This window comes from Arthrobacter sulfonylureivorans (genome assembly GCF_047607445.1).
In the GTDB taxonomy this organism is placed as follows: Bacteria; Actinomycetota; Actinomycetes; order Actinomycetales; family Micrococcaceae; genus Crystallibacter; species Crystallibacter sulfonylureivorans_A.
Genome location: NZ_JBLKRT010000013.1, coordinates 57,028 through 103,385, shown reverse-complemented (window position 1 = coordinate 103,385; position 46,358 = coordinate 57,028). Strand labels below are relative to the sequence as shown.

The 46,358-nt window shown below is 67.7% G+C and carries 46 protein-coding genes (1 of these 46 running past the window's edge); 39 read left to right on the top strand and 7 right to left on the bottom strand.

Annotated elements, in window-relative coordinates; translation table 11 throughout:
• Window positions 1-188 precede the first annotated feature (188 nt).
• From ACMX2H_RS08505 to ACMX2H_RS08490, 4 genes are read left to right on the top strand one after another with little or no spacing between them, the layout of a single operon-like run.
• Complete coding sequence (locus ACMX2H_RS08505; protein ID WP_414960079.1) at window positions 189-968, top strand: CoA transferase subunit A; 780 nt, start codon at window positions 189-191, stop codon at window positions 966-968.
• Between the two features lie 12 nt (window positions 969-980).
• Entirely contained in the window at window positions 981-1,634 is a 654-nt protein-coding gene (locus ACMX2H_RS08500; RefSeq protein WP_414960078.1) for a CoA transferase subunit B, read from the top strand.
• On the top strand, window positions 1,631-2,224 hold the full coding sequence (locus ACMX2H_RS08495) for a MaoC family dehydratase (RefSeq protein WP_414960077.1): 594 nt from the start codon (window positions 1,631-1,633) through the stop codon (window positions 2,222-2,224). Before ACMX2H_RS08500 ends, ACMX2H_RS08495 begins: the two co-directional genes overlap by 4 nt.
• Window positions 2,221-3,036: an HpcH/HpaI aldolase/citrate lyase family protein gene (locus ACMX2H_RS08490; RefSeq protein ID WP_414960076.1), complete on the top strand. Its 816-nt coding sequence runs from the start codon at window positions 2,221-2,223 to the stop codon at window positions 3,034-3,036. The genes ACMX2H_RS08495 and ACMX2H_RS08490 overlap by 4 nt, the downstream gene beginning before the upstream one ends.
• Window positions 3,037-3,046: 10 nt before the next feature.
• Here ACMX2H_RS08490 and ACMX2H_RS08485 read toward each other — a convergent pair whose 3' ends face one another.
• Both ACMX2H_RS08485 and ACMX2H_RS08480 read right to left on the bottom strand, forming a co-directional pair.
• Window positions 3,047-3,895: a response regulator gene (locus tag ACMX2H_RS08485; RefSeq protein WP_414960075.1), complete on the bottom strand. Its 849-nt coding sequence runs from the start codon at window positions 3,893-3,895 to the stop codon at window positions 3,047-3,049.
• Window positions 3,892-5,487, bottom strand: a complete 1,596-nt coding sequence (locus ACMX2H_RS08480) for an ATP-binding protein (protein ID WP_414960074.1) — start codon at window positions 5,485-5,487, stop codon at window positions 3,892-3,894. The genes ACMX2H_RS08485 and ACMX2H_RS08480 overlap by 4 nt, the downstream gene beginning before the upstream one ends.
• Window positions 5,488-5,655: 168 nt before the next feature.
• On the opposite strand from ACMX2H_RS08480, the gene ACMX2H_RS08475 reads away from it, so the two are divergent.
• From ACMX2H_RS08475 to ACMX2H_RS08420, 12 genes are all read left to right on the top strand, one after another.
• On the top strand, window positions 5,656-6,669 hold the full coding sequence (locus ACMX2H_RS08475; RefSeq protein WP_414960073.1) for a Bug family tripartite tricarboxylate transporter substrate binding protein: 1,014 nt from the start codon (window positions 5,656-5,658) through the stop codon (window positions 6,667-6,669).
• A gap of 2 nt (window positions 6,670-6,671) precedes the next feature.
• Window positions 6,672-7,214, top strand: a complete 543-nt coding sequence (locus tag ACMX2H_RS08470; protein WP_414960072.1) for a tripartite tricarboxylate transporter TctB family protein — start codon at window positions 6,672-6,674, stop codon at window positions 7,212-7,214.
• A complete protein-coding gene (locus ACMX2H_RS08465) occupies window positions 7,207-8,757 on the top strand; it encodes a tripartite tricarboxylate transporter permease (protein WP_414960071.1) in 1,551 nt (516 codons plus the stop codon). The genes ACMX2H_RS08470 and ACMX2H_RS08465 overlap by 8 nt, the downstream gene beginning before the upstream one ends.
• Window positions 8,754-9,098, top strand: a complete 345-nt coding sequence (locus ACMX2H_RS08460; RefSeq protein WP_414960070.1) for a universal stress protein — start codon at window positions 8,754-8,756, stop codon at window positions 9,096-9,098. Before ACMX2H_RS08465 ends, ACMX2H_RS08460 begins: the two co-directional genes overlap by 4 nt.
• 674 nt (window positions 9,099-9,772) lie before the next feature.
• A complete protein-coding gene (dxr, locus tag ACMX2H_RS08455) occupies window positions 9,773-10,987 on the top strand; it encodes a 1-deoxy-D-xylulose-5-phosphate reductoisomerase (protein WP_414960069.1) in 1,215 nt (404 codons plus the stop codon).
• Window positions 10,984-12,336: a M50 family metallopeptidase gene (locus ACMX2H_RS08450; protein ID WP_414960068.1), complete on the top strand. Its 1,353-nt coding sequence runs from the start codon at window positions 10,984-10,986 to the stop codon at window positions 12,334-12,336. Before dxr ends, ACMX2H_RS08450 begins: the two co-directional genes overlap by 4 nt.
• Before the next feature lie 329 nt (window positions 12,337-12,665).
• Window positions 12,666-14,462, top strand: a complete 1,797-nt coding sequence (locus ACMX2H_RS08445; protein ID WP_414960067.1) for a hypothetical protein — start codon at window positions 12,666-12,668, stop codon at window positions 14,460-14,462.
• Window positions 14,463-14,496: 34 nt separating this feature from the next.
• Entirely contained in the window at window positions 14,497-14,787 is a 291-nt protein-coding gene (locus ACMX2H_RS08440; RefSeq protein WP_414960066.1) for a YciI family protein, read from the top strand.
• A 93-nt stretch (window positions 14,788-14,880) separates the two neighbouring features.
• A complete protein-coding gene (gene ispG, locus ACMX2H_RS08435) occupies window positions 14,881-16,047 on the top strand; it encodes a flavodoxin-dependent (E)-4-hydroxy-3-methylbut-2-enyl-diphosphate synthase (RefSeq protein WP_414960065.1) in 1,167 nt (388 codons plus the stop codon).
• Entirely contained in the window at window positions 16,001-16,924 is a 924-nt protein-coding gene (locus tag ACMX2H_RS08430) for a GNAT family N-acetyltransferase (RefSeq protein WP_414960064.1), read from the top strand. The genes ispG and ACMX2H_RS08430 overlap by 47 nt, the downstream gene beginning before the upstream one ends.
• 168 nt (window positions 16,925-17,092) lie before the next feature.
• Window positions 17,093-18,892 (top strand): proline--tRNA ligase, encoded by a 1,800-nt coding sequence (locus ACMX2H_RS08425; protein ID WP_414960063.1) that lies wholly within the window; start codon window positions 17,093-17,095, stop codon window positions 18,890-18,892.
• The gene (locus tag ACMX2H_RS08420; RefSeq protein ID WP_136784129.1) at window positions 18,889-19,689 is read left to right on the top strand and encodes a sulfite exporter TauE/SafE family protein; all 801 of its coding nucleotides are present in this window, start codon (window positions 18,889-18,891) and stop codon (window positions 19,687-19,689) included. The genes ACMX2H_RS08425 and ACMX2H_RS08420 overlap by 4 nt, the downstream gene beginning before the upstream one ends.
• Before the next feature lie 31 nt (window positions 19,690-19,720).
• Here the strand turns inward: ACMX2H_RS08420 and ACMX2H_RS08415 are convergent, their stop codons facing one another.
• Window positions 19,721-20,728 (bottom strand): aminoglycoside phosphotransferase family protein, encoded by a 1,008-nt coding sequence (locus ACMX2H_RS08415; protein WP_414960062.1) that lies wholly within the window; start codon window positions 20,726-20,728, stop codon window positions 19,721-19,723.
• Window positions 20,725-21,774, bottom strand: a complete 1,050-nt coding sequence (locus tag ACMX2H_RS08410) for a DUF4439 domain-containing protein (RefSeq protein WP_414960061.1) — start codon at window positions 21,772-21,774, stop codon at window positions 20,725-20,727. Before ACMX2H_RS08410 ends, ACMX2H_RS08415 begins: the two co-directional genes overlap by 4 nt.
• Before the next feature lie 154 nt (window positions 21,775-21,928).
• Here ACMX2H_RS08410 and rimP point away from each other — a divergent pair, with 154 nt between their 5' ends.
• The 5 genes from rimP to rbfA all read left to right on the top strand — a co-directional run bounded on the left by rimP (window position 21,929) and on the right by rbfA (window position 27,467).
• The gene (gene rimP, locus ACMX2H_RS08405) at window positions 21,929-22,531 is read left to right on the top strand and encodes a ribosome maturation factor RimP (protein ID WP_414960060.1); all 603 of its coding nucleotides are present in this window, start codon (window positions 21,929-21,931) and stop codon (window positions 22,529-22,531) included.
• A gap of 1 nt (window position 22,532) precedes the next feature.
• Window positions 22,533-23,516: a transcription termination factor NusA gene (gene nusA, locus ACMX2H_RS08400; protein WP_414960059.1), complete on the top strand. Its 984-nt coding sequence runs from the start codon at window positions 22,533-22,535 to the stop codon at window positions 23,514-23,516.
• A 106-nt stretch (window positions 23,517-23,622) separates the two neighbouring features.
• Complete coding sequence (locus ACMX2H_RS08395; protein WP_414960058.1) at window positions 23,623-23,946, top strand: YlxR family protein; 324 nt, start codon at window positions 23,623-23,625, stop codon at window positions 23,944-23,946.
• A 162-nt stretch (window positions 23,947-24,108) separates the two neighbouring features.
• On the top strand, window positions 24,109-26,922 hold the full coding sequence (infB, locus tag ACMX2H_RS08390) for a translation initiation factor IF-2 (RefSeq protein WP_414960057.1): 2,814 nt from the start codon (window positions 24,109-24,111) through the stop codon (window positions 26,920-26,922).
• An 83-nt stretch (window positions 26,923-27,005) separates the two neighbouring features.
• Window positions 27,006-27,467 (top strand): 30S ribosome-binding factor RbfA, encoded by a 462-nt coding sequence (gene rbfA, locus ACMX2H_RS08385; protein WP_414960056.1) that lies wholly within the window; start codon window positions 27,006-27,008, stop codon window positions 27,465-27,467.
• A gap of 78 nt (window positions 27,468-27,545) precedes the next feature.
• Here the strand turns inward: rbfA and ACMX2H_RS08380 are convergent, their stop codons facing one another.
• A complete protein-coding gene (locus tag ACMX2H_RS08380) occupies window positions 27,546-28,667 on the bottom strand; it encodes a ScyD/ScyE family protein (RefSeq protein WP_414960055.1) in 1,122 nt (373 codons plus the stop codon).
• A gap of 252 nt (window positions 28,668-28,919) precedes the next feature.
• Between ACMX2H_RS08380 and truB the strand changes: the two genes are divergently transcribed.
• The 8 genes from truB to ACMX2H_RS08340 all read left to right on the top strand — a co-directional run bounded on the left by truB (window position 28,920) and on the right by ACMX2H_RS08340 (window position 37,672).
• The gene (gene truB / locus ACMX2H_RS08375; RefSeq protein WP_414960054.1) at window positions 28,920-29,828 is read left to right on the top strand and encodes a tRNA pseudouridine(55) synthase TruB; all 909 of its coding nucleotides are present in this window, start codon (window positions 28,920-28,922) and stop codon (window positions 29,826-29,828) included.
• Window positions 29,825-30,199 (top strand): hypothetical protein, encoded by a 375-nt coding sequence (locus ACMX2H_RS08370; protein ID WP_414960053.1) that lies wholly within the window; start codon window positions 29,825-29,827, stop codon window positions 30,197-30,199. Before truB ends, ACMX2H_RS08370 begins: the two co-directional genes overlap by 4 nt.
• Complete coding sequence (locus ACMX2H_RS08365; RefSeq protein WP_414960052.1) at window positions 30,196-30,669, top strand: hypothetical protein; 474 nt, start codon at window positions 30,196-30,198, stop codon at window positions 30,667-30,669. The genes ACMX2H_RS08370 and ACMX2H_RS08365 overlap by 4 nt, the downstream gene beginning before the upstream one ends.
• On the top strand, window positions 30,669-31,700 hold the full coding sequence (locus ACMX2H_RS08360) for a bifunctional riboflavin kinase/FAD synthetase (protein WP_414960051.1): 1,032 nt from the start codon (window positions 30,669-30,671) through the stop codon (window positions 31,698-31,700). The genes ACMX2H_RS08365 and ACMX2H_RS08360 overlap by 1 nt, the downstream gene beginning before the upstream one ends.
• 162 nt (window positions 31,701-31,862) lie before the next feature.
• Window positions 31,863-32,132, top strand: coding sequence for a 30S ribosomal protein S15 (gene rpsO, locus ACMX2H_RS08355; RefSeq protein ID WP_136784120.1), 270 nt, complete (start codon window positions 31,863-31,865; stop codon window positions 32,130-32,132).
• Window positions 32,133-32,443: 311 nt separating this feature from the next.
• Window positions 32,444-34,684, top strand: coding sequence for a polyribonucleotide nucleotidyltransferase (locus ACMX2H_RS08350; RefSeq protein ID WP_414960081.1), 2,241 nt, complete (start codon window positions 32,444-32,446; stop codon window positions 34,682-34,684).
• Window positions 34,685-34,686: 2 nt separating this feature from the next.
• Window positions 34,687-36,060 (top strand): M16 family metallopeptidase, encoded by a 1,374-nt coding sequence (locus ACMX2H_RS08345; protein WP_414960050.1) that lies wholly within the window; start codon window positions 34,687-34,689, stop codon window positions 36,058-36,060.
• A 97-nt stretch (window positions 36,061-36,157) separates the two neighbouring features.
• Window positions 36,158-37,672 carry an alanine/glycine:cation symporter family protein gene (locus tag ACMX2H_RS08340; RefSeq protein WP_414960049.1) on the top strand — a complete coding sequence of 505 codons (1,515 nt, stop codon included), beginning with the start codon at window positions 36,158-36,160 and terminating at the stop codon, window positions 37,670-37,672.
• A 172-nt stretch (window positions 37,673-37,844) separates the two neighbouring features.
• On the opposite strand, the gene ACMX2H_RS08335 is transcribed toward ACMX2H_RS08340, so the two are convergent.
• Window positions 37,845-38,216, bottom strand: a complete 372-nt coding sequence (locus tag ACMX2H_RS08335; protein WP_414960048.1) for a MoaD/ThiS family protein — start codon at window positions 38,214-38,216, stop codon at window positions 37,845-37,847.
• On the bottom strand, window positions 38,217-39,317 hold the full coding sequence (gene moaA, locus ACMX2H_RS08330) for a GTP 3',8-cyclase MoaA (RefSeq protein ID WP_414960047.1): 1,101 nt from the start codon (window positions 39,315-39,317) through the stop codon (window positions 38,217-38,219).
• Between the two features lie 112 nt (window positions 39,318-39,429).
• Here moaA and ACMX2H_RS08325 point away from each other — a divergent pair, with 112 nt between their 5' ends.
• From ACMX2H_RS08325 to ACMX2H_RS08280, 10 genes are all read left to right on the top strand, one after another.
• The gene (locus ACMX2H_RS08325; RefSeq protein WP_414960046.1) at window positions 39,430-39,834 is read left to right on the top strand and encodes a TOBE domain-containing protein; all 405 of its coding nucleotides are present in this window, start codon (window positions 39,430-39,432) and stop codon (window positions 39,832-39,834) included.
• Window position 39,835: 1 nt separating this feature from the next.
• Window positions 39,836-40,663, top strand: a complete 828-nt coding sequence (gene modA / locus ACMX2H_RS08320) for a molybdate ABC transporter substrate-binding protein (protein ID WP_414960045.1) — start codon at window positions 39,836-39,838, stop codon at window positions 40,661-40,663.
• 83 nt (window positions 40,664-40,746) lie between these two features.
• Window positions 40,747-41,601, top strand: a complete 855-nt coding sequence (locus ACMX2H_RS08315; RefSeq protein WP_414960044.1) for an ABC transporter permease — start codon at window positions 40,747-40,749, stop codon at window positions 41,599-41,601.
• Window positions 41,598-42,650: a sulfate/molybdate ABC transporter ATP-binding protein gene (locus ACMX2H_RS08310; RefSeq protein ID WP_414960043.1), complete on the top strand. Its 1,053-nt coding sequence runs from the start codon at window positions 41,598-41,600 to the stop codon at window positions 42,648-42,650. The genes ACMX2H_RS08315 and ACMX2H_RS08310 overlap by 4 nt, the downstream gene beginning before the upstream one ends.
• Before the next feature lie 122 nt (window positions 42,651-42,772).
• The gene (locus ACMX2H_RS08305) at window positions 42,773-43,984 is read left to right on the top strand and encodes a molybdopterin molybdotransferase MoeA (RefSeq protein WP_414960042.1); all 1,212 of its coding nucleotides are present in this window, start codon (window positions 42,773-42,775) and stop codon (window positions 43,982-43,984) included.
• Window positions 43,981-44,457: a cyclic pyranopterin monophosphate synthase MoaC gene (moaC, locus tag ACMX2H_RS08300; protein ID WP_414960041.1), complete on the top strand. Its 477-nt coding sequence runs from the start codon at window positions 43,981-43,983 to the stop codon at window positions 44,455-44,457. Before ACMX2H_RS08305 ends, moaC begins: the two co-directional genes overlap by 4 nt.
• On the top strand, window positions 44,454-44,987 hold the full coding sequence (locus ACMX2H_RS08295) for a MogA/MoaB family molybdenum cofactor biosynthesis protein (protein WP_414960040.1): 534 nt from the start codon (window positions 44,454-44,456) through the stop codon (window positions 44,985-44,987). The genes moaC and ACMX2H_RS08295 overlap by 4 nt, the downstream gene beginning before the upstream one ends.
• Complete coding sequence (locus tag ACMX2H_RS08290; protein WP_414960039.1) at window positions 44,984-45,412, top strand: molybdenum cofactor biosynthesis protein MoaE; 429 nt, start codon at window positions 44,984-44,986, stop codon at window positions 45,410-45,412. The genes ACMX2H_RS08295 and ACMX2H_RS08290 overlap by 4 nt, the downstream gene beginning before the upstream one ends.
• A 16-nt stretch (window positions 45,413-45,428) precedes the next feature.
• A complete protein-coding gene (gene dapB, locus ACMX2H_RS08285; protein WP_414960038.1) occupies window positions 45,429-46,184 on the top strand; it encodes a 4-hydroxy-tetrahydrodipicolinate reductase in 756 nt (251 codons plus the stop codon).
• Window positions 46,181-46,358, top strand: partial view of a tetratricopeptide repeat protein gene (locus ACMX2H_RS08280; RefSeq protein ID WP_414960037.1) — the beginning only. 329 nt of this gene lie beyond the right edge of the window; 178 of the gene's 507 nt are visible here — the first part of the coding sequence; the start codon lies at window positions 46,181-46,183; the stop codon falls past the right edge of the window. The genes dapB and ACMX2H_RS08280 overlap by 4 nt, the downstream gene beginning before the upstream one ends.

The following is a 46,358-nucleotide window of genomic DNA, read 5'->3' as shown; positions in this document are numbered from 1 at the left end:
AGGCCCGCAGCCCCCGGTGATCGACCAAGGGCCGCCAGGCCCGGCCGCGGTGATCGACCAAGGGCCGCCAGGCCCGGCCGCGGTGATCGACCAAGGGCCGCCAGGCCCGCAGCCCCCGGTGATCGACCAAGGGCCGCCAGGCCCGCGTGGAGATCAGGGACCAAACGCACTAGACCAAGGAGGACACAGTGATCAACAAGGTAGTAGCAACCGCCGCGGAGGCGGTGGCGGACATCCCCGACGGTGCCTCGCTGGCGGTGGGCGGCTTCGGTCTGTGCGGCATTCCGGTGGCCCTGATCCAGGCACTGCACGACGCCGGCACCACGGACCTGGAGACCATCAGCAACAACTGTGGCGTGGACGACTGGGGACTCGGCGTGCTGCTGGCGGACGGCCGGATCCGGCGCACCATCAGCTCCTACGTGGGCGAGAACAAGGAATTCGCCCGGCAGTTCCTGGCCGGCGAGCTGGAAGTGGAGCTGACTCCGCAGGGCACGCTGGCGGAGAAGCTGCGGGCCGGCGGTGCCGGGATCCCGGCCTTTTACACTGCCGCCGGGGTCGGCACCCAGATCAGCGAGGGCGGCCTGCCGCGCATGTACGACGCCGATGGGTCGGTGGCCGTGGCCTCGGAACCGAAGGAGGTCCGCAGCTTCGGCGGCGCCGACTACGTGCTGGAGGAATCGCTGCGTCCGGACTTCGGGCTGGTCCACGCAGCCAAGGGCGACCGGCTGGGCAACCTGGTCTTCCATGCCACGGCCATGAACTTCAACCCGCTGTGCGCGATGGCCGGGAAGATCACCATCGCCGAGGTGGAGGAACTCGTGGAACCCGGAGAACTGGATCCGCAGCAGATCCACACGCCGGGCATCTTCGTCCAGCGCGTGGTGCTGGCCCCGGATGTGGAGAAACGGATCGAAAAACGCACGGTGCAGCTAACTGGCCAAGCCACCGGCGGAGCCGGGAAGTAGAAGGAGCACGCCATGGCACTAACGCGCAACGAACTGGCCGCACGCGTGGCCCAGGAGCTGGAAAACGGGCAGTACGTCAACCTCGGCATTGGGATGCCCACGCTGATCCCGAACTACATACCCGACGGCGTGGAAGTCATCCTGCATTCGGAAAACGGCATTCTGGGCGTCGGGCCCTATCCCACCGAGGACAAGCTCGATCCGGACCTGATCAATGCCGGCAAGGAAACCGTGACGCTCAACCGCGGAGCGGCGATCTTCGATTCGGCCGCATCGTTCGGCATGGTCCGCGGCGGGCACGTGGATGTGGCCGTCCTCGGGGCCATGCAGGTGGCGCAGAACGGGGACCTGGCCAACTGGATGATCCCGGGCAAGATGGTCAAGGGCATGGGCGGAGCGATGGACCTGGTCTTCGGCGCCAAGCAGCTGATCGTGATGATGGAGCACGTGGATAAGAGCGGGAACCCGAAGATCCTCACCGAATGCACACTCCCGCTTACCGGCAAGGCCTGCGTCGACCAGATCATCACCGACCTTGCCGTCATCGACGTCACGGAGCAGGGCCTGGTGCTCCGCGAGACGGCCCCGGGTGTGGAGGTCCAGGACGTGGTGGCCGCCACCGGCGCCGAGCTCCGGACCGATCAGTTCCAGGCGCGTGCCCGGTGAATACCGACGCAGGGGCAGCGGCGACGTCTTCCGAAGCGGCCGGTGCGCAGAAAGTCATCGTCCAGCGCGGACTGTATTTCGAAGAGATCGAGCCGGATGTCATCTATGCCCACCGGCCGGGCCGGACTGTCACAGAGGCGGACAACGTGCTGTTCACCACCGCCACCATGAACAACCAGGCACTGCATCTGGACGCGGCCTGGGCGGCCGAGCAGCCGTTCGGGCAGCGGCTGATGAACTCCATGTTCACCCTCGCCACCGTGGTGGGCCAGTCGGTCGGCCAGCTGACCCAGTCCACGATTGTGGCGCAGCTGGGCCTCACGGACGTGACCTTCCCGCACCCGCTCTATCATGGCGACACGCTGTACACGGAGACGGTGGTCACCGATAAACGGCTCTCCAGGTCCCGGCCCGGCACCGGCGTGGTGACCATGCACCACACCGGCCGGAACCAGCACGGCGACGTGGTGGCCACCGTGACCCGCAGCTGCCTGATGTGGACCGAGGACGGGCACGCTGCCGCGATTGCGGGCTCTGAAACCAGCGACGCGGAACTCTGGGACGGCCGGCCCGAAGGCGGGCACCGGTGACCGGGTTCGAGATGGGCCCGGCCATCCTGTTCTGTCCGGCAGACCGGCCGGACCGCTACGCGAAGGCCGCCGCCCGGGCCGACGCGGTGATCCTCGACCTGGAGGACGCGGTGGCCCCGGCGGAGCGCGCCGCGGCCCGGGAAGCAGTCATCGGCCACCCGCTGGACCCGGAACGCACCATCGTCCGGGTCAACCCGGTCGGGACCGCGGACCACGCGCTGGACATGGAGGCCGTCGGCCGGTCCGGCTACCGCAGCATCATGGTGGCCAAGGCGGAGGATCCGTCGGCGGTGAAGCGACTGGGGGAGTATTCGGTGGTGGCCCTCTGCGAGACAGCGCTCGGCGTGCTGCATGCTGCAGGGCTGGCCGCGTGCGCGAACGTCACGGCGCTGATGTGGGGCGCCGAGGACCTGGTCGTCTCGCTGGGCGGCAGCTCCAGCCGGTTCGCGTCCGGGACGTACCGGGACGTCGCCCGGCAGGCGCGCTCGCAGGTGATCCTGGCGGCCGGCGCCCACGGCAAGGCCGCGATCGACTCCGTCTACATCGACATAGCGGACCTGGACGGGCTGGCGGCAGAAGCCGAGGATGCGGCAGCATCGGGTTTTGCCGCCAAGGCCATCATCCATCCGAGCCAGGCCGACGTCGTCAGAAGTGCCTACCGTCCCGGCCAGGCGGAAGCGGACTACGCGGCCGCCCTCCTGGCTGCCGCCGCCAACGAACCCGGGGCTTTCCGGTTCCGCGGCAAGATGATCGACGGGCCGCTGCTCAAGCACGCGGAGCTGACCCTGCGGCGGGCCAACATTCCGTCCTAGCCGTTCCGTCCTAGCCGGCGGTCAGGAGATAGAACTTCTCCGGCCGGCCGGCGGTGCCGTACCGCGGCGTGATCCTGGCCTCGCCGCGCGACACCAGGTACTCCAGATAGCGCCTGGCACTCACCCGTGCCAGCCCCAGCCGGCCGGCGACTTCGGAGGCCGACGAGGCAGCCCCGGTGGCGTTCAGGTCTGCGATGACCGCCTCCAGAGTGGGCAGGGACAGGCCCTTGGGCAGCGGGACCTGTGCCCGGGAACCCGGGACGGCGGCCAGCGGCGCCCCGGTCCGGTGGCGGCCCCCGGCGGCAGCTGCCGGCCGTGGCGGACCGGCGGTCGGCTCGGCCGGATGGCCGGATGCCTGTCCACTGCTGCCTGCATCCGCGGCCTCCCGGGCAGACATCCCGGCGGCGTTACGCGCGGGTGCCAGCAACCGGTCGATGCCGTCCTGGTCCAGCACGGCAGCTTGTCCGCTGCCGCTGATGTGCCGCCTGTGCTCCACATAAGCGTCCAGCCGCTCCATCAGCACTCGGGCGGTGAACGGTTTGACCAAATAGTGGAGTACCCCGCCCGCCATCGCCGCCCGCACCGTGTCCAGTTCGCGGGCGGCGGTGATGGCGATGACGTCGACCGGTTCGCCCGGCAGGTTCCGGACCGCCCGCAGTACCTCGATGCCGCTCAGATCCGGCAAATGGATGTCCAGCAACACCAGTTCCGGGCGGAGGGACGCAACCATGGCCAGCCCGTCCGCCCCGGTGTAAGCGGTGCCCACGGCGTCAAAGGATCCATGGGCCAGCAGGAAGCCGGTGTGCACGCCGGCGACTTCCTTGTCATCGTCAACGACGACGGTGCGGATCTGGTTCATGGGACCGGGATTCCTTGCGGGCGGGCGATCGACGGGGTCGGCGAGAAGCTTACCGTGAACTCGGCGCCGCCGGAGGCCGACGCCGTTACCCGGGCCGAACCGCCGCGCCGGGCAGCCACCCGGCTGACCAGGGCCAAGCCGAAGCCGCGGCTGCCTGGCAGCGCCGCCTCCTTGCTGGAGAAGCCCGGTTCGAAGATCCGCTCACGTTCCTCCGGCGGGATGCCGGGGCCGTCGTCGGCGACAGTGATGGTGCAACCATCCGCCTCCTCGGTAATGGACACGGCAATCGTTCCGTGCGGTCCCACGGCCTCCATGGCGTTGTCCACCAGGTTGCCCAATACCGTCACCGGATCGGTGGTGCCGTCCGGTGCCAGCACGGATGCCGGATCAATCACTAACCGGATGCCCTTTTCGTCGCAAATGGTGGTCTTGGCCATCAGCAGGCTGGCGGCATCCGGATCGGTGATTCCCGGAGCCAGTTCGCCAGCCACCACAGAACCCCCATGCCCGGACCGGGAGATGAAATCCACAGCTTGCTGTGTGCGGCCGAGTTCCAGCAAACCGGAGATCACATGCATCTTGTTGGAAAATTCGTGCGCCTGCGCGCGCAGCGCCTGGGTGACGTCCCGTGCACCGTCAAGATCCTGCAGCAGTTGGTGCAATTCCGTCCGGTCGCGCAGGATGAGCACACTGCCCACCCGGCGGGAGTCAACCGTGGCGGCGTTGGCCCGGGCCAGCAGCACGCGCTCGCCGGCAAGCACGGTCTCGTCAGCCCCGCCGTTGGCCGCCAGCATGGCTGCCAGCCCCGGCTCCAGAATCGAAGTGGCCGGTCGGCCGAGCGCCGCATCGGAGACATCCAGCAGGCGTTTCGCCTCGTCGTTGAGCAGGGCGATACGCCCGCGGTCGTCGACGGCGACGACGCCCTCGCCGATGCCGTGAAGCATGGCATCGCGGGTTTCGAGCAGCGCGGCGATCTCTTCGGGCTCTAGCTGGTAGATCCGCCGCCAGACCAAACGCGAGATGTAGATGGCGCCGGCCGAGCCCACCAAGGCCGCCGCGATGAGCCACGCCAGCAGGACGGGCAGGTCGTCGTTAAGGTCCTCGCGCAGGGTGGACTCCAGCGTTCCCACCGAGGCGGTGCCAATCACCGTGGCGCCCGAGCGGTCGTAGATCGGTACCTTCACCCGCCATGATTCACCCAGCGTCCCGGTCTGCCGGCCAATGTACGTCTCTCCGGACAGCGGGATCGACGGATCGGTGGAAACCATCTGCCCGATCAACGAGTGGTTCGGATGCGAGTAGCGGATGCCGCGGTGGTCAGTGACCACCACATACGTGACTCCGGTCGACTGGGCGATCAGCTCGGCGATGGGCTGGATGGTTTGGCTGGGGCTGGCATCGTCGAAGGCCTCCACGATGGACGGCAGCTGGGCGACCGAACGGGCCACGCCGACCATCCGACCTTCATAAGCATCGCGGATCTGCTGTTCCTGCATGGAGATGGCGACTGAACCTGCCACCAGCACGACGACGAGCAGGATGAACAGCTGCAGCACGAACAGCTGGGCGCGCAGCGACAGGGAACGGAACACCCCGCCATCTTCGCATGCTGTTAGCTGAGCCACAGCCGCCTGTGGCGGTGACCACAATGACCAATACGGCCACAATGACCGCATTCTTCCGGCCCGCCGGACTGCTCTCTACGCTGGGGCGACGGCGTGGTGATGCCCATCACGCTGGTTGGAGGAGGAAAAACCTAGATGAAGCTCGACCGAACGATGAGACGCCGCTCGGCCCTGGTGGCCGCCGCGGCAGCATCCGCCTTGGTATTGGCCGCCTGCGGCTCCACCGGCTCCACCAGTGCCGGCAACGGCTCCGAAGAGGCCGGCATCGACAAGCTCAACATCATTGTCCCGGCGGACCCGGGCGGCGGCTGGGACCAAACCGGCCGTTCCATGCAGAAAGACCTGCAGGAAAACGACCTGGTCTCCAGCGCCTCGGTGGTCAACATCGGCGGCGCCGGCGGCACCAACGGCCTGGCAAAACTGGCCACCGAAAAGGACCCGAACACCCTGATGGTGATGGGCTACGTGATGGTCGGCGCCGTGGAGACCAACAAGGCCGCAAACCGGATCGAAGACACCACACCGATCGCCCGGCTCACCGAAGAGCCGCTCGTCGTCGTGGTGCCCGCCGATTCGCCCTACCAGACCATCGATGACCTGCTCGCCGACGTCAAGGCCAAGGGCAAGGGTGTCTCCATCACCGGCGGCTCCGCCGGAGGCGCCGACCATATTCTGGCCGGCATGATGCTCAAGGAAGCCGGCATCGGTGCCGACAGCCTGAACTACATCCCGTACTCCGGCGGCGGCGAATCCCTGGCAGCGCTGCTGGGCAACAAGGTTTCCGCCGGCATTTCCGGCGTGGGCGAGTACGCCGAGCAGGTCAAGGCCGGCAAGCTGCGCGCCCTGGCCGTTTCCGGCCCGGAAGCCGCCCCGCAGCTGCCCGAAGTCAAGCCGTTGAAGGAACAGGGCCTGGACCTGGTGCTGACCAACTGGCGCGGCGTCGTGGCTCCCGGGTCCATCGACGATGCGCAGGCCGAGAAGCTCACCGCGCTGGTGACCGAACTGCACGGCACCGACGCCTGGCAGGAAACCCTGACCACCAACAACTGGGCAGACGCCTTCCTGGCCGGCGAGGAGTTCTCGAGCTTCCTGACCGAGGACATCGAGACGGTCACCGCAACCCTGACGGATATCGGTCTGCTGAAGTAACCATGGGTTCTTCCACTACTGGAGCGGTCCGGGGCGGCAGCGATGCCGCCCCGGCCAAGCCGCTCGGAGAAATCATCTTCGCGGCAGTCATCCTGAGCATCGGGATCGTCGGCTTCGTGGCCGGGGCAGGGATCCAGACGCCCGACTCGGCCAGCGACATTGGTCCGCGGGCGCTTCCCTACATCGTCTCCGGCCTGCTGGTGATCGTCGGCGCCGGCCTGATCGTGCAGCTGCTGCGCGGCAAGACCGGCGAGGCGGATGAGGGCGAAGACATCGACCCCGATGTCCGGACCGACTGGCTGACCGTGGCCAAGATGGCGGGCACCGTCGTCGTGCATATTTTCCTGATTATTCCGCTGGGCTGGCCGGTTGCCGCAGCGGTGCTGTTCTTCGGCGCCGCGTGGGCGCTGGGCGCCAAGCCGTTGTGGCGGGCCGCTGTTGTCGGCGTGGTCATGGCGCTGGTGCTGCAGTTCGCTTTCGGCGGGCTGCTCGGCGTCTCGCTGCCCGCCGGCGTGCTCGAAGGGGTGCCGTTCCTGAATGGATAATTTCTACGCCCTCCTGGAGGGCTTTTCCGTGGCGATGCAGCCGATCTACCTGCTCTACGCCCTGGGCGGCGTGCTGGTCGGCACCGCAGTCGGTGTGCTGCCGGGCATCGGCCCGGCCATGACCGTTGCCCTGCTGATGCCCATCACGTACAGCCTGGAACCGACGGCGGCGATCATCGTCTTCGCGGGCATCTACTACGGCGGCATGTACGGCGGGTCCACCACCTCGATCCTGCTCAACACGCCGGGCGAATCCGCGTCGATTGTCACGGCGCTGGAAGGCAACCGGATGGCGAAAGCCGGCCGGGGAGCCGCGGCGCTGGCGACGGCGGCGATCGGCTCGTTCATTGCCGGCACCATTGCCACGGTGCTGCTGAGCTTTGTGGCACCCTATGTGGCCGCATTTGCCGTGCAGATCGGTCCGGTGGAGTACGTGGCCCTGATGGTGGTGGCGTTCCTGACCGTGGGCGCGCTGCTGGGCGCCTCCGTGTTGCGCGGTCTGGCGTCGCTCGGCCTGGGCTTGTTCCTGGCGTTCATGGGCGTGGACCTGATGACAGGGCAGCAGCGCTACACGTTTGGCAGCCCGTTCCTGGCGGACGGCATCGACGTGGTGCTGGTCGCCGTCGGCCTGTTTGCTCTGGGCGAGGCGCTGTACGTGGCCTCCCGGTTGCGGCATGGCCCGGTCAAGGTCATCCCGGTGACCGGCGGCTGGACGTCCTGGATGAAGAAAGAGGACTGGAGACGGTCCTGGAAGCCCTGGCTGCGCGGAACCTTTATTGGCTTCCCGATCGGCACCATGCCGGCCGGCGGCGCCGACGTGGCCACCTTCCTGTCCTACGCGGCGGAGAAGAAACTGGCCAAGGGCACGCACAAGAAGCAGTTCGGCCGCGGCGCCATCGAAGGCGTGGCCGGGCCGGAATCGGCCAACAACGCGGCTGCGGCCGGTGTGCTGGTGCCGCTGCTGACGCTGGGCATTCCGACGACGGCGACGGCGGCGATGATGCTGGTGGCATTCCAGCGCTACAACATCCAGCCGGGACCGCTGTTGTTCGAAGTTGAAGGTGCCCTGGTCTGGGCGCTGATTGCCAGCCTGTACGTGGGCAACCTGATGCTGCTGGTGTTGAACCTGCCGCTGGTGGGCATCTGGGTGAAGATCCTGCAGATCCCGCGTCCGTACCTCTACGCCGGCATCTTGGTCTTCGCCGCCTTGGGCGCGTTCTCGGTGAACTTCACCCCGGTGGACGTGTTCGTGCTGCTGGTCATTGGCGTGCTCGGGTTCTTCATGCGCCGCTACGGCTATCCGATCGCTCCGCTGGTGGTCGGCATGATCCTGGGGCCGATTTTCGAGAGCCAACTGCGGCGTTCGCTGGCCATCTCCCAGGGCGACCCGATGGCCTTGGTGTCCACGCCGATCGCGGCCGGGATCTACATCTCTCTGGTCGTCATCTTCGTGCTGTCCTTCTGGATGAAGAAGCGCCAGCGCCTGATGGAATCGGCAACGCTCGACGACGAGAGCCCGCGGGGCAAGGAGGTCAGCGCATGAGCACAATCGTGGTGGGGTATGTCCCCAACGCTCTTGGCGATGCGGCCCTGGCGGCCGCCATCGACGAGGCCGGACGCCGGGCTGCCAAGCTGCTGGTGGTCAACGCCACCAGGGCCGACCGCTTGGTGGATCCCGGCTACGCAGACGCCGCGGACGTCACCCGGCTGGAAGCCGTGCTGCACGGGGCAGGAGTCGGTTTCAGCATCCGGCACGGAATTTCGGACGGACTGCCGGCCGAGGAAGTGCTGGACGCCGCCGAAGAGTCCGGAGCGGAGCTGATTGTCATCGGAGTACGCAACCGCACGCCGGTGGGCAAGCTGCTGCTGGGCTCGACGGCGTAGACGATCCTGCTGTCCGCACCGTGCAACGTGCTGGCGGTGAGGCAGCCTTAACCGAGGCGCGGCACGCGGCCGCCGGGGGTTCCGGGGCGACCACACCTGCTTCGGCGGGACCTGCGGACGGCCCGGTCCCGGTGCCGGTGGCTGGTTGGGCTTGGGTCGGCCATGAGGTCAGGGGTTGTCGTCGAGGTGACCTGTTGTGGAGGGTCATCTGGCCACGAGGACAGGGGATAGCTCCGAGCGCACCCCCTGTAGCCGGTGATCTCGACGTCAAGGGGTAATCTCGGCTGCGGCGCTCAGGCTAGGTGGCCCCGGCGGACGGCCCGGTCCCGGTGCCGGTGGCTGGTTGGGCTTGGGGCGGCCTTGAGGTCAGGGGTTGTCGTCGAGATGACCTGTTATGGAGGGTCATCTGGCCACGAGGACAGGGGATAGCTCCGAGCGCACCCCCTGTATCCGGTGATCTCGAAGCCAAGGGGTAATCTCGGCTGCGGCGCTCAGGCTGAGTGGTCCCTGCGCCGCGTCTCCAGCCGCGAACCCATCCCCAGGGGCGATCGGCTCCGCATTCCTAGCCGCCGGGTACCCATCCGAAGGGGCGATCTCGACGCGCGGCCCTCGAAACCCCGGCGAGGCCGTCCGGGTGGCCGGTGACGGAGCAGCGGTGCTGGATAATTGACCGCATGGAGTTCCGCGATCCGCCCCACGCCGCCCCGCCATCCGCCCGCCGCAAGGTGGTGCTGCTGGGTTCCACGGGCTCGATTGGCACGCAGGGCATCGATGTGGTGGACGCGGCGCCGGAACGCTTCGAGGTCACGGCGCTCGCCGCCGGCGGCAACCTGGAGCTGGCCGCCCGGCAGGCGGTCCACACCCGGGCGCAGGCCGTCGGTGCTGCAGCGGGCTCGGTGGATGACCTGGCGACTGCGGTCAAGGCAGCAGCGGCGGATGCCGGAGTATCCGGCTACGCTCCGGAACTGTTTGCCGGCCCCGACGCCGCGGCGAGCATCGCCGCCTGGCCGGACGCCGACGTCGTGCTCAATGGCATTACCGGGTCCATCGGTCTGGCACCGACGCTGGCGGCGCTAGGAGCCGGGCACGTGCTGGCCCTGGCGAACAAGGAGTCCCTGATTGCCGGCGGTCCGCTGGTCAAAGAGGCCGCGCGGCCGGGGCAGATTGTCCCGGTGGACTCGGAGCATTCCGCGCTTGCCCAAGCGCTGCGCTCGGGCACCGCCGGCGAGGTGGACCGGCTGATCGTGACCGCTTCCGGCGGCCCGTTCCGAGGCTTCAGCAAGGAGCAGTTGCGCGGTGTCACCCCTGCGCAGGCGCTGGCCCACCCCACCTGGGACATGGGACGGATGGTGACCACCAACTCGGCGACCATGGTCAATAAGGCGCTGGAAGTCATCGAAGCGCACCTGCTCTTCGACGTCGCGCTGGACAAGATCGATGTGGTGGTTCACCCGCAGTCGGTGGTGCACTCCATGGTGCAGTTCACCGACGGGTCCACCATTGCGCAGGCCTCGCCGCCGGACATGCGCCTGCCGATCGCGCTTGGTCTGGGCTGGCCGGAACGCGTGGCGGGGGCGGCGCAGCCGTGCGACTGGAGCCAGGCCACCAGCTGGACCTTCGAGCCGCTGGACGAGGAAGTGTTCGGTGCCGTGCGGCTGGCCAAACAGGCGGCGGCCCGCGGCGGCACCTGCATGGCCGTCTACAACGCGGCCAATGAAGAGGCCGTGGACGCTTTCCACGAGGGCCGGATCCGTTTCGACCAGATCGTGGAGACGGTGGCGGCAGTCGTGGAAGAGCATGCGCCCTCCGGCGAACCGACCGTGGCCACGGTGCTGGCCGCAGAAGATTGGGCACGCTCGCGGGCCCACGAACGTTTGGCTATGTTGTGACCATTCTGCTTTTCCTCTTCGGCGTGCTCTTCGTGGCCGTCGGCATCGCCGTGTCCATCGCCCTGCATGAAGTGGGCCATCTGCTGCCCGCGAAGCTGTTCAAGGTGCGGGTGACCCAGTACATGGTGGGTTTCGGCAAGACCCTCTTCTCCCGACGGCGGGGCGAGACCGAATACGGGGTCAAGGCCATCCCGCTGGGGGGCTACGTCTCGATGATCGGCATGTACCCGCCGGCGAAGGACGGCCACGACGGCGATGGCGCTGTCCGCCGGTCCAGCACCGGCATGTTCCAGCAACTGGCCAACGACGCCCGGCAGGCGGAAGCGGAGCGGCTGCAGCCCGGCGACGAGACCAGGATGTTCTACCGACTCCCGGTCTACAAACGCGTCATCATCATGCTGGGCGGCCCGTTCGTGAACCTGGTCATCGGCACGGTGCTGATCGGCATTGTGCTGGTGGGCTTCGGTACCGCACAGGCCACCACCACCATTTCGTCAGTCAATAAATGCGTGGTCCCGGCGTCGCAAGCCGCGGAGACCGGGCAGACAGATTGCCTGCCCAGCGACCCCGAAGCCCCGGCCACCGCTGCCGGTATCCGGCCGGGCGACACCGTCACCGCCTTTGACGGCAAGCCGGTCACCGACTGGTCACAGCTGACCGCGTGGATCCGGGAGGCCGCGGGGGAGAAGACGCCGATCACGCTGCTTCGCGATGGCCAGGAAATCCAGACGAGCATCACCCCGATCCTCACCGAACGCCCGGTGTACGACGACGCCGGACAACCGCTGCTGGACGGCGAGGGCAAGCCGGTCACGGAACAAGCCGGGTTCGTCGGCATGGGTGCCGCCACGGCGCTGGTGCCCCGACCAGCCACCGAAGTGCTGCCGGCGGTGGGGGAGAACCTGCAGGCGATCACCGGCGTCGTGCTGCATCTTCCGCAGCGGTTGGCCGACGTGGCCGAAGCCGCATTCAGCGATGCTCCGCGCGACCCGAACGGGCCAATGAGCGTGGTAGGCGTAGGCCGGATTGCCGGCGAAATCAGCGCGATGGACGAGATCCCCTTAGAGGCCCGGGCCGCCACGCTGATCGGGCTGGTGGGATCGGTCAATCTGGCCCTGTTCGTGTTCAACCTGATCCCGCTGCTGCCACTGGACGGCGGGCACGTGGCCGGGGCGCTGTGGGAGGCCATACGGCGCACCGCCGCCAAGTTGTTCCGCCGGCCGGACCCGGGACCGGTAGACATCGCCAAGCTGCTGCCGCTGACCTACGTGGTGGCGGTGGTGCTGATGGGCATGGGCGCGCTGCTGATCTATGCGGACATCGTTAAACCGGTCAACATTTTCGGTTGACGCCTTCGCGGCCACCATCGGGCCGCCTGCCTGGCCCGGCGGGGCACGGGTCTTCTGACTGCCCTGGGGCTGGATCTCGATGCGGCCGCAAGCGGCCTTACTCGACCACCGGGGTGGCTGGCTGGCAGCCAATTCGTGAGGGCGGGGTAGATCGGTCAGGGCGGGGTCCATGGAGGCCGCCCTCACCGATTTACCCCGCCCTCGCTGGCTGCCGCGGCGAACAACGACGGCGATTGCCGCCCGCGTCAGCGTGGCACGCCGTCACAGGGCTGGGGTAGCCGCACTGCCGTGGTTAGACTGGCCCGAACCGGCGAAGGGAGCCAGCCGCCGTGAGTGCAGCACCGCGGAGAGACCGTACCGAACCGAGCCACCGGACCGTCATCCGGCAGGCAGGAGCGCACCGCCGAACAAGGGTTGGAACGGGCATCGCCGTAGCTGTGGCAGCGGCCCTGGCCATCGCCGGCTGCACCGCCCCGGGCGGAGCGCAAGGCCCCGGCTCGCCGGCCGTTTCCAGCGCTGCGACCCCGGACCGCGTGCAGTTGAATGACGCCGCCGCCGGTCCCCAAGTCCTTTCCGGTTCCGATGCGGAAGCCTCGCTGGCCGCCAGCCAGGCGTTGTTCGCGTCCAGTCCGGTGGCGTTCGTAGCAGCGGCCGATGACGCCAAGGCAATAGCGGCAGCAGAAGCGGAGTCGGTGCCGCTGGGCGTGCCGCTGCTGCTGGCAGGTGACGGCCTCAACAGCGAACTGGAGCGGCTCGGCGTGCGGCAAGTCAAGGCCTTTGGACAGCCGCCAACGGAGCCCGGCGCCAGCCCCACCAGCGCGCCGGATGCAGCGTCCGTCAGTGCACCGCCAAGCGGTAAAGCAGCCTCCGGGGAAGCGTCCGCGGCCGGCGCAGCATCTACTGCCGCTCCGGAGGAAGCTTCCGCCTCCGCGGCTTCCGCCTCCGCGGCCGCCGCTTCCACCTCCGCCTCCAGCGCTGCCGGAGCCGCTACCGGTTCGGACGGCGGCATCGCCGGGTGGGCCGCCCTGCTGCCGCGTGTGGGGGTCCTCCCGTCGGACGGACAACTCGATCTGCCCGAAGGTGCGGCGGAGCCGGCGGCGGTCTCGGTCTTGATCGATCGGAACGGGGAGCAGGACTATCCAGCAACGCTGGCTGTAGCCGAGGCGGCCGGCGCGCGTGTCTTCCACGACCCGAAAGCGGATCCACGCCAGAGCAGCGCGACCATCGAATTCCTCCGTGCCGAGCCGGAGCGCCGGGTGCTCGGCATCGGAAAGGCGTTCGGCAACAATGACACATTCGGCCGCCGGGTGCAGGCGGCACTGGAGGTGCCCGAGCTGCCTGGCGGCGGTCAGTTGGCCTTCCCGTCGCGCAGGATGGTGGCGCTGTACGGGCACCCGGCGGGGCCCGCGCTGGGCGCGCTCGGTGAACAGGGCATCAAGAAGTCCATCCAGCGCGCCAAGAAACTGGCCAAGCGCTACCAGCCCCACAGCAAGGAACCGGTGATCCCGGCGTTCGAAATCATCGCCACCATCGCTTCGTCGTCGGCCGGGAAAGACCGCGACTATTCGGCGGAGACGGATGTGGACGAACTGCGCCCCTGGGTCGATGCCGCCGGCGAAGCAGGCGTCTACGTGGTGCTGGACCTGCAGCCCGGGCGGTCCGACTTCCTGGCCCAGGCCAAGATGTACGCGGACCTGCTAAAGGAGCCGCATGTGGGACTGGCGCTGGATCCGGAGTGGCGGCTGGGCAAGGGCGAGCGGCACATGGAGCAGATCGGGTCGGTCAGCGCCGCCGAAATCAACAAGGTCAGCGACTGGCTGGCAAACCTGACCCGGAAGCACTCGCTGCCGCAGAAGGTGCTGATCCTGCATCAGTTCCAGTACCAGATGATCACGGACCGCCAGAAGCTGAAGACCACGCACCCGGAGCTGGCCATGGTGCTGCACGCCGACGGCCATGGAAGTCCCGGCCAGAAGATGGAGACGTGGCGAGCGCTCCGCCACGACCTGCCGAAGAACATCCGGATGGGGTGGAAGAACTTCTACGACGAGGACACTCCGACGTTCAGCCCCGAGCGCACCTACACCGAAGTGAAGCCGGTGCCCTGGTTCGTTTCCTACCAGTAACGTCCGCCATCCGGGGCCGGGTAAGGTGAAGGCCATGAGTGTTTTCGCCGTTGAATACGTCTATGCCCCCGATTCTGAAGCCGGCCGGGACGAACACCGCCCGGCCCACCGCGCCTGGCTGGGAAGCTTCGTGGACCAGGGCCGCCTGCTCGCCTCGGGACCCTATGCGGACGGCACCGGCGCGCTGCTGATCTTCACAGCGGAGAGCGAAAACAGCCTGTTGGACGAACTGAAGCAGGATCCCTTCAACGTCCACAACTTTGTCTCAGCACTGAAAACCACCGAATGGGCACCCGTCACCGGGGCATTCGCCGACTACGCATGATCCACACCACTCCCGCAGCACGTGCCATGGCCGTGCCGGCAGGGGGATAATGAAATCTGTTCAGCAACTGCCGACCGGCACATGGAGGACGTCTTGACCTCGGTCAATCTTGGAATGCCAGCTTCACCACCGCCTGTCCTGGCGCCCCGCCGGAAGACCCGGCAGATCAAGGTCGGTTCGGTCGGTGTTGGTTCGGAATCGCCGATCAGCGTGCAGTCGATGACCACCACGCCGACCACGGACATCAACGCCACCCTGCAGCAGATCGCCGAACTGACGGCGTCCGGCTGCGACATCGTCCGGGTGGCATGCCCCAGCGCGGATGACGCCGAGGCCCTGCCGATCATCGCGAAGAAGTCCCAGATCCCGGTGATCGCGGACATCCACTTCCAGCCCAAGTACGTCTTCGCCGCCATCGACGCCGGCTGCGCCGCGGTCCGGGTGAATCCGGGAAACATCCGCAAGTTTGATGACCAGGTCAAGGAAATCGCCGCCGCCGCCAAAGACGCCGGAACCTCCATCCGGATCGGCGTCAACGCCGGCTCGCTGGATCCGCGGCTGATGGAGAAGTACGGCAAGGCCACCCCGGAAGCCCTGGTCGAATCCGCCGTCTGGGAAGCCTCGCTGTTCGAAGAACACGACTTCCACGATTTCAAGATCTCGGTCAAGCACAACGACCCGGTGGTCATGGTCCGCGCCTACGAGCTGCTGGCCGAACGCGGCGACTGGCCGCTGCACCTGGGCGTCACCGAGGCCGGCCCCGCGTTCCAGGGGACCATCAAGTCCGCCACTGCTTTCGGCGCGCTGCTCTCGCAGGGCATCGGCGACACCATCCGCGTGTCGCTCTCGGCCCCGCCGGCTGAGGAAATCAAGGTGGGCCTGCAGATCCTGCAGTCGCTGAACCTGCGCGAGCGCAAACTCGAAATCGTCTCCTGCCCGTCCTGCGGCCGCGCCCAGGTGGATGTGTACAAGCTGGCCGACGAAGTCACCGCCGGTCTTGAGGGTATGGAAGTGCCGCTGCGGGTCGCCGTCATGGGGTGCGTGGTCAACGGACCAGGTGAAGCCCGCGAAGCCGACCTGGGCGTAGCTTCCGGAAACGGAAAAGGCCAGATTTTCGTGAAGGGCCAGGTCATCAAGACTGTTCCGGAAGACCAGATTGTTGAGACACTCATTGAAGAAGCAATGAGGATTGCCGAGGAAATGGGTGACTCCGATGGCGAAAATGCTGTCAAGGGTAGCCCCGTGGTTAACGTCAGCTAGCCGAGAGGCAGCGGGTACGGCCGACGCCGTACCCGCCAATCCGCATGCCGGAATCCGGCCGCTGGAACATGCGGACACCGAGGCGCTCTGGGAACTGGTCGGCACCGATCCGGTCGCCAACGTTTTCCTGGCCGCCCACCTCGAATCCGCCGGCAGCGCCGGCCCCACCCCTTCCGGTGCCCAGATTTTGGGACTGTACGACGACGGCGCCCTCACCGGCGCCTGTTGGGCCGGGGTCAACGCGGTCCCGGTCGCGCTGGACGCCGAACAAGGCGCCCGGCTGGGGGCCCACCTGGCCGCCGGCAATCGCCGGATGTCCTCGATTTTCGGCCCCGCAGAAGGCGTGCTGGGCATCTGGTCGTCGTTCCGGCACGCGCACCCACGGGCCTTTGACGTGCGGCCCAACCAGCCGCTCATGGAGCTGCGCGGCACCCCGGAGGTAGCCGCCGACCCGCAGGTTCGGTATTCCACCGAGGACGACTATGACGTGCTGGTGCCCGCCTGCGTGGCGATGTTCGAAGAAGAAGTCGGATACTCGCCGTTGGCCGGAGGCGGCCAGCACTACCGGCAGCGCGTGGCAACCCTGATCCGCAAGGGCCACTCGCTCATCCGGCGGGACAGCCACGGGCAGGTCGTGTTCAAGGCCGAGCTGGGCAACGTCAGTGCCCAGGCCGTGCAGATCCAAGGCGTGTGGGTGAACCCGGCCTACCGCGGGCAGGGCCTCGCCGCCGGCTGCATGGCCGCCGTCGTCGAACTGTCGCGGAAGTTTGCCCCGGTCGCCAGCCTTTACGTCAACGACTACAACCACCGGGCGATGGCTGCCTATACGTCGGTCGGTTTCTCCCAGGTCGGCACCTTCGCCACCGTGTTGTTCTAGCCGCACCGTTATCCCGGCCGGTGGCCCCCGGCGCTGCTGCGGGGTCCGCGCTGACAAATTGCGGTACGCCGCCGCTGGTCGCAAGCATGCGCGCCGAGCCAGTAGATTAGAAGGCAGTTGTTTTCGCGGGCCGGTGCTGGCCCAAGCCTTGAGAAACGGATTCTTGCAGTGGTTCTTCGCCTGTCCAGCTTGTTCCTGCGCACCCTGCGCGATGACCCGGTAGACGCCGAAGTGGCCAGCCACAAGCTGCTGGTGCGCGCCGGGTACATCCGCCGCGCCGCCCCCGGCATCTACTCCTGGTTGCCGCTGGGGCTGAAAGTGCTGGCCAAGGTGGAGGCGGTCGTCCGCGAGGAGATGAGCGCGATCGGTGCCCAGGAAGTGCACTTCCCGGCGTTGCTGCCGCGTGAACCGTACGAGGCGACCAACCGCTGGACCGAATACGGCGAGGGGCTGTTCCGGCTGCAGGACCGCAAGGGTGCGGACTACCTGCTGGCACCCACGCACGAGGAAATGTTCACCCTGCTGGTCAAGGACCTGTACTCCTCGTACAAGGACCTGCCCGTCACCCTGTACCAAATCCAGAACAAGTACCGGGACGAGGCCCGCCCGCGCGCCGGGCTGCTGCGCGGCCGCGAATTCATCATGAAGGATTCCTATTCCTTTGATATTGACGACGAGGGCCTGGACATCAGCTACGACGCGCACCGCCGCGCCTACCTGCGGATCTTCGAGCGGCTCGGCCTGGAAGTGGTGACGGTCAAGGCAACCTCCGGCGCCATGGGCGGATCCAAGAGCGAGGAGTTCCTGCATCCCACCGTGGTCGGTGAGGACACATTCGTCCGTTCTCCGGGCGGCTACGCTGCGAACGTCGAGGCCGTCACCACCGTGGCGCCGGAACCTATCGACTACGTGGACGCGCCAGCTGCCGAGGTGAAGGACACTCCGGACACGCCGACCATCGAGACCCTGGTGGCTGCGGCCAACCAGTTGGCACCGCGCACGGACGCGGAATGGACTGCGGCCGATACGTTGAAGAACGTCGTCTTGGCGGTCAAACTGCCCACCGGCGAGCGGATCGTCGTGGTCATTGGGGTGCCCGGCGACCGCGCCGTCGATCTCAAGCGCGTCGAGGCGAACATCGGCGCCTTCCTGCCGATCGGCGGCGAGGTCGAGGTCGAGGCCGCCACAGAGGACGACCTGAAGCGGCACCCCGGCTTGGTCAAGGGATACATCGGGCCCGGCGAAAGCCTGGACGCCGCGGTGCTGGGAACCGAGTCCGCCACCGGTCTGCTGTATCTGGTGGATCCCCGGGTGGTGCCGGGCTCGCGCTGGATCACCGGCGCGAACCTGGACGGCAAGCACGTGTTCGGGCTGGTGGCCGGCCGCGACTTCCAGTGGGACGGCATCATCGAGTCCGTCGAGGTCCGTGAAGGTGATCCGGCGCCCGACGGTTCCGGTCCGCTGGAGGCGGCCCGCGGTATCGAAATGGGCCACATCTTCCAGCTCGGCCGCAAGTACGCCGAAGCGCTGGGACTGCAGGTCCTGGACCGCAACGGCAAACTCGCTACCGTCACGATGGGGTCCTACGGCGTCGGGGTCACCCGCGCGGTGGCGGCCCTGGCCGAGGCGAACCACGACGACAAGGGCCTGGTGTGGCCCCGCAATGTGGCCCCGGCCCACGTGCATATTGTCGCCACCGGCAAGGGCGAGGAGATCTTCGAGGCGGCCAACAAGCTGGCCGAGGAGCTGTCCGGCGCCGGCATCGAGGTCATCTACGACGACCGGCCCAAGGTCTCCCCGGGCGTGAAGTTCTCCGATGCCGAACTGATCGGTGTGCCCACCATCGTGGTGGTTGGCCGGGGATTGGCCGACGGCGTCGTCGAAATCAAGGACAGGTCCACCGGCCAGGCCGAAAACGTGCCGGTGGGCATGGCGGCCGCGCACTTGGCTGCCCTCGCCGGGAAGTGATTTCCGGACTCGAAGAACTGCAGCTGGCCACCCTCGCCCTCGTGGTGGTGGGTGGCTTTGCTGCGGGCTGGGTGGACGCTGTGGTGGGCGGCGGCGGCCTGATCCAACTGCCGGTCCTGCTCCTGGTTCCCGGGATCAGCCCGGTCCAGGCGCTGGCCACCAACAAGATGGGGTCGATTTTCGGCACCACCACCAGCGCAGTGACCTATTACCGCCGGGCGCATCCGGATCTGAAAACCGCCCTGCCGATGGCAGGCGTAGCGCTGGCCGGCAGTTTCGGCGGAGCCATTGTGGCCACCGTGCTGCCGGCCGAGGTCTTCAAACCGATCATCGTGGTGGCGCTGATCGCGGTGGCCGTGTTCACCGCGCTGCGGCCAACGGCCGGTACCTTGACGCGGCTGCGGTACCAGGGCGTCCGGCACCTGGGCGCCGCGGCGGGAATCGGTCTGGTCATCGGTTTTTATGACGGACTGATCGGGCCCGGCACCGGCTCGTTCCTGATCATCGCGATGGTGGCACTGCTGGGATACAACTTCCTGGCTTCCAGTGCCAAGGCCAAGATCGTCAACATGGCGACCAACCTGGGCGCCTTGGCCTTCTTCCTGCCGAGCGGCGCGCTGCTGTGGGGACTCGGGCTGGTGCTCGGCCTGGTCAACATGGCCGGGGGGTACGTCGGCGCGCGGATGGCCGTCACGCAGGGCAGCAAATTCATCCGGGTGGTCTTCTTGTTCGTCGTCGCCGCGTTGATTCTTAAGCTGGGCTATGACGTGCTGCAGGAGAACGTGCTCGGCCGTTGAGCAGTGCCGGCCCTAGGCTCGGGCCAACCGCTCAGGCCGGTACCGGCAAGGCATGCGCAGGCGGAAGATCCGGCAGGGTCCTGCCGGCCAGCGTGGACGCGACCCAGAGCGACCGCAGGGCGTCACTAGCCGAACGGGTCTGCAGGTAGTCCAGGGCATTGTCCACCTCGCGCGCCACCGCCCATTCGCGGGCGGTCTCCGGGTCCAGTCCTGCCGCTTCGGCCAGCTCCACGCAGCGGCGGTGCAGATGGCGGCCGGCATCGGCGGTAGACAACTCGGCGATCCGGTTCCAGAGCATCGGCGCGACGGCAAATTCGGGTTCGCCGATTAGCGGCTTGGGGTCAATGGCGGCAAAACGGTCCGGGAAGTCCAGCCGGGCCAGGATGTTCCCGTAGTGCAGGTCGCTGTGCAGCAGGACGTCGCGGTCCTCCCGCCGGCCAACGCTGCCACGGACCTGGCAGACTTCCAAGGCGCACTCCAGCAGCCAGGTGGGGAAGGGCTTGCCCAGTTCAAGCCAACGGGCCGGGAGGGTGTCCGTCCATTCTTCCGCCAAGGCCGAGACCTGGTCGAAGCTGCCTGCCGGGGCCGGGGCCGGGGCCGGGGCCAGGGCTGAAGCTGGGGCCGGGGACGGCTGCAACTGGCGCATCAGTCCGCCCCAGATGCCGACGGTGTCACCCAGCGGGACGGCCGAGAGCGGCCGGCCGGCATCGAGGCGTTCCAGCAACAGCACGAAGGGGCCGCGATCGGCCAGCAGCCGGACGGCTCCGCGGCCGTCCCAAAGCGCAAGGGCCCGGGCTTCGCCGGCGGCCTCGGGATGCGGAACAGTCAGCTTCAGGACCGCAGCAGCACCATCGGGCGCCAGCACGGGGAAGACCGCCGCGGTCTGGCCGAACCACGGGCCGCCGGGCGTAGCTTGTAGATTCCAGTCCCGCATGATCCCGGCATAAAGGTCGTTGAAGCCTCGCAGCCAGTCCCGGCCTGCAGCAGATCCGGCCGCGCTGCGGCGCAGCCCCGGGGGCAGGTCTACGTCGGCGTTCACGGGGCAGTGGTGGGAGCGGCCCGCAGCTCGTCGTCCAGGCCCGGTGCCGGCAGCACCTCGCCGGCTGACGCGGCGAGTTCCGTGGCAGCCTCGGCGAACCCGGCCACCGCGTGTTCCCGCACTGTTCCATCGCTGAGCGCGACCAGGTCGGCCAGTGGGGCGAGGGCGGCGGCTTCGGCATCCTCCAGCGCGGGAAGCGGGTCGCTGGCGAACTCGTCGCCCAAGGGGTAGGCCGGTTCGGGCAACGGCAGGTCGAGGCACTCGGCCACTGCCAGCGATCGCCAGTGTTCCGCGGAGTCGGTATGGGCGGCGAGCCTGGCCGCGGCGGCCGCACGGTCCGCGCCGGCCAGGTGCGGCAGCACGGTTTCATAGGCGTAGGCCAGGCGCTCCTGGCTGAGGACGACGACGGCGATGGCTTCCGCCGTCGTGGGCGAGGCGGGCGTTGCCGGCCCGCTTTCGTCCTCCGTGGGCGCCTCAGCAGGACAACCGGTGGGTTCCAGCGGTATTTCCGGATCTTCCCACGGTGGCGCCACCGCGGTTCCTCCCGGCAGCGTCTGCGCTTGGGCGTAGAGGGATGCACCGATCGAGGCGAGTAGCCGGGCGAGTCCTGGGTCAGTCTCGCGGGCGTCGGCGAGCAAGCTGCCGGCCAGTTCGGCCAGATCCTCGGCTCCGGGCTGTTGGGGGGCCGGCGGTGCGTCGGGGCCGGCGGCGGACGGAACCTCGGTGGTTTCAGCGGCCGCCGGGGAGCCGGAGGGCCACGACGTGGTCAGCGTCAGCAGGTCGGCCTGGCTGCGGAGCAGGGCAGCGGTGGGGGAGTCGCCGTCGTCGTGCTTCTCAAAGGCAGCCGCCAGGCCCTCAAGCCCTGCCAAGGCGTCCAAGCGCGCCTGCTCCGTGGTGCTCGGCGGCGGAGCCGACGCGGTGATGCTCGCCACCACGGTCCCGGTGCTGACCACGAGCGCAGCGGTCAACAACAGCAGCGGCACCCGGCGCCAGGCCCGGGATAGCGTGGCTGGTCCGCCGTCCCGGCGCCTTGAAGTAGATCCCACAACTGATGATGATGTCACGGGTTTGGCGTCCGCTGCACCGGCGGGGGCAGTTGCTGGCGGCGGGAGGCCACCACTCACGGTAAAGTCGCTAGTCTAGAAGTCAGACTCACCAGAACAGGGAGACAGCATGGCCCAGCGGCGCAATCAAGGCGGCGTGCCCACTACCGGAGGGAAATCCGGTACCGACACGATCGCGGAAGCCGCACGCCTGAAAGAGCTGCTGGAACAGGCCGTGGAATCCCACGGATTGTTCCTCGAGGACGTTGAGATCCGGGTTGCCGGAGCCCTCCGCACCGTACATGTCATCGTCGACCTGCCCGAGGACCAGACGGGCGGCGTCGGGCTGGACGCCATCGCCGAAGTTTCACAGACGCTCTCCAAGACTCTGGATGAGGACCCGCAGGACGACGGCCGGCCCTACAGCCTGGAGGTCTCTTCGCCAGGCCTAAGCCGGCCGCTGACGCAGCCGCGCCATTGGCGCCGGAACGTGGGCAGACTGGTCAAGGTCAAGCTGGTGGCCGGTGAGGACTTCACCGGCCGCGTGCTGGACGTAGGCGCCGACGGCGTGACCATGCGGCCGGAAGAAGCCCCGAAAAAGGGCATGAAGCCCCGCCCCGGGGAACCGGTCCAGGTGGAGTTCGCGAACATTCGCTCCGGCAAGGTGGAAGTGGAGTTTGCGCGGTTGGACGAAGAAGAAGTACTGGAAAAACTGTCTGCCGAGACCAACGGCGAGCTGGAGAACGAGGAGGAGGCCTGAGATGGATATCGATATGAGCGCCCTGCGGCTGCTTGAGCGCGAACGCGAAATTCCGCTGGACCTGCTGATCCCCACCATCGAGCAGGCTCTGCTGGTGGCCTATCACAAGTCTCCGGGCTCGATCGAGCGTGCCCGCGCCGAGCTGGACCGGAAAAGCGGACATGTGACCATCTGGGCCGCAGAGGTGGACGACGACGGCACCGTGGTGGGCGAGTTCGACGATACGCCCAGCGGGTTCGGCCGGATCGCCGCGAGCACTGCGCGCCAGATCATCCTGCAACGCCTGCGCGACGCCGAGGACGACAACGTGCTGGGCGCATTCCGCGGCAAGGAGGGCGAACTGGTCTCCGGTTTGATCCAGCAGGGCCACAACCCGCACATGGTCCAGGTGGATCTGGGAACCGTGGAAGCGCTGCTCCCGCCGCCCGAGCAGGTGCCGGGGGAGAGCTACCAGCACGGCACCCGGCTGCGGGCCTACGTGGTGGATGTCCACCGCGGCATGAAGGGACCGTCGATCACGTTGTCCCGTTCACACCCCGGGCTGGTGCGCAAGCTTTTCGAACTCGAGGTTCCCGAGATTGCGGACAAGAGCGTGGAGATCGTGGCCCTGGCCCGCGAGGCCGGACACCGCACCAAGATCGCCGTCAAGGCCAATGTGCCCGGACTGAACGCCAAGGGCGCCTGCATCGGCGAGATGGGCTCGCGCGTGCGCGCCGTGATGACCGAGCTGCACGACGAGAAGATCGACATTGTTGACTTCAGCGAGGATCCTGCGACGTTCATCGCCAGTGCGCTGTCGCCGTCGCGGGTCAGCTCGGTGACCATCACCGATGCCGATACCCGCTCCGCCCGCGTGGTGGTACCGGATTACCAGCTCTCGCTGGCCATCGGCAAGGAAGGCCAGAACGCCCGGCTTGCCGCTAAACTGACGGGCTGGCGGATCGATATCGTCTCGGACGCCGCCACCGCGGAACAGCGGCGGTAGAAGCGAAGACCCACCAGGCCACGCGCCTGAAACACGCTCGGTTCGTTGGCCGGGCACTGGAAGCGGTAGAATATCCATGGCCGGGTTTCCCGACAGTCACAAACCCATGCAGCAGCGTGCCCTCGAGGCCGCGCCGCCCCAGCGGACCTGCATTGGCTGCCGGCGCCGGGAAGATCAGGCCGTTCTGCTGCGGCTGGCAGTCGAGGAAATTGGTGGCGTTGCCACCGTCGTCGTCGATCCTGTCCGCCGCAGGCCCGGACGCGGTGCCTGGATGCACCGCGAACCGGAATGCGTGGAACTGGCAGTCAAGCGGCATGCCTTCGGCAGGGCCTTCCGGGCCAAAGTCGACAGCAGCGCCGTTGTAGACCAGCTCCGTGCTCACGACGAGGCCGCCACGGCGGGACCTCGTCACACCAACCGTCCAACCTGAAAGCGGGTCAGAAAACTGATGGAAACCCGATGAGTGCCAAGTGATGAGTACTTCATTGTGCTCCGCCCGCGGTATTTCAGCCGATTCTGCTGAAAGCCGCAGCAAGAAATAGACGGTTCGTGCCCGGCAGCCCTGCCTCGTGCGGACCGAGACAGGAGAAATGTGGCCAAGGTCCGCGTACACGAGCTGGCAAAAGAGCTCGGTATTACCTCGAAAGACGCAGTGTCCAAACTGCAGGAACTGGGCGAATTCGTCCGTTCCGCCTCATCCACCATTGAGGCACCCGTCGTGAAGAAGCTTCGCGACGCATTCCCCGCCGCCGCTCCGAAGAGCGAGCAGGCGGCCCCCAAGGCAGCTCCCAAGCCTGGCGCGAAGCCTGCTGCGAAGGCAGCACCGGAAGCCCCGGCTGCAACACCGGCGACTCCTGCCCCGGCTCCGGCAGCACCGGCCCCGGCTCCGGCCGCAGAACCGGCCAAGCCCGCCCCGGCAGCTCCTGCTGCCGAAGCACCGGCTGAAGCTCCGGCGGCCAAGCCCGCATCCGCTGCACCCCGTCCCGGCGGCACCGCCGCTGCGCGCCCGGGTGCCCCGCGCCCCGGTGGCCCGCGTCCGGGCAACAACCCGTTTGCCACCTCGCAGGGCATGCCCCGCGGCCGTGGCGGCGACCGCGATGCCGAGCGCGCACCGCGTCCGGGCAACAACCCGTTTGCCACCTCGCAGGGCATGCCGCGCCCGGGTGGGCCGCGTCCTGCCGCAGGCCAGGGTGGCCCGCGTCCGGCCGCACCCCGTCCCGGCGCAGCCGCACCCCGTCCCGGTGCTCCGCGCCCCGGTGCACCCCGTCCGGGTGCTCCGCGTCCCGGCGGCGCCGGCGGCTCCCGCCCGACGCCCGGCATGATGCCTAACCGCACCGAGCGCCCGGCCCCGGCCGGCCGCGGTGGTGCTCCCGGCCGTCCGGGTGCCCCGGGCGGCGCTCCGGGCCGTCCCGGTGCCGGCGGACCGCCGGCCGGCGGTGGCTTCGGCAAGGGCGGCCGCGGTCGCGGCGGTACCCAGGGTGCCTTTGGCAAGGGAGGCGCCGGTCGCGGCAAGCAGCGCAAGTCGAAGCGCGCCAAGCGCCAGGAACTGGAGCAGATGAGCGCACCGTCGCTGGGCGGTGTCTCGGTACCCCGCGGCGACGGCAACACCGTTGTCCGGCTGCGCCGCGGCTCCTCCATCACCGATTTCGCCGACAAGATCGAAGCGAATCCGGCAGCACTGGTCACCGTGCTGTTCCACCTTGGCGAGATGGCCACGGCCACCCAGTCCTTGGACGAAGACACCTTCGAACTGCTGGGCGTGGAACTGGGCTACAAGATCCAGGTTGTCTCCCCGGAGGACGAAGAGCGCGAACTGCTTGACTCGTTCGACATCGACCTCGACGCAGAGCTTGAGGCCGAAGGCGAAGATGACCTGGAGAAGCGGCCGGCCGTTGTTACGGTCATGGGCCACGTCGACCACGGTAAGACGCGACTGCTGGATGCCATCCGCAACACCCAGGTCGGTGAAGGCGAGCACGGCGGCATCACCCAGCACATCGGTGCCTACCAGATCGATTTCCAGCACGACGACCGTGATCGCAAGATCACCTTCATCGACACCCCGGGTCACGAGGCGTTCACCGCCATGCGTGCCCGCGGCGCGAAGGTCACCGACATCGCCATCCTGGTGGTGGCCGCGGACGACGGCGTCATGCCGCAGACCGTGGAAGCCTTGAACCACGCCCAGGCGGCCGACGTGCCGATCGTCGTCGCGGTGAACAAGATCGACAAGGACGGCGCCAACCCGGAGAAGATCCGTGGCCAGCTGACCGAGTACGGCCTGGTTCCCGAGGAATACGGTGGCGACACCATGTTCGTTGACGTGTCGGCCCGCGAGAGCCTGCACATCGACGACCTGCTCTCGGCCGTGCTGCTGACCGCGGATGCTGCGCTGGACCTGCGGGCCAACCCGAACAAGGACGCCCGCGGCATCGCGATCGAGGCGAACCTGGACAAGGGCCGCGGTGCGGTCGCAACCGTGCTGGTCCAGTCCGGAACGCTGCGGGTGGGCGACGCGATCGTTGCCGGCAGCGCCCACGGCCGTGTGCGTGCCATGTTCGACGAGGACGGCGCGTCCGTCACCGAAGCCGAACCGTCGCGTCCGGTCCAGGTGCTGGGTCTGTCCACGGTGCCGCGCGCCGGCGACACCTTCCTGGTGACCGACGACGAGCGTACCGCCCGCCAGATTGCCGAGAAGCGCGAAGCCGCTGACCGCAACGCTGCGCTGGCCAAGCGCCGCAAGCGCATCAGCCTGGAAGACTTCGACAAGGCTGTGGCCGAGGGCAAGGTCGACACCCTCAACCTCATCCTCAAGGGCGACGTGTCCGGTGCCGTGGAGGCGCTGGAAGACTCGCTGCTCAAGATCGATGTGGGCGAGGACGTCCAGCTCCGGGTCATCCACCGCGGCGTCGGTGCGATCACGCAGAACGACGTCAACCTGGCGACCGTGGACAACGCGATCATCATCGGCTTCAACGTGAAGCCGGCCGAGCGGGTGGCGGAACTGGCCGAGCGCGAAGGCGTGGACATGCGCTTCTACTCGGTCATCTACGCGGCCATTGATGACATTGAGCTGGCGCTCAAGGGCATGCTGAAGCCGGAGTACGAAGAGGCGCAGCTTGGCACCGCCGAGATCCGCGAGATTTTCCGTTCCTCCAAGTTCGGAAACATCGCCGGCTCCATCGTCCGCTCGGGCACGATCCGCCGTAATTCCAAGGCGCGGGTCAGCCGGGACGGCAAGGTCATCGGTGACAACCTCACCGTCGACTCGCTGAAGCGGTTCAAGGACGACGCGACCGAGGTCCGCGAAGGATTCGAATGTGGTATCGGACTTGGGTCGTTCAACGACCTCAAGGAAGGCGACATCATCGAGACCTTCGAAATGCGCGAAAAGCCGCGCGTCTAGCAGTCGGCTTGCAGCGGGCGTCTGGTGGCATCGCCGCCGGGCGCCCGCTCTTCCGCCATCATCATCAGAATTGAGGAGGGGTTATGGCAGACCCAGCACGCGCCGCCAAAATGGCCGACCGGATCAAGGTCGTGGTGGCCCAAGCGCTTGAGCGCCGGGTCAAGGACCCACGCCTCGGGTTTGTGACCATCACTGACGCCCGGGTGACCAACGACCTGCAGCACGCCACCGTCTACTACACGGTCTTCGGCACCGACGAAGAGCAGGATGGCACCCGCAAGGCGCTGGAATCCGCCAAGGGCATCCTGCGGGCGGAAGTGGGCCGCAACATCACCGCACGGCTGACGCCCACGCTGGAGTTCGTCCCGGACGAAATCCCGGTCAACGCCAGCCATCTGGAGGAACTGTTGCGCACCGCAAAGGCCAAGGACGCCGAAGTGGCAGCGATGGCCGAAGGAGCCGCCTTTGCCGGCGGCGAAGATCCGTACCGCAAGCCCGCCGACGAAGACGAGGACGAGTCGGCCCGCGGGCCGCGCCCGGAGTAACCAACCACTGCACGACGACGGTGGGCCACCTGCTGCACGCGGGTGGCCCACCGTTGTCTTTTATGCCGCTGAGGGCCGTCAGCGCAGCTTGATCTTGAGGATCTTTCCAGCCGGGGGTGTTTGACCGGTGAAATCGGGCAAGGCTTGCGTCGTGGCGTAGAGCCGGTTGTCGTGAATCTCGAGTGCACCGGGGGCAGTCGCCTCAAGGAATGTCCGAGGCTTGTGGTACCCCTTCTTCACCACGGAAATCTTGTTGCCGAACATCTCCGCCACGTAGATGTCGCCCCGCGAACTGACGGCCAGGTTCGTGGCGCCGGAGAAGCCGCTGGCCAGCTGTACCACCTTGCCGGATCCGGAGTGGACCTTATACACCCGGCCCAGCGCACCAATGCTCCCGTCTTCCGGTCCGCCCGGCAGCGACGTGACGTACAACCAGCCGTGCTTGCCAAACTCCACATCGGTGGGCACCGGCTCCAGGTAGTACTTCTCGCCAACCACGCAGTCCGGCAGGCCCATGCCCGCGGCCATGACTGCGGTGATGCGGACGGAGGTCGCCGGCAGTACCGCCACGGTGCTGACCCGCTTGCTGCGCTTGTCCACCCTCAGGATCGCGTTGGCGCCGGCGTCGGCCACGTAAATGCTGCGCTTGTCGACGGCGGTTGCGTAGACATGGGAGTCAACCTGGCCTTTGTACTTCCCCGGGATTCCTTCGGGGATCTGGTCCAGGCACCGTTGATCCCGGACATTGCGGAACCCGTAGGTGATCCGGCCGTCCGGGTTCCGCTTGGCCTCATAGGCGGCGATGTCCGCGATCTTCTTCGGCGAGGCCTTGCGGTGATTTTCCAGCGACTTGATCCACTGTTCGTTCGGCTGGCCGTCCATACCGCCGGCGCCTTCCGAGAAGTAGACGGTGTCCTTGTAGAGGGAGACGGATCCGACTTCGGGACCGCCGGAACTGTGCAACACTTTGGGGTCGCCGTTCGACTTGACCTTGTTCAAGATGCCGGCGAAGTTTTGGGTTACGTAGAGTCCGTGCCGGCCAGCAGCAAGGCTCAAGGGGGACAGCAAGCCGTCGGCAAGCGTGGCGGTCGCGGGTGGTTTGTGGCTGTTGCGGTCGGCGGACGATGCCGGCGCCAAGCCAGTGCTGAGCGACAAGCCGAGCACCAAGGGCAGGGCAAGATAGAGTCTTCTTTTGTTCACGGATGAGCTCCTATAAGAAGCCGCGGGGCACCTCAGATGTCTCGCAGTTCGGTGGAATGACTGGAGTAAAGCGCAAGTGATGCCAAAAAAGGCGACTGTGCCCAGCCTGTTGTTTCCCCCTGCTGATGTTCCCCTCAGGCCGAGTGCGGCACGCAGTGAGGTCAAGCTATTCCGGCCGACGGGGGCTGTCAACGATTCATGCTTTAAACCCGGAGAACCGACCCGCACCCGGGACGCCATATACTGAAAGGCGTGACTTCTGGCCTGCTCCACTCTGGACTGATACTTGTCGACAAGCCGCAGGGGTGGACCAGCCATGACGTGGTTGGGCGCATGCGCCGGCTGTCCGGAACGCGAAAAGTCGGCCATGCCGGCACCCTTGACCCTATGGCCACCGGCGTCCTGGTGATCGGTGTCAACAAGGCAACGCGACTGCTGACCTACATAGTCGGTGCCAGCAAAACGTATGACGCGACCATCCGCCTGGGCCAGTCGACGGTAACTGACGACGCCGAAGGCGATATCACTGCAGAAACCATCGCCGCGGCCGTGACTGAACAACAAATCCGTGATGGCGTCGCCGCGCTGACCGGTGACATCCAGCAGGTACCAAGCAGTGTCTCGGCCATCAAGGTCAACGGCCAGCGGTCCTATGCCCGTGTCCGTTCCGGCCAGGAGGTGTCGCTGCCGGCGCGGCCGGTCACCATCCACCGGTTCGAGATCCACGGTATCCGGCGGGAGCGCGGCGGGAAGGTGCAGGATGTGGACGTGACCGTCGAATGCTCGTCGGGCACCTATATCCGTGCCCTGGCGCGCGACCTCGGGGAGCATTTGGGGGTCGGCGGTCATTTGACCGCGCTGCGCCGGACCCGGGTGGGGCCGTTTCGGATTGAAGACGCAGCTACCCTGGAACAGTTGGCAGACAACCTTCAGCTGACGGCCCTTAATGAGGCCGCCCGGGAGCTGTTCCCAGCCCGTGAACTCAGTGCCGCGGAAGCCGACGACGTCTCGCACGGCCGGCGGATTCCGGCCGGGGGAGCCGCCGGCGCTACCGCGGCGTTCGCCCCGGACGGGTCGCTGGTAGCGCTGCTGGAGGACACCGATTCGCAAGCCAAGCCGCTGCTCGTCTTCGCACCGGGAAACGAGGCGGCAGACAAATGATGTTCGACGGATTCTTCATTGCAGGCATCGTGGTGACGTTGCTGGCGGCCGTTATCTGCGTGGTCGCGGCCATCCTGAAGCACGGTCCGAATGACATTACGATCCTCTCGCTGGCCGCGGTGGAGTTGTTTCTGCTGGTCTACGCCGTGGCCGGCATCATCCGGCAGGCTTCCGGAGAAAACGTCGCCGGGGAGACCTGGGAATTCTGGGGCTATCTGATCACCGCGCTGCTGGTGCCGGTGGCGGCCTTCTGGTGGTCGATCACTGACCGCAGCCGGTGGAGCAATCTGGTGCTGGGCGCCGCCGCCGTGACGGTCTTCGTGATGTTGGTAAGGATGGAACAGATTTGGGACGGACCAATCGTCGTATGAACACGGGCAGGGAGCAACAGCAAGTCCAGCGGGGGCAGGACACCAACGAGGTGGCACGCCGGGCCACCGGTTTCGGCCGCCTGCTGGTGGCCGTCTACGGTGTCTTTGCGCTGTCCGCCACCGCGCGGGCGGGATACCAGATCGCCACCAAGTTCGACGAAGCCCCGGTGGCCTACCTGCTTTCCGCCTTCGCCGCCCTGGTGTACATCCTGGCGACCATTACGCTGGCCAAGTCCGGGATCCGCTCCTACTGGCTGTCCGTGGCCGCGGTGGGCATCGAACTCCTGGGCGTCGTCGCCGTGGGACTCCTCAGCCTGCTGGACCCGGAACTGCTGCCGCAGGACACCGTGTGGTCCGGCTTTGGCCAAGGCTACGGCTATGTCCCGTTGCTGCTACCAGTGATCGGTCTCTGGTGGCTCTGGTTGCACCGACCGGGCGCCGGGCAGAAGCCCGCGGAAGATCGTCCATAATGGAAGGGGCCCGGCGCGGGGCCGCAACCGCTCAAGGCCCAATCAACGAGGAGTTCACTGTGCACTACTGGAAAGACCTGGCCGACGTACCCCGTGGCTTTGGTCCATCAGTGGTGACACTGGGCAACTTCGACGGCGTGCACCGCGGCCACCAGCAGGTGCTGCGCCGGCTGGTGGAGACGGCTGCCGACCGCGAGGCGCAGGCCGTCGCCATCTCCTTTGACCCGCATCCCTCACAGGTGCACCGGCCGGACGCGGCCCCGCAGCTGATCATGGGGCTGGAAGACCGCGTCGAGGCATTGGCAGCCAGCGGTCTGGACGGCCTGCTGATGATGACCTACACGCTGGAACTGGCCGGCGAGACCCCCGAGCAATTTGTCCGCAACGTTTTCGTCGAGACCCTGGGCGCAACGGCCGTGGTGATCGGACACGATACGCGCTTCGGCAAGGACAACGCCGGCGATGTCAGCACCATGCAGGAACTCGGGCGGCAATTCGGATTCGCCGTCGAGGTCGTTGAGGAATACGAAGCAGATGCGGATGGCGGCTCCGACGGCAGCCGGCGCTGCTCGTCGTCGTGGGTGCGCGAGGCACTGGCCGCCGGCGATGTGGCCATGGCAGCCGAGGTGCTGGGACGGACCCACCGGATGCGCGGCGAGGTGGTGCACGGCGACGCCCGCGGGCGCGAACTCGGCTTTCCCACTGCCAACCTCTCGAAGCATTCCTCCGGGCTGATCCCGGCCGACGGCGTGTACGCCGGCTGGCTCGTGGATGAGCGCGGCACCAGATGGCCGGCCGCCATCTCGGTGGGCTCGAACCCCACGTTCGAAGGTGCCAGCCGCCGGGTTGAGGCGCACGTCATTGACCGGCCGGAGGACAGCACCGACGACTTCGATCTTTACGGCCAGCAGGTCGTGGTCGAATTCGTGCAGCGACTCCGCGGCATGGTGGCCTACACCGGCCCCGAGGCGTTGATCGCCCAGATGCACGACGACGTGGCGCGTACGCGCAGCCTGCTTTCGACAGACTGAGTCCGCAACAGGTAAACTTGCCGGTGGATTCGGCTGCGGTCCGTGGCGGCTGTATCCCTCTGTGCTCGGCGTCCGGCAGTCTCTGGCTGCCGGCGGATGGTACGGAGCCCCCGGCAGCGAAGTGCTGACTCGGGCCTCACGGCACAACTTCTAGGAGTTATTGTGGCATTGGACGCCGCGCTCAAGCAGGAAATCATCAAGGAATACGCCACGCACGAGGGCGACACGGGTTCCCCCGAGGTACAGATCGCTGTTCTGTCCCGTCGCATCTCCGACCTGACCGAACACCTGAAGATGCACAAGCACGACCACCACACCCGCCGCGGCCTGATGGCCCTGGTTGGCCGTCGCCGTCGTATGCTCACCTACCTGCGTGAAACCGACATTACGCGCTACCGTTCGCTCATCGAGCGCCTCGGCCTGCGCCGCTAGTCAGTGAAGGAGGCGGCTCTTCCGTTCATCGCAACAAGCGAACAGAAGAGCCGCTTTTTTCCTACCTCGCCCTACCGGCGCGGTAGGAGACGGCCAGCGGGACACCGCTGGGCGATAACTACATCAACTGGAGACTTCCGGTATCGCGGCATTCGCGGTCCTCGGTAGTGGCTTCCGGGACGTCCCTTGGACAGCCCGTAGGTCTCGATCGAAGACCGGGTGGCGTACAGGCAGGCGGGCCGTGCAACGGCCGGCAGGTCTGGGCAGATACCGGCAGCCTCCGCTCACTCGAAGAAACGGAGGTGACTCTCTTGGAGGGTCCCGAAATTCAGTTCTCAGAAGCGGTCATTGACAACGGCCGCTTCGGCCAGCGCGTGATCCGGTTTGAAACCGGCCGTGTTGCCCAGCAGGCGGCCGGCTCGGCGATGGTCTACATCGACGAAGACACCGCCCTGCTCTCCGCCACGACGGCGGGCAAGTCGCCGCGCGAAGGCTTCGACTTCTTCCCGCTGACCGTCGATGTGGAAGAGCGCATGTACGCCGCCGGCCGCATCCCGGGCTCGTTCTTCCGCCGCGAAGGCCGTCCGTCCACGGAAGCGATCCTGGCCTGCCGCCTAATGGACCGTCCGCTGCGTCCGGCCTTCGTCAAGGGGCTGCGCAACGAGGTCCAGATCGTGGTCACCGTGCTGGCGATCAACCCGGACGTGCTGTACGACGTCGTGGCAATCAACGCCTCGTCCATGTCCACCCAGCTGTCCGGCCTGCCCTTCTCCGGTCCGATCGGCGGCGTCCGCGTGGCGCTGGTGGACGGCCAGTGGGTGGCCTTCCCGAAGCACTCCGAGCTGGAACGCGCCGTGTTCAGCATGGTCGTGGCCGGCCGCATTGCCGGTGACGACGTCGCGATCATGATGGTCGAGGCCGAGGCAACCGACAACGCCTGGAACCTGATCAAGGACGAGGGCGCCACCGCCCCGACCGAAGAGGTTGTGGCCGAGGGCCTGGAGGCGTCCAAGCCGTTCATCCGCGCGCTCTGCGACGCCCAGTCCGATCTCGCCGCGCGGGCCGCCAAGCCGACCGTCGAGTTCCCGATCTTCCGGGACTACGAGGACGACGTCTTCGCCGCCGTCGAGTCCGCCGCCGCTGCCAAGCTGACCGAGATCTTCTCGATCGCCGACAAGCAGGAGCGCAACGACGCCGCCGACGCCTTCAAGGCCGAGGTCCTGGCTCAGCTCGCCGGCACCGAGACCGCCGAATTCGCCGGCCGGGAGAAGGAAATCTCCGCAGCCTTCAACTCGGTGACCAAGAAGGTCGTGCGCCAGCGCATCCTGACCGACCAGGTCCGCATCGACGGCCGCGGCCTCAGCGACATCCGCAAGCTCACCGCTGAAGTGGAAGTCCTGCCCCGCGTCCACGGTTCGGCCATCTTCGAGCGCGGCGAAACCCAGATCCTGGGCGTCACCACCTTGAACATGCTGAAGATGGAACAGCAGATCGATTCGCTGTCGCCGGTCACCCGCAAGCGCTACATGCACAACTACAACTTCCCGCCGTACTCCACCGGTGAAACCGGCCGTGTGGGTTCGCCGAAGCGCCGCGAAATCGGCCACGGCGCACTGGCGGAGCGTGCCTTGGTTCCGGTGCTTCCCTCGCGTGAAGAATTCCCGTACGCCATCCGCCAGGTCTCGGAAGCCCTCAGCTCCAACGGCTCCACCTCGATGGGCTCGGTCTGCGCCTCCACGCTGTCCATGCTCAACGCCGGTGTGCCGCTGAAGGCTCCGGTGGCCGGTATCGCCATGGGCCTGGTCTCCGACCAGGTGAACGGCGAAACCCGCTACGCCGCGCTGACGGACATCCTGGGCGCAGAGGACGCGTTCGGCGACATGGACTTCAAGGTCGCCGGTACCTCGGAGTTCGTCACGGCCATCCAGCTGGACACCAAGCTCGACGGAATCCCGGCCTCCGTGCTGGCCGCCGCGCTGAAGCAGGCCCGCGAGGCCCGGCTGCACATCCTCGGCGTAATCAACGCCGCGATCGACCGTCCGGACGAAATGAGCGAATTCGCCCCGCGGATCATCTCGGTCAAGATCCCCGTGGACAAGATCGGCGAGGTCATTGGCCCCAAGGGCAAGATGATCAACCAGATCCAGGAAGACACCGGCGCGGACATCTCCATCGAAGATGACGGCACGGTCCTGATCGGCGCCACCGACGGTACGGCCGCCGAGGCTGCCCGCGCGGCAGTGAACGCGATCGCCAACCCGCAGGTCCCCGAGGTGGGCGAGCGGTACCTGGGCACGGTCGTGAAGACCACCACCTTCGGTGCGTTCGTGTCGCTGACCCCGGGCAAGGACGGGCTGCTGCACATCTCCGAGCTGCGCAAGCTGGCCGGCGGCAAGCGGGTGGACAACGTCGACGACGTGGTGTCGGTGGGCCAAAAGGTCCAGGTCGAGATCACCAAGATCGACGACCGCGGCAAGTTGTCGCTGGCTCCGGTGGTCGCCGAGGAGGCTGCAGCTGAAGAAGCGGCAGCCGAAGAGGCCGCGGCCGAGTAAGTATGGCCGTTGTCGCCCTGCCGCTGGCCGGCAGCATGCAGCATGCCGATGCCACCGAGCTCGGCGGGTCTGACCCGACGCTGATCCACGGCGAACCGGGCGGCGCCATCGTGCGCCGCTCGGTGCTGCCCGGCGGAGTGCGGGTGCTGACCGAAGCAATGCCCGGCCAACGGTCGGCGACGATTGGTTTCTGGGTCGGTGTCGGTTCGCGGGATGAAGCCGCGGGCCAACACGGCTCGACCCACTTCCTGGAGCATTTGCTCTTCAAGGGCACCAAACGCCGCACCGCATTGGACATCGCGTCCGCTTTTGACGAAGTCGGCGGCGAATCGAATGCGGCCACGGCCAAGGAAAGTACCTGCTACTACGCCCGGGTCCTCGATTCGGACCTGCCGATGGCCATCGACGTCATCGCTGACATGATCACGTCCGCGGTCTTGGATCCGCAGGAACTCGAGCAGGAACGCGGAGTCATCCTCGAAGAGATCGCCATGGACAATGACGATCCCGCGGATGTGAGCCACGAAAAATTTGTTGAGGCAGTGCTCGGCGGGCATCCGCTGGGCCGGCCGATCGGTGGCACCCCCGAAGCGATCAAAGCCGTGGCCCGCGACTCGGTCTGGTCCCATTACCAGCGCTACTACCGGCCGGATGAGCTGGTGGTGACCGCGGCCGGCGGGCTGGACCACGACACGGTGTGCACCCAGGTGCTCGCCGCGCTGGAAGCTGCCGGCTGGCACCTTGAACCCGGCGCCGTGCCGGTGCCGCGGCGGCAGACCGCCGCAGCAGCCGTCACCCCGGTGGCCGGCACCTATGTGCACCGCCGTCCGGTGGAGCAGGCGAACATCGTGATGGGCTGCCCGTCCATCAACGCCACCGATGAACGCCGCTTCGTGATGAGCGTGCTGAACGCGGTGCTGGGCGGCGGCATGTCCTCCCGGCTGTTCCAGGAGATCCGGGAGAAGCGCGGACTGGCCTACGCCACCTATTCCTTCTCCGGCGCATACGCCGACGCCGGCTACTTCGGCATGTACGCCGGGTGTTCCCCGGCCAAGACCGGCCAAGTGATCGACTTGCTCGGTGCCGAACTGGACCGGCTTGCGGCAGACGGCATTACCGCCGACGAGCTGCGCCGCGCCGTCGGCCAACTGTCCGGCGGCATTGTGATGGCGTTGGAGGACAGCGGCTCAAGGATGTCGCGGCTGGGCCGCGCCGAGCTGGTCTCCGGGGAGTTCCTGGATATCGACGAGTCGCTCGCCCGGATCAAGGCGGTCACCGTGGAGCAGGTCCGCGAACTCGCGGCCGAATTGGCGGCCGCGCCCCGAGTCATCACCGTCGTCGGTCCCTTCCACTCGGCGCAGGATTTCGGCCGCTGAGCGAACGGTCCGGGACTGTGCGTCCCACGGCACTTAGACTGCAGAGGATCTGTGCGTGACTCCGGTCACGTAAATACTACCTCTGGAGAAAAAACACGTGGAAGACGTCTCTGATTTCCTCGCTGATGTCAGCAGTATTGTGTGGGGGCCCTACCTGCTCATCCCTCTGCTGCTGGGCACCGGACTCTACCTGACATTTCGGCTGGGCGGGCTGCAGTTCATCAAATTGGCCGCTGCGCTCCGGCTGGGCCTGCTCAAGCGCCGGGACGCCGGCGCCGAAGGGGACATCTCACAGTTCCAGGCCCTGACGACGGCGCTGGCCGCCACCGTGGGCACCGGCAACATCGTCGGCGTAGCCACCGCAATCGGCATCGGCGGGCCCGGTGCGCTGTTCTGGATGTGGGTCACCGGTCTGCTGGGCATGGCGTCGAAATACGGTGAAGCCTTCTTGGGCGTCAGGTACCGCAGGACCGATTCTGCCGGCGAAAAGTCGGGCGGCCCGCAGTACTACCTTGAGCACGGCATCAAGAACGGCTTTGGCAAGTTCCTGGCCCTGATGTTCGCCGTCTGCGCGTTCATCGCCTCGTTCGGCATCGGCAACATGACCCAGGGCAACTCGATCGCCTCCAACGTCGAGCACAGCTGGAGCGTGCCGACCTGGGTGACGGGACTCGTGCTGACCGTGCTGGCCCTGGTCGTGCTGGTGGGCGGAATTAAATCCATCGGCCGGGTGACCGCCGGTTTCGTCCCGGTCATGATCATCTTCTACGTGCTCGGCGCCCTCTACATCCTGCTGGCCAACCTCAGCGCATTGCCCGCTGCCCTCGGCCAGATCTTCACGGACGCCTTCACCGGCACATCCGCCGTCGGCGGGTTCGCTGGCTCAGCCATCATCATCGCCGTGCAGTTCGGCGTCGCCCGCGGTATTTTCTCCAATGAGTCGGGCATGGGCTCGGCCGCCATCGCCGCCGCCGCCGCCCAGACCACGCACCCGGTGCGCCAGGGGTTGGTGTCGATGACGCAGACCTTCATCGACACCATCATCGTGGTCACCTGTACCGGTCTGGTCATCATCACCACCGGCACGTGGAAGGAAATCGACCCCGAAACCGGCGAACAAGTCTCCGCCGCACTGATGACCGGACAGGCATTCATGCATGGACTGCCAGGCCAGTGGGGCCACTGGATTGTCACCCTTGGCCTGGTGATGTTCGCGTTCTCCACGATTCTGGGCTGGTCCTACTACGGTGAGCGCAATGCCGAACGTCTGTTCGGGCGCCGCGCGGTCACCCCTTTCCGCGTGGTCTTCGCCCTGGTTGTCTACATCGGCTGCACCGTGCCGCTGTCGGTGGTGTGGAACTTCTCCGACGTGATGAACGGCCTGATGGCGTTGCCCAACCTGGTGGGGTTGTTGATTCTGTCCGGAGTCATCGCCCGCGAGACACGCCATTACCTGAAGCATGATCCGAAGCTGGAGGCCAGCAAGGAAGAAATTGAGGCCTTCATGGCCGAACGGCCCGGCTGGGACGAATGGAAGGCCGGCGACGAAATCGGATCCTCGCACGCCGACCGCACCCGCAGCAGGGCAGAACCCGAGGCAGACAGGGTCTAGCCCGTCCCTTCACCGCACGTGTAAGTGGCAGCGGCCGGAGCCCGTCAGGGCCCCGGCCGCTGCCATACCAACCAGGAATCAGACCACGTAGAAAACGTGTCGACGAGGGGGCCCCTTAACCGCCGGCAAACGGCTTAACCGCCGGCAAACGGCTTAACCGCCGGCAAACGGCTTAGCCGCCGGCAAACGGCGGCAAGATGTCAATCACGTCAGTTGCCTGCAGCGGCGCCTGCCGGTCTTTCCACGCCACCTCGTTGCGCAGGAAGCTGCTGCGGGCAATCACCGACTCCATCGACGGGGCCGATGAGCGGCCGGGTGCCGGCGCTGACGCCGGGGCCGCCCCGGCTCGAGCCGATGCCCCGCTTCCGGACGCGGCGGCTGCCAGCACCCGTTCCTGGCTCTCCGCCCGGTCCGAGCTCTGCGGAGTGTGGCGTGCCACGACTACCTGCAGCAGCTCCTCCAAGGTAGTGCCGTCGGGCAGCTCCAGGGTTTCCTCTTCGACGCCCGCCGCGGCCTGGGCCGCGCCGAAATACCGGATGATCATCTATCCGCCTATCGCACTCATGGTCCGGTCCGGCTGGACGAAGTCCGCGCCGCCCAGTCCTGCATGGTCCATCCCGTGGGCCTTGGGTTTGGCCCACATCGCGTCGCGCCAGCGTTCCGCTACAGCCTCGTCGCCCGCCTCGCTGCGCAGCAGGGCCAGCAGGTCGGTTTCCTCGTGCGAGAACAGGCAGGAGCGCACCTTGCCCTCCGCGGTGACCCTGGTGCGCCGGCAATCGGCGCAGAACGGTTCCGTCACGGAGGCGATAATCCCCACCGTGCCGGCGACAACGTCGGGGGAGCGCCGCCGTCGTACTTCCCATCGCTGGGCCGGAGCTCCGTCGCGTTCGCGCGGGTCCGGCGAGAGCAGGAAGTCCGGCTCCAGCAGGGCACGGATCTCGGCGGCCGCCAACATGTTTTGCCTGGTCCAGCCGTGATCGGCGTCGAGTGGCATCTGCTCGATAAAGCGCAGTTCGTAGCCGCGGTCCACGGCCCAGTCCAGCAGTGCAGGAGCCTCGGCATCGTTGATGCCGCGCATCAGCACTGCGTTGATCTTGACCAGGCCCAGTCCGGCGGCGTCCGCGGCCTCGATGCCGGCGAGCACCCGGTCCAGGAACGGACGCCGGGTCAGTTGGGCGAAAGTCTCCGGGTGCAGCGAGTCCAGCGAGACGTTGATTCGGGTCAGGCCGGCCGCCTTCAACGCGGCGGCCTTCTTGTCCAGCCCCAAGGCATTGGTGGTCAGCGAGACCGGCAGATCCGGGTGGTTGTTCCTGATGGCGGCGATGATGTCCACCAGGCCGGCCCGGACCAGCGGTTCGCCGCCGGTCAGGCGCAGTTCGCGCACGCCCAGATGCTCCACGGCGATCCGCACCAGCCGGACCACTTCCTCGTCGCTGAGGACCTGCTGCTTTGACAGCCAGTCGAGGCCTTCGGCAGGCATGCAGTAGGTACAGCGGAGGTTGCACTTGTCCGTCAGCGAGATCCGCAGATCGGTAGCGACGCGGCCGAATCGGTCCACGAGTGTGGGGCCTGCGGCGGCCGGGCGCGCAGGTGCAGCGGCCGCTGCAGCGCCGGGAACCCGCGGCATGCCCAAGTCAACGCTCATACCACGAGGGTACGCGAGGAAGCCGGTTGGTGCAGGGCCGTTCCGCCTATCGGGAAGGCTCGATGACGGCGACCCTACCGGATTCCTCATTTGAGGAACTAAACTCGTTTTTATGACGCAAATTCGCATCTCTGACGCGGCGCGGTTCATGGGCGTCAGCGACGACACCGTCCGGCGCTGGCTCGACGCCGGCACCCTGACCAAACACAAGGACGCCTCCGGCCGGGCAACCGTGGACGGCACGGAGCTGGCCGCCCTGGCCCGGGAGCAATCGGCCCTGCCGCAGGACCCCACCGGGATCGGCAGTTCGGCCCGCAACCGCTTCGTGGGCATCGTGACGGAGGTTCTGCAGGACACGGTCATGGCGCAGGTGGAGATGCAGTGCGGACCGCACCGCGTGGTGTCGCTGATGAGTGCCGAAGCCGTGCGCGACCTGGGCATCGAGCCCGGCTCCGTGGCAGTCGCCGTCGTGAAGGCCACGATGGTGGCCGTCGAGACGCCGCTCGGAAAGGACTGAGATGGGACACCCTGCACCCCCGAGGAACGCAACGAAGCGCACCGTCCGCCGCCGTCTGGTGGCCGTGTTCCTGGGCGGGGTCTTGCTGGCCGCCACGGCCTGCTCGGCGGCAGGGCAGGACCCACAGCAGGCATCCGAGTCCGGATCACCGGGATCCGGCGAGCTGAATGTTTTCGCCGCGGCCTCGCTCAACGGCGTGCTGACCAATCTGGCCGCCGCGTTCGAGGACGACCACCCGGGCGTGACGGTACGGCTGAACTTCGCCGGTTCCTCCGACCTGGCCACCCAGATTCTTTCCGGTGCACCCGCGGACGTGTTTGCCTCGGCCAATCCGGAAAACATGGACACGGTCACGGCGTCCGGGCTGGCGGCCGGGGAGCCGGTCACATTTGCCACGAATGAGCTGCAGATCGTGGTGCCCGACCGGAATCCGCACGGCATCACCTCGCTGGCCGACCTCGCAGACCAGCAGATCAAGACGGTCATCTGCGCCCCGCAGGTGCCGTGCGGTGCGGCCACGCAGAAGGTGTCCCGGGAAGCCGGCGTCGAGATCCCCGCGGTGAGCGAGGAATCATCGGTGACGGATGTGCTGGGCAAGGTGGTCTCGGGTGAGGCCGACGCCGGCCTGGTCTACGTGACCGATGTGAAGAACGCACAGGGCCAGGTCGAAGGAATCGACTTCGCCGAAGCCGGTGCCGCGGTCAATGACTACCCGATTGCACGGCTGGCCGAGAGCGCCAATCCTGACGCCGCGGAGGCATTCGTAGCGCTCGTGACGGGACCGGAGGGGCGAAAAGCGCTGGCGGACTACGGCTTCGGAACACCGTAACCGCCGGCGGGAAGAACACCGCACAAGGGCTGGAGACGGGTGCGGGGAACTATGACGGACCAGCAGAGGACGAATCGAAGACCATGGATACTACGACGGCGGCGCCGGACACGGTGACCACGGCGCCGGATGCAACGACGGCGGTGCGCGCTCCGGTGCCGTACTGGATTTATCCGCTGGCCGCAGCCGGGGCCATCTTTGTGCTGCTGCCGCTGGCCGGGATGGCCGCCCGGGTGAATTGGCAGGAGTTTCCACAGCTCGTCACGTCCGAGGCATCGCTGGCCGCACTCGGCCTCAGCCTGCGGACCGCCACCGCCAGCACCGCGTTGTGCATAGTGCTGGGCATCCCGATGGCCCTGGTCTTGGCCCGCAGCAGCTTTCCGGGGCAGCAGGTGCTCCGTTCCCTGGTGCTCTTGCCGCTGGTGCTGCCGCCGGTGGTGGGCGGACTGGCGCTGCTGTACACCTTTGGCCGGCGCGGGCTGCTGGGCGGGACCTTCGAGGCGCTCGGGCTCGAGATCGCCTTCTCCACCACCGCCGTGGTGCTGGCACAGACCTTCGTGGCGCTTCCGTTCCTGGTCTTGAGCCTTGAGGGAGCGCTGCGCACGGCGGGAACCCGGTACGAGGCCGCCGCGGCGACGCTGGGCGCCGGGCCGTCCCGCGTGCTTCGCACCGTCACGCTGCCGCTGGTGCTGCCCGGGCTGCTCTCCGGGGCGGTCCTGTCCTTCGCCCGGTGCCTGGGCGAATTCGGGGCCACGCTGACCTTCGCCGGGAGCCTGCAGGGGGTCACCCGCACGCTTCCCCTGGAGATCTACCTGCAGCGGGAAACCGATGCCGATGCGGCGGTGGCGCTGTCACTGGTCCTCGTGGTGGTTGCCGTCGTGGTGGTGACGCTGGTCCACCGCCGGTCCGGGCTTCCCTTGGCGACGGGCATCCGGTGAGCCTGGAACTGGCCGCACGGCTTCCGTCCCGCGGATTCGAGGCGGACTTCCGTGTAGCCGACGGGGAGACCGTGGCGGTGCTCGGCCCGAACGGTGCCGGCAAATCCACGCTGCTCGGCCTCATATCCGGGCTGCTGCGTCCGGGGTGGGGCAGGGCGCAGCTGGACGGCACCGTGCTCTTCAGCGCAGGGCAGCAGCAACCCGACCGCTGGGTGCCCGCCCACGCGCGCGGCATCGGCCTGATGGCGCAGGAGCCGCTGCTGTTCCCGCACCTGAGCGTCTTGGCAAATGTTGCCTACGGCCCGCGCAGCCGCGGAGCCTCCCGTGCCGAGGCGGACAAGACCGCCCGCCACTGGCTGGCCGAACTGGACGCCTCGGAACTGGCCGGCCGGCGCCCGGCCGGGCTCTCCGGCGGCCAGGCGCAGCGGGTGGCAGTGGCCCGCGCCTTGGCCGCCGAACCCTCGCTGCTGCTGTTGGATGAGCCGATGTCAGCCCTGGACATCACCGCGGCACCGGCCCTGCGCCGGCTGCTGCGCAGGGTGTTGGAAGGGCGCAGCGCCGTGCTCGTGACCCATGAGCCACTGGACGCGCTGCTGCTGGCGGACCGGGTGGTGGTGATGGAGGGCGGGCGGATCGTCGAGCAGGGACCGGTGCGCGAGGTATTTGCCCGGCCGCGCAGCTCCTTCGCTGCGGGCATGACGGGCCTCAACCTGGTCACCGGCACCGCCACCGACAACGGTCTGGTGGATTCCGACGGGGTGCACTGGAGCGGCGAAGCCGAGGCCGGACTGCGCCCCGGCGACCCCGCCGCGGCCGCGTTCCGCCCTGCCTCCGTGGCGCTGTTTACCGATCTCCCGGCCGGCAGCCCGCGCAACGCCGTGGCAGCCACCGTGACCGACCTGGTGCCGCACGGCGGCCTGGTCACGGTCCGGGCCGGCTGGCTGGCGGCCGAGGTGACACCGGCAGCGGTCTCCGACCTGTCGCTGGCGCCGGGGGAGCGCGTGCACTTTGTGGTCAAGGCGGCCGAGGTAGCGATCTACCGCCGGTGAAGCCGGTGAAGCCGGTGAAAGCGTGCATGGTGTCCCCTAGGATGACAGCAGACCAAGTACCGCGGCGGACCGGTCCAGGCGCACGCGCGGCGCCGGTCCCGTTCGCTCACCAAGGAGGGCCCGTGGTTAAGAGCGTTGCCGAACACCGTGCCGACGTGGAGGAACTGCTCCGGTTCGCGGCACGTGCCAGCCTGGCCGGCAGCGAGACGGTGGCGCTCGAGGCGGCGTATGGGCGCGTGCTGGCCGCCGACGTGGTGGCCCCGATGAGCCTGCCGCCGTTCGCCAACTCGCAGATGGACGGCTACGCGGTCCGCAGCGCGGAAACGTCCGGTGGGGCGGAGCTCCCGGTGGCCGCGACGATTCCCGCCGGATACGCCGCCCCGGCGCTTGCCCCGGGGTCGGCCGCACCGATCATGACCGGGGCCATGCTGCCCGAGGGGGCGGACGCCGTCGTGCCGATCGAGGAAGCGGTGCCGGACAGGTTCCTGGCCGAGGACGACGGACAGACGGTCAGGCTCCCGGAAACGCCGGCCGGGCGGTTTATCCGCGCCGTCGGCAGCGACATTGCCGCCGGCAGCCTTGCACTGGCCGCCGGAACAGTGCTCAAGGCGCCGCAGCTGGGACTGCTGGCGGCCCTGGGCCTGGCCTCGGCCGCCGTGAGGCCGCGGCTGCGCGTCCTGCTGCTGAGTACCGGGGACGAGGTGGTGGCCGCCGGCGGACAGTTGGACGCCGGACAGATTTTCGACGCCAACAACACCATGTTGGCGGCCTCGCTCCGGGAAGCCGGCTGCGAGGTGGTGGAGAGCCGGATCCTGGCCGACGCCGCGCCGGAGTTCCGCCGCCTGCTCGACGCCGAACTGCGCCGCCAGCGGGCGGATCTAGTGTTGACCTCCGGCGGCATCTCCAAGGGCGCCTTTGAAGTGGTCCGGTTGGCGCTCGAGCCCGAAGGCGTTGCCTTCGGCCCGGTGGCCATGCAGCCGGGCGGCCCGCAGGGCGCAGGCCGGATCGGCGAAGCAGTGTTCCTGGGCTTCCCGGGCAACCCGGTCAGCTGCCTGGTTTCCTTCGAGATGTTCCTGCGCCCGGCGCTGACCGCCGCCCTGGGCACTCCAGCGCCGCGCACCGCGCTGTGCGTTCCGCTGGCGGACGCCGCCGATTCACCCGAGGCCAAGCACCAGGTGCGGCGCGGCCATTACGACGGCGGCCGGGTACGGCTGGTGGGCGGTGCCGAATCCCATCTGGTGCACGCGATGGCGCAATCCAACGCCCTCGTCCACCTGCCGGTGGGAACCGGGCACGCGGAAGCCGGCGAAGACGTGGAAATATGGCTGCTATGAGCGAAGCAGAACGACTGACCCACGTCCGCGAAGACGGCACCGCACACATGGTCGATGTCAGCGGCAAGGACGAAACCACCCGGCAGGCCACCGCGCAGGCCGTGCTCTCCACCCGCCCTGACGTGGTGGACCTGTTGGCCGCCGGCTCGCTGCCGAAGGGCGATGCGCTGGCCGTCAGCCGGGTGGCCGGCATCATGGCGGCCAAGCAGACCCCGCAGCTGATCCCGCTGTGCCACCCGCTGCCGATCAGCAAGGTGACGGTCGACTTCTTCCCGGCTGCGGACTCGGTGCGGATCGAAGCCACGGTCAAGACCCGTTCCGTCACCGGCGTCGAAATGGAGGCTCTGACGGCCGCCTCGGTGGCGGCGCTCAGCCTGTATGACATGGTCAAGGCGGTGGACAGGCACGCGGTGATCTCCGACATCAAGGTGCTGGCCAAATCCGGAGGCAAGAGCGGGGACTGGGTCCTGTGAGCACCAGGACCGCCGGCATCATCATCGCCTCCACCCGCGCCGCGGCCGGAGCTTACGAGGACGAATGCGCGCCGTTGATCTCCGAATGGCTGGCCGGCCACGGCCTGGCCGCCGGAGTCCCGCAGATCGTCGCCGACGGCGAGCCCGTCCGCCGGGCGCTGCGGACCATGCTGGCCGCGGGGCCCCGCGTCATCGTCACCAGCGGTGGAACAGGACTTGCTGCCGACGACCGCACCCCGGAGATCACCGCCGTCGTGCTGGAACGTGAACTGCCGGGCGTGATGGAAGCCATCCGTGCCTACGGACGCACCAAGACGCCGCTGGCGGCGCTGAGCAGGGGAGTGGCCGGTACCGCCGGATCCACCTTTGTGGTCAATCTGCCCGGATCTCCCGGCGGAGTGCGCGACGGCTTGGCCGCACTGGACCCGCTGATCGGCCACATTTGCGCCCAGCTGGAAGGACAGACCGACGCCGGCCACCCGGGGCCGGGGGATACTGGAAGGACCCAGCGGACGGAAGGACAACCATGACCAGCACGGTGTTGTATGCGGCGGTGACCGGCGAAGCGATCGACGCCGCCGAGGCGACTGCCGCGGTGGACTCGGCCGAATGCGGCGCCGTGGTCAGCTTCAGCGGCGTGGTCCGCAACCACGACGGCGGGCAGGCCGTGGCGGCGCTGTCCTACTCGGCCCACCCCAGCGCCCAACGCGTGATCGCCGAGGTCGCCGGCCGGATTGCCGCGGAGCACGACGGCGTCCGGATCTGGGTGGCGCACCGCACCGGCCCGCTGGCCATCGGCGACCCTGCCTTGGTGGCCGCCGTGGCATCGGCGCACCGGGCAGCTGCCTTTGCCGCCTGCTCCGAGCTGGTGGATCGGATCAAGGAAGAGGTGCCGGTCTGGAAGGAACAGCACTTCGCCGACGGCCGCACCGAATGGGTCGGCATCGGCCAGTAGCGATACGCTGGAGGGCATGACTGAGCAACTTGCGGTGGCCGTGCTGGGCGCCGGCGGACGGATGGGGAGCGAGGCCGTCAAGGCTGTTGAAGCCGCCCCTGACCTGGAACTGGTGGCCGCGTTGAAGCGCGGCGACTCCCTCGAAGAACTGGTCTCCGCCGGAGCCCAGGTGGTGGTGGATCTGACCACACCGGAGAACACCGAGGCCAACGTCCGGTTCGCCGTCGACCACGGCATGCATGCAGTGGTCGGCACCACCGGCTGGGACGAAGCCAAGCGCGCCTCGCTGGCCGAGCTGCTGGAACAGCACCCCGGAGCCGGGGTCCTGATTGCGCCGAACTTCGCGCTCGGTTCGGTGCTCGCGTCCTCGTTCGCGGCAACGGCGGCCAAGTACTTCGAATCGGTGGAAATCATCGAACTGCACCACCCGGACAAGGTGGACGCCCCCTCCGGCACCGCCATCCGCACCGCGCAGCTGGTGGCAGCCGCCCGCGACACCGCCGGTGTTCCCGCCGGCCCGGACGCCACCACCAAGGCGCTGGACGGGGCCCGCGGCGCGGAAGTAGACGGCGTGCGGGTGCACAGTGTGCGGCTGCGCGGCCTGGTGGCGCACCAAGAAGTGCTGCTCGGCGGGCCGGGCGAACAGCTTACGATCCGGCACGACTCGTTCGACCGCGCCTCTTTTATGCCCGGCGTGCTGCTGGGCGTCCGGACCGTCACAGGGCGTCCCGGGCTGACCTACGGACTGGACGGGTACTTGGAACTTTCATGAGCAACACCGAACGCACGGCCGGCGGGCCCGACAACGGCAGCAACAGCGTCGGCTGGTACACCCGGCACGGGGCCAAAATCTGGGTCGGTGTGATCATCGTCCTGCTGGTGGGCTACCTGGTCGCCACCTTGCAGCGGGCCTGGCTGATGCTCAACGAACCGGACCTCGTGGCCA

Excerpts from the sequence above, each read along its gene's own strand:
- ACMX2H_RS08500 (WP_414960078.1), top strand. The coding sequence starts at position 981 with ATGGCACTAACGCGCAACGAACTGGCCGCACGCGTGGCCCAGGAGCTG.
- ACMX2H_RS08485 (WP_414960075.1), bottom strand. The coding sequence starts at position 3,895 with ATGAACCAGATCCGCACCGTCGTCGTTGACGATGACAAGGAAGTCGCC.
- ACMX2H_RS08475 (WP_414960073.1), top strand. The coding sequence starts at position 5,656 with ATGAAGCTCGACCGAACGATGAGACGCCGCTCGGCCCTGGTGGCCGCC.
- ACMX2H_RS08470 (WP_414960072.1), top strand. The coding sequence starts at position 6,672 with ATGGGTTCTTCCACTACTGGAGCGGTCCGGGGCGGCAGCGATGCCGCC.
- ACMX2H_RS08465 (WP_414960071.1), top strand. The coding sequence starts at position 7,207 with ATGGATAATTTCTACGCCCTCCTGGAGGGCTTTTCCGTGGCGATGCAG.
- ACMX2H_RS08460 (WP_414960070.1), top strand. The coding sequence starts at position 8,754 with ATGAGCACAATCGTGGTGGGGTATGTCCCCAACGCTCTTGGCGATGCG.
- dxr (WP_414960069.1), top strand. The coding sequence starts at position 9,773 with ATGGAGTTCCGCGATCCGCCCCACGCCGCCCCGCCATCCGCCCGCCGC.
- ACMX2H_RS08440 (WP_414960066.1), top strand. The coding sequence starts at position 14,497 with ATGAGTGTTTTCGCCGTTGAATACGTCTATGCCCCCGATTCTGAAGCC.
- ACMX2H_RS08430 (WP_414960064.1), top strand. The coding sequence starts at position 16,001 with ATGGCGAAAATGCTGTCAAGGGTAGCCCCGTGGTTAACGTCAGCTAGC.
- nusA (WP_414960059.1), top strand. The coding sequence starts at position 22,533 with ATGGATATCGATATGAGCGCCCTGCGGCTGCTTGAGCGCGAACGCGAA.
- ACMX2H_RS08395 (WP_414960058.1), top strand. The coding sequence starts at position 23,623 with ATGCAGCAGCGTGCCCTCGAGGCCGCGCCGCCCCAGCGGACCTGCATT.
- rbfA (WP_414960056.1), top strand. The coding sequence starts at position 27,006 with ATGGCAGACCCAGCACGCGCCGCCAAAATGGCCGACCGGATCAAGGTC.
- ACMX2H_RS08370 (WP_414960053.1), top strand. The coding sequence starts at position 29,825 with ATGATGTTCGACGGATTCTTCATTGCAGGCATCGTGGTGACGTTGCTG.
- ACMX2H_RS08365 (WP_414960052.1), top strand. The coding sequence starts at position 30,196 with ATGAACACGGGCAGGGAGCAACAGCAAGTCCAGCGGGGGCAGGACACC.
- ACMX2H_RS08360 (WP_414960051.1), top strand. The coding sequence starts at position 30,669 with ATGGAAGGGGCCCGGCGCGGGGCCGCAACCGCTCAAGGCCCAATCAAC.
- ACMX2H_RS08345 (WP_414960050.1), top strand. The coding sequence starts at position 34,687 with ATGGCCGTTGTCGCCCTGCCGCTGGCCGGCAGCATGCAGCATGCCGAT.
- ACMX2H_RS08335 (WP_414960048.1), bottom strand. The coding sequence starts at position 38,216 with ATGATCATCCGGTATTTCGGCGCGGCCCAGGCCGCGGCGGGCGTCGAA.
- moaA (WP_414960047.1), bottom strand. The coding sequence starts at position 39,317 with ATGAGCGTTGACTTGGGCATGCCGCGGGTTCCCGGCGCTGCAGCGGCC.
- ACMX2H_RS08325 (WP_414960046.1), top strand. The coding sequence starts at position 39,430 with ATGACGCAAATTCGCATCTCTGACGCGGCGCGGTTCATGGGCGTCAGC.
- modA (WP_414960045.1), top strand. The coding sequence starts at position 39,836 with ATGGGACACCCTGCACCCCCGAGGAACGCAACGAAGCGCACCGTCCGC.
- ACMX2H_RS08315 (WP_414960044.1), top strand. The coding sequence starts at position 40,747 with ATGGATACTACGACGGCGGCGCCGGACACGGTGACCACGGCGCCGGAT.
- moaC (WP_414960041.1), top strand. The coding sequence starts at position 43,981 with ATGAGCGAAGCAGAACGACTGACCCACGTCCGCGAAGACGGCACCGCA.
- ACMX2H_RS08290 (WP_414960039.1), top strand. The coding sequence starts at position 44,984 with ATGACCAGCACGGTGTTGTATGCGGCGGTGACCGGCGAAGCGATCGAC.
- dapB (WP_414960038.1), top strand. The coding sequence starts at position 45,429 with ATGACTGAGCAACTTGCGGTGGCCGTGCTGGGCGCCGGCGGACGGATG.